Raw genomic sequence first — 57,671 nt, 5'->3', positions numbered from 1 at the left:
GAGATACTTACCTGGTGCAAGCTCAATGCTGCCGACCGTCGTCTCTTTCCTTGCACGGCCCGCTTCACCGCCCTTACCCATTCCGATGATGCCCACCTTGGCTACATCACCTTCGAGTAAGGCGTTCGTGGCCTGGGTAGTACCATGGGCAATGAATACGACATCGTTGGGAGAGATATCGTTCTTCTCCAGCACAGTATCGATAGCCTGCACGATGCCGGCAGCTACGCCCTGCTGTGAATGGTGCGTTGTGGGCACCTTTTCCTTGGCGATGACCTCGTATGTATCGTTGTCGACGACAACGGCATCGGTGAACGTACCACCTACATCGATACCGATTCTCACGGTGCGTCGCGCGGCCTTAGCTGTCATTCGTTCCTCCTGGGCACTCGTATGAATAAGGGGCGCAGCGCTCTTCGGATCGCTGCGCCCCGCAATTGACTAGCAAGTAATTAGAACAGGGCAGCTGCCGTGTAGATCAGGATGCCCAGAGCCATGATCATGGTGTACGGGAGCGTGGACTTGAGAATGTCGTTTACATCCACGTTGGCGTAATCGGCCACAATGACGTTTTGGGTGTTGGTAGGGTCGGACACGCACTGGACGACGCTCGTGGAGCGAAGGGCCATGCCAACCGCTGCAGGAGAAAGAATGCCTGCGGTTGCGAAGATATTCGCCAGGCCAGAACCCATGCCGTACATGTTGAGCGGGCCACGGTACAGAGCCAACGGAGACAGGATCGTGAACAGCACCACATAGACAATCGGGTTGGAAGGCAGAATCATCTTGATGATGGGCTGCATGAGAGCAGAGGTCTGCTGAGCTGCAAAGCCGTTAAGCAGGATGCCGATACCCATCATGAGGCCGATGACGCCGGCGACATCCTTGATGCCCTCAACCACGGAGCTGGACAGGACCTGCACGGCTTGCTTGGGCTTGGAAATAAGAGCGGTAATGATGATGGTGACGATGAGCGCCGTCTCGGCGTTCCACTTAAGGAAGAACACAAGGACAATAGGTACGATGGGCATGCACAGAGCAAGGCCGCTGACATCCTTGCTGGCGTTGGTGGCAGCAGAAGCAGCCCAGGCCGCACCGGATAGTTTGCGCGTGTTGACAATGATGTAGACAAGCGTCACGACGGCACAGATAACGCCCATGACGAGAGAGGTGGACTTGATGACGTCCATGCTCATGCCGATGGTATCGACGTAGAGCTGATACTGAGACACGTTGAACAGAAGACCGATGTTAAGGCCGAACAGGATGAGGCTTGCAGCAACAACAGGAGCCACGCCGGCAGAGAGCAGCAAAGGGATGGCAATCTGCGACACCATGATCACGGGGCCAGCGCCAGACATTGCGGTGAAAATAAGGGCGATTGCAGCCGTAAGAGCCACGGAAATGACTACCGGCTTATCACCTGCAAGCTCAGCGGCCTTACGGATGATTGTGTCGGAAATGCCCTTCTTCTGGATCACCTTTGCAAAGATGGCACCAAAAATGGTGACCGTGATGGTCGAGGCGAGCTTGCCCGCACCAGTAGAGATTACAAAGCCGGTGATTGACTGAACCTCAGGATCGGTCGACATAAACGGCACGCCAGCGATGGCGGCAATCGCAACACCCATGACGGGCAAAGCGAGAATTGCCGGCATCTTCTTTGACATCATGAGCGCTACGCCCGCGACAAAGACCGCGAGAATCAGAGCAACTTGCAAAGTAGCCATGGTTCCCTCCCCTTCTGAACATGCCCCTCAGGGCTCGCGCGGACCCCCTTTGGATCCTCCTGCGCGTCGGCGGACAATGTAGCACCCGCCTTGAAGGGTTACTTTCAATGCTCCGTGAACGGTTCCTGTGTTACGCCCTCAAAAACTAACGTTACGTCACTCGCGCCCGCGCCTCATCTCGGTGAAAACAGCTAACATGAGGTTTGCACTGACTCTGTAGAGATAGTTCTTTTGGACAAGGATTACCTCCACCTTCGACCTAAAACCGGGATACGAAAGGCACTTCTGCACTTCTGCCAGCGGTTACTCGTGTAACCGTTGACACACATTTTCTACACATTCGATTGGACCTACGATGCAACAGCACCCGTACAGCGAAGAGCTCCTAGAACAAGCCGTGAATACATTGGGGAAAGCCTTCGACTTTGCCGACAAGCGCCTCCCCGGCGGCATGGAACGTTTCTACGATATCTTCTGCGCGTCCGAGCTCTCCCATAGCTTTGGGGGGCCTGGCGCCCGCCCAAATATCGAAATCTCTGGCATCGAGTTTGTCATGGCGGCCTGCAAGGGCATAGTTGATGGAGACCTGGATACACTGCTGTATTCCGAACGTCGCATCCCCCGCGATCTCCAGGACCGTGGCCGATGGTGCGGACGCGCCCTTGCATATCATCAATGGGAAACGGGGCGCAGTTTTCGCGCGATATCGCTATACCTCGGCGGCGAAGACCTGTCCAGCATCTACTCCACCTACCGTACGGCCACCCCAAGGGCCGGTGCCGCCATCATCGAAAGAGATTACGCCCAGGCACAGGAGATCGCCCCAACTCACCTTCGGGAACTACGCGTGGTTGCAGGGCTCACACAGGTTCAGCTCGCCGACGCGTCCGGCGTCGGTTTACGCTCTATCCAGCAATATGAGCAAAGGAAAAAGGACATCAACCGTGCGCAGGCACGCAGCGTTGCACGTCTAGCATCCGCATTATCTTGCCGCATGGAGGACCTGCTTGAGGATTAAGGCGGAATGGGCAGATCTCCACGAGGGGGCGTCGGAATGAGCAAGTTGAGTAATCTTCTTTCTCCGTACCCCCCCATATTCGCGGTACGGAAACGCGCAAATACACAGCAAGGTCGACGACCCTCGTCTCTCCGCCCGGCACCACCCGAGCGGCAGTGGCCTTGAACTGTTTGCCGTAGCGCTTCCTTCTTTGGGTCATTCCGAACACCTCTCGCCCTTAACTTGGTGTCCAGAGAGCTATACCCTCTCCAATAACCGGCCCGTGATTAGGTCCAACTATTTGTCCGCGCCCCCACCCCTGTTGTGCCGACGAATGGCAAGGCGCCGCGAAGAGCCTCTCGCGCAACGCCTCAACGGCCCGTTTTAAACAAGAGAGGCTCCCCAGGCACAGGCTTGGCCGCTGGGGAGCCTCTCTGCTCAGCGAAAGCGGCGTTAGTCGCGCTTGAAAAGGTCGCGCGTGTAAACCTTGTCCGCCACGTCCGCAAGCTCGTCGCTCCAGCGGTTGGACACGATGATGGAGCACTCGCGCTTGAAGGTCTCAAGGTCGTGCGTGACCACACTGCCGAAGAAGTCGGGAGCGTCCAAGGCGGGCTCGTAGACGAGGACGGGGACGCCCTTCGCCTTGATACGCTTCATGATTCCCTGAATGCTGGAAGCGCGGAAGTTGTCGCTGCCGGTCTTCATGGTGAGGCGGTAGACGCCCACGACGGGTGCACTAACCTCGGAATACACCAGCTCGTTCACGCGCTTCAGGATATCGTCGGCGATGAAGTCCTTTCTCGTGCGGTTGCTTTCGACGATGGCTTCGATGAGGTTCTGCGGCACATCGCGGTAATTGGCGAGAAGCTGCTTCGTGTCCTTCGGCAGACAATACCCGCCGTAGCCAAAGGATGGATTGTTGTAGAAAGAGCCGACGCGCGGCTCGAGGCACACACCACGGATGACATCTCCCGTGTTGAGCCCCCTGCTCTCGCAATAGGTGTCCAGCTCGTTGAAGTACGCCACGCGAAGAGCGAGATAGGTGTTGGCGAAGAGCTTCACCGCCTCGGCCTCCGTCGTGCCCAGAACGAGCTCGGGTATGCCGGAGGTGCCGTCCTCGTTCACGCGCTCACGCTCGGCAGGGTCGGCGCCCTCGGCCAGAAGCGAGGCGAAGTTCTCCGCCGCACCCACGGCCTCGGTGTCATCCTTCGGCGCACCCACCACGATGCGGCTCGGGTGTAGGTTGTCGTAGAGGGCATGCCCCTCGCGCAGAAACTCGGGCGAAAAGAAGATTCGCGAGTCGCCGCGCTCCTCGCGAAGCGATGCCGTGTAGCCCACTGGGATGGTTGACTTGATCACGACCCAAGCGGTGGGGTTCACCGAGCGCACCGCGTCGATGGCGGCCTCAACCGAGCTCGTATCAAAGAAGTTCTTTTCCGAGTCGTAGTTGGTCGGCGTAGCCACCACGACGTAGTCAGCACTGGCGTAGGCCTCAGCCGCGTCCACCGTGGCCGTCAAGCTCAGCTTCCGCTCCCCGGCCTTCGCCTCGGCCAGGAACCGCTCAATCTCCGCGTCGCGAATGGGCGACTTGTAATTACGCAGTTTCTCGACCTTCTCGGGAATGATGTCCAACGCGCGCACATCGTTGTGCTGGGCCAAGAGCACGGCCAGCGAGAGGCCCACGTACCCGGTGCCTGCGACTGCAATCTTCATGTTCAGCATTCCTTTCTATCGGACGTCGGCGGAATCGGTGCGCCCGCCGTCGGTTTTACGGCCCATGGCCTCAACGATGCGCCAGAAGCGCCTAATGAGGTCATCGTAGGTGATCACGTCGACCGTTCCGGCGTACTGCCGGCGAACGAAGTCGAAGTCGCGCAGGCGCTCGCCTTCCGGGTCCCTGCCCATGATCACGAGCCCCTTCGGGGAAGTGAACCTCAGGGGAAGATCGGACGGGATGAGCCCGTCGCGGGCGAGTCTCTCGGTCAGCCTTGCCTCCAGAGCGGGGATGTAGTTGTCGCGGTACGTGGAGCTGGCGAGCATGACCTCGTTGTCGAAGGGTCTTTTGATCTCGAGCACGTCCACGTTGCCCCGCGCGTCGACCATGAGGTAGTCTGACCTTCGCCCGGAACCGCCGAAGTCGGGTATGCACGCCCGCTGAACGAAGGCGACGTACTGCGAGAAGAGGAGCTCCAAACGAGATGCACGAGGGCCACCACGAGGCGAACCTGCCCTCCGTCGGCCTGGCCCCGCGCAGCGGCGCCATAAGCGAGAGGAAGTACTCCGCCCCGAGGAGGGCAAGAGTGGTTGCCCAAACGTCGTCATCCGACCCCTCGCGTATCATCCGCTCGAACGCGCAGAACCAGGACTCATGGTGTTCGAGCGTGGGGACCCTCTCTTGGGAGAAGGCGGCGCCCAAGAGCACGTTGACGTGCGCGCTCACCAGGACGTTGCGGAGCAACTTAAGCTGGTCATCGCCCTGAATTCCCGTAAAACCCCGTCCTCATCTATGCTTAATACAAGCACCACATACGATCACCGTTGCTGAATGTGGACAAACAATCTGTCGTAATCTGATTGCATTCAAAGACGCTCACAGGTCTCATTAAGCACGTCGGCAATACGCGACGAAGCAAGGCCGTCTCCATAGGGGTTGGAGGCGCGGGACATGGAAGCATATTCCTTTTCATCAGAGAGGAGTTTGCTGAACTCATTATAGATTGCGTCTTCATCAGTTCCAACAAGTTTCAAAGTACCGGCCGCAACGCCTTCGGGGCGCTCCGTCGTATCGCGCATGACAAGAACTGGCTTACCAAGAGCGGGGGCTTCCTCCTGTATGCCACCAGAGTCAGTAAGGATAAGATAGCTTCTCGACATGAAATTATGGAAGTCAAGGACTTCGAGAGGTTCAATGATATGAAGGCGGTCGAAGCCATCAAGTTCCTCATGAGCGGCTTTTCGGACGATCGGGTTCATGTGAATGGGGTAAATCGCTTTAGTATCAGGATGCTCGCTCATAACTCTTCTGATGGAACGAAACATCCTGTGCATAGGTTCGCCAAGGTTTTCTCGACGATGCGCAGTAATTAGAATAAGCCGTGAGCCGTCCGCCCAATCCAGCTCGGGATGCGAGTACCTCGCATGAACCGTTGTGCGAAGGGCGTCAATTCCGGTGTTTCCAGTAACCCAAATGCGGTTGGTAGGTTTGCCCTCATTCAGCAAGTTCTGCCTGGATGCTTCGGTGGGAGCAAAGTACCATCTAGACACGATGTCGACGGCCTGGCGGTTGAACTCCTCGGGCCAAGGGCTGTAAAGGTCGTAGGTTCGTAGACCCGCTTCAACATGCCCCACTGGAATTTGCAGGTAAAAACATGCCAAAGCGGCGGCAAAGGTTGTAGTGGTGTCCCCGTGCACAAGCACGGCATCCGGTCTCTCGGATTCCAGAACGCCCCTCAACTTAAGAAGCACATCGCAGGTGACGTCAAAGAGAGTTTGGTCAGGCTTCATGATGGCGAGATCATAGTCGGGTTCAACGCCGAAAACTTTAAGGACCTGATCGAGCATTTCGCGATGCTGCCCTGTCACAGCAACGACAGTGGTGAATTCATCAGGCCGGGATTTCAGCTCGTTAACAAGGGGGCACATCTTTATAGCCTCGGGACGTGTCCCGAAAACAAGCATCACTTTTTTTAAGCCGAAGTCAGTTCCCGTCATGAATCAATCACTCACATTCTTATCGGTGGTCAATAAATATAACGCGTCCCTAACCATCCTACAGACGGCCAGCAGGGAACGGCGGTTGTAGAAGTAATAAATTAATACTCCGATGATGGTCAAAGGGAGCGATTCGAAGAAAAAGGCTGAGACAACGAACCAAGCGGCCAAAAGCACATCGCCGACGATTGGGCGAAAAGCCTTTATGCAAAAAAGCCTATTTAAATAAACCTCGGAGACGACACTTCTGAATCCGATGGAGGCGACCATAGCGACTGCGGTCAGAAGTATGTCAGATACAACAAAGGCGCTAATGAAGCAGGCAAGCAAAGATAAAACCAGTGTGGCTGCGTTGAGCCAAAAAAGTGCGTTCTCTTTCCTATATGTTTTAAGATAGGTATTAACAAGGAGCTGCATCTTGCAATCAAAAAAACAAACCGGCAGGATGATTGCTAGATAGAGAAGACTCTGTTCGTATTGGGGCAGCCACAATTTCAGCAAATAGCAACCTGGAAAGTAGAGAACGTACATCAAAGGGAGAATGCCAACAAGGCCATTTCGAAGCTTACGATAAACATCAGACTGTGAGTCCTTACCCATTCTCCTGATAACGGGAAATATGACCATCGACACCTGTGCCATAAAGGTCAAGAGAAAGTTAACCAGTGACACAGAGAAAGAGAAGATTCCGAAAGCTTCGAGTCCCCATTTTCCGTCAATCAGCATACGGGTAGAACCGACAACAAGGGAGCCAGCATAGTAGGCCATCGTGACCTTCAGGCCCGCAACACAATCAGTTTTCAGATTGGGGATGACAAGCCGTGGGGAGCTGGGACGGCAGGCAAATACCTTGCGGAAGTGGAGGTAGCAAAAACAGGAAGAAATAGCTTGGGAAACAATGTAAACAACAATGTAGGGCTGAAAGTTTTCAGGGCCCACGACAATCAGCGCAACAAGAGCAGCGGCCCAAATCGATCCGGACAACACGTTGGCAGTTGAAAAAATGTTTGGCAGGTTGGCCGCTCTGAGCACATAGAATAGAAAAGCGGCTGGGTTAACGACAACGCCAAATATAAGCACGGCGAGAAATACAAAAGCGCGCTCATCTGCGAGCCCACCCGCAAAAATCGCCAAGGTCGCCGCAACAGCAAGCAATAATTGACCAATTAGAACAAGAAAGAACTCACCCTTAACGCGTGGCCAATCGATATCGTCAACCTTGATTCCGCCAATTCGCAGAAATATCCCATCGTGAATCCCAAAAAGCGCAAGCCCAACATAACTGGAATAAAGAATGAAAAGTTGCCAGTAAGCGTAGTCCTCAACGCCTAAAGCTTTTGGTACCAAGAGAGACATCGCGATGCTGGACAGCAGGGAGACGCCCTGCGCCAATACCGCGTAGCCCAAATTGCCCCCGAGGCTTCCATGCTCCGCCAAGTCGGATTTCCTTGCCATAAGAAGGTCCAAATCTGTTGAAGAGGGATTCGTCGCGAACCTGAGTGGTCGGTATGATGGGACTCAGATTAGCGTTTGATCGCGTAGCCGAAGGGTCGAGCTGGCTGAGAGGAGTCGAGTAAAGCAAGGTAGAGAAAGCCACAAGGAAATAGTTGGCATCGAATCTGACGCTCCAAGTCTCAGAAAAGCCCAGAACGACCATGATGGCCAATCCGCAAAGGGCCGCGTTAAAACACCCTTCCTTCTTAGCCTTCAGGAATACGAGGACAACGGCAACGCAGAGTAAAAACGCAGTCAGTAACCCGAACTGAACAAGCGTGAAGCTGTAGGTGTTGTCAACGATAAGGTGGATGGCTGCCTGGTTCTCACGAAGATGAAGAGGAGCATCAGCAAAATCGTAACCGAACAGCGTCAGCGGCCAGCCAGTAAAAAAGTAATTTGCATAGTAAAGCCTATTGGAAAGGGCCTCGTTGAGTGTCGCGTGCAAGGTGTTGCCCGGATTGTAGGCAGCCATGAAATAGTAGCTAGCAACAATTATCGCAACGGAGATGCCCAGGGAAATCGAAGGACCCATCCTCTTCGCAAAGGAGTGCTGGAGAATGAACATTAGGAAGGCGGCAACTAAGAGAGCAAAGGCGGAAGTCCTTGTGTCCACGAGAAAGATCATAGCCCCAATAGAAAGCAAGGGAACGATAAGGTCATACATGTTGATTTTGCCAAATCGCAATGTCAAATAAGCAAGATTCGCCTCAAGGAGGCATTTGCCAAAGCTATTGGGATGATTGAACCCAAGGGAGGAGCGGGCTCCAACGGAAGACCCCCGAAGATAGGTGATGTCTTCGACAATGCCAGAGAAACAGCAAATTACCGCCAAAAAGACCGTTAGTGAGTAGACGACGAAAGCGATAGCGGCAAGTGGTCGTATCTCAACGTCCTTACCGAAGACAATAAATAAAACAGTCCAGACAACAAGGGTGTTCCCAGAGGCCCGCCAACAAACAACAGACAGTGCGACAAGAAAAAGAGCAAGTATCCCCCGACTGAAAGTACTTCTTTGAAAAAGGATTTTCAGAGCAAAGCAAGCGATGACCAGATAGTTGCACAGACTAGTAAATGTGGGTATGTCCAAGCCCAGCACATTGTCAAAGGCCGTGCGACAAACCGCCTCGTTCAGACAAAAGAAAAAAAAGGCGAGGTAGTATACTGCCTGCCCGGCACGCATACCAGTCGTTTCAGCGACGGAGTCAACTAGAGAGCTCATCTTTGTGGTTACGAGATGGTCATCAATGCGCTTCAACGAGGATCTTCCCAACGAAAGTGGCAATCGAATCTGCTTGTGCTTCATAGTCGAATTGACTCAGAAAATAAGCCTTATACGAGGATAAAAGTTGATTAGGGTCCAGCTTCTTCATTTCAAACTCAGAAAAGTCATCAGCAAACGTCTCTTCACGGTACTCGAGTCTCTCAATATTCTTCGAGCTCTCGGAAAAAGCCTGAAGTGTGGGGCTGTAAACAGGAATGACCCCGTTGGAAATATAGCTAGATATCTTCGAAGGGGTGGCTACCCTATTGACGATGCTGTCGTCTCTAATCACAAAACCATACTTCGCTTTGGCAAGAATCCCATCGAGTTCGTCGGGTTCTGCATGCCCTATTACGACATTGTCCACACGGGCTTCGTCGATAAGGGTGCGCGCCTCATCTTGCTGCGAGGTATAGAAAAGAAGCTGGGCAAGGGGGCAAACAGACTGGACTTGTTTGAAGGCGTTTAGCATCTCGCCTATGCATTGATATTTGGCCAAGCTGCCAGCATAGACAAAAACAGGCGCATCATATTTCCCCGGATACAAGAAGGAATTCTCGTGAAATACCTCATTGGAACAGGGCATTATGAAAGTCTTATCTGAGAGACAAACACTATATTTGCCCTCATAGTAGTTAAGTTGAGCATGGGAGACGAGGAAGAGAAGCCTTGCTTTTTTCAGTGCCATATTCTCGACGAAGTTACAAACAGTGAAACGCAGGCGAGACCCGTGCTTCTGAAGCGACTCCTCCGGCCAAACACCTTGACTCCAAAAGACCACATTAGGTCTACCGTAAATTAATAGCTTAAATGCGGTTAATGCCAGAGAGACGACATAAATGTCCTGTTCTCCACCCCCGCAGTTTGCAATGTCGTATTCATAACACACGTTGCAACCCAAGCGCTGGAATGCCTTGCCGATTGCCCTCATGTAGTCGTCGGTGACCACACCGTTGTAGTTCGAAAGCTCAACCCAGACCTTGCTAGTCACTCAAGCTCCAATCAGAATAACAAAACGCCCTATCTGCGATAGGCTTCATTGCACGATCACCGCATCCGACTTCTCGGTGAGCTTCTGGCCCACCTTCCTGACGATAGCACGGGCACGGTTGAGACCGCTGTTCTGGTATCGCGAGAGTCTCTCGGAGAAAGCGGAGAACTCCTTCATGCCAGTGATGGCCGCGAGCTCCTCCATCTGCGCGATGTGAAGCTTGTGGTAGGCCGGACTCGCCATGCGGCGCTCCAGGTCGTAATAGCTCCAGAAGCCCGCGTCGTAGTCACCCAAGTGCGCAGCGAGCGAGCGCGTCGAGCACTCGAAGTCCTCGACGTATGAACAATCGGCGAGTGACATGTCGTAGAGCCCGAAAAGCGAGAACACCCACCCGTTCATGACAGAACGGCGAGGGACCTGTGGGTACTCCTCGAGGAAAAGCTGCCCGTCCATGTGCACGGAGCAGCCCCCCTCGGCGATCGGTATCAGCATGAAGTCAACCGCTGCCTTTGCCCGCTCCTCGTAGGAGGGCTCGTCCAGAAGGTGCGCGGCACGGAGCAGCATTGAGGCCCCCTCAGCCTGCGCCATTGAAGATACGGTGTACTTAGCGCTGCCTATGGGGCCGAACGCGTCCCACGAGCCGTCGGGGTGCTGGGCCGCCACCGCCCACGAGGCGCATGCGCCCAGGGCGTCCAGATGCTCTCGACCCCCATCGATCAGGTACAGGTCATTGCAGCCGAGCGCATACTGGAAGATTGCTATCGGGAAATGCACGCGCTCACCACCGGCGATGACCGAGAGCGGCACGCCGCCCCCGTCAAGCAGGGTGTCAGGCGACACCTTGCCGGTGAGGTCGTTCCAGTAGCCGCGAAGCTCGCCGGGCACGCAAACGCGGCCCCGGCCCTGCTCCACGGCCACCGCCGTCCCGCCGCCGAGCATCTTCGCCCAGCGACGCAGCATAGTTGTCTTCTGAGAAAGCTGTCCCACTGGTCAGTTCACCTTGCCTCGAAGGGCATCCAGCAAGATGCCCACGTTTTCTTTTGTTTGGAAGCTCTCGACCCAGGAACGCCGGGCCGCCCGGCGATAGCCGGCAAGGACTTCCGAATCCATGTCGTAAAAGTATCGGATCGCAACCGCAAGCCCAGCGGCGTCAACGCCCTCGGGAACGAGAGCGCCGCTCGCGCCGTCGCGGACGATCTCTGAGGTGCCGCCAACATCGGTCGCCACTACGGGCACGCCGTGCCCGCTCGCCTCCATGATCGAGATGGGAAGCCCCTCGGAGACCGAAGCGTTGACGAAGAGGTCGATGTGCCGGGAGGCGTAGATACCAAGCAGCTCCGCATTGGGCACGTTGCCGGGGAACTCCGCCCTGACGGACGAGAACCCGGCAACCCCGTCCCTGACGGCGGCCAGATCGGGCCCGTCGCCGTAGTGCGTCCATAGAATGCGCGCGCCCTCCGCATCAAGCAATGCCATGGCGTCGCGCAGCAGAGGCAACCGCTTCACGGGCACCGCCCGCGAGCAGCTGACAACGCGGAACGGGTCGCCCTTGGGCTCGCCGCTCAGGTCGGGCAGATCCCGGGTCCCCAGGTACGCGCGCGTCACCTTACCGGCGAAGGAAGGGTACTCGCGCCTGAGCGTCTCAGCACCGTCCTCGCTGCAGGGCAGCACAGCATCAAGCTTATCGAGCAGCAACTCCCGGCAAGGGAGGTAGCCCACACCGCTACGATCTCGGTAGAGATCGTAGCGGTGTGCCCGCGCGACAGCGCGGGCACACGGGTACGCTTGTTTCGCCCACACAGCCATGAGGGCAGTATCGTAGAGCCAGAAGCTGTAGACCCACGTGGGGATGAAGCCAGCACCCTCGAGGACGGGCACAAGCTTGCGCCACTTGCGAAGGGCCTTGCCCGCGAAGTAGCACTGGAAGGCCCTCTCCCTCGCGGAGAGGATGGGCTCGGCGGCGACGGCCTCGCGGGCACGGGCGTCGGCTGACGTGAGGCCCACGACCAGGCACGCAGCCTTCTCCCCCTTGGTCTGCACACAGCCGAGCGAGGCCGATCGAACGTTTTCGGGCAAGCGCTGCACGGGCAAGCGGTCCGCAGGCGCCTCGGTGGCGATGACCATCACCTCGTCGAACGCCTCGGCCAGGTAGCCAATCTCTGTCTCGAGATAGGACTCGGCGGCCGTCTCGCCCATGTTGTAGGGAAAGTGCTTCGTGAACACGAGGAGCTTCTTCGTCACGCCCTCTTCCCCTTCCCGAAGTAATCGAGACCCTTGCGCACGCAGTCCGCGGGCGAGGCGGCTATGGTCTTCAATGCATACTTGGCGGCGTCCGCCATGCGCCCGCTGCGCTTGCACGCGAACGCGAGCGCAGCGTTGTGGCGAAACTCGATGTAGCGGATGTCGCGCTTCGAGAGGCGCGGGTAGTACTCGCGTACCTTCTTGTGGCGGGCCACCTCGCCGTCGATCTTGTTCTGGCCCAGCGAGAGACGCTCCCCGGAATGCTGATACTGCCTCACGTGCACCTCGGGCATGTAACCCATTCGGGCGCCAGCCTCTATGCAGCGCAGCATCAGCCACCAGTCTTGGCCGGTCGCCACCTCGCCGAAGCCCTCAGTGCGGTCGAACAGGTCGCGTCTGAGCATATAGATGGCCGTTGGGCTTATCGGCGTTAGGAGGTGCGCGCGCAGCAGGCCCTCGGTGGAGAAGTCCTCACAGTGATCGAGCCTGCGGTGCTCCACGAGCCGGCCACGCTCGTCATACCACGAGACATCCTGCCAACTCATGTCGAGGGAGTTTTCCTGCATGAAGGCGACCTGGGTCGACACCTTGTCGGGCAGGAACTCGTCGTCGTCGTCGAGGAACGCGAGGTACTCGCCCGTCGCCTGGCGGCAGGCGTAGTTGCGCGCCGCCCCCCCGCCGGTCTGGCCGGCAGTGTGCAGCAGCCTGAAGTGCGGCAGGCTCACGGCATAGGGGGCAACCGCCGCGTCAGTCTCGGCGCTTTCCGGCCACTCCGGCCGGTTGTCGCTCACCACGATCAGATCGATGTTCTCCGCGCCGTAGTCTTGCGCGGCAATCGAGTCCAGGGCCACACGGATCCTGTCGGCGCGCTTGTAGGTCGGCACCACAATCGAAACGAGGGGCTTGTCAGCACTCATGCGCTACCTCCCCGTCTTCCTCTTGCCGAACATGACGCTGAAGGTCTTGAAGAAGACCCGCCAGTCGACCTTGAGGTTCGCGCCGCGCGCGTAGGCGAGCTCGAACTTCTGACGCAGGCCATTGTCGAATGTGGCGAGGTTGCGTGGGCCCGACTGCCACGCGCCGGTGATGCCCTGGGGAACGGCGAGCACCTGCACCTGCTGCTCGTGCGTGAAGTGCCCGAGCTCCTCGTAGGTGATGGCCCGGGGCCCGATCACGGAGAGCTGGCCCGCGAGCACGTTGATAAACTGAGGCATCTCGTCGAGACTCGTCTTGCGAAGCAACGCACCCAGCTTGGTGATGCGCGGGTCGTCAGTGACCTTGCGCTCGCGGTGCCACTCCTCAATCTGTGCCGGCGTGAGGTACTTCTCCACGTTGTCGGCGTCGGCGACCATGGAGCGGAACTTGAGCACGTGGATGAGACGGCCGAAGCGCCCCACACGCTCGTGCGCGTAGATAGGCGCGCCCTTGGTGTCGGCCGCGATGAAGGCGCAGAGAATCGCACCGGGAATCAGCCCAACGGCACAGACGCAGAAACTGAAGCCTATGTCGAAGGTGCGCTTCACGAAGCGATAGCCAAGCGATCTCGTGTCGAGCGCACGGGACTCTGCGGCGAACTCGCGCGAGCCTGGGAGGCTCACCGCGCTCGTGCTTGCCGCAACGCCGGCCCCAACACCCATTTGACTGTTTTGCACGTTCTCTCCCAACACCACTCCCCCGACCCGAAGGCCCTCTCTGTCTTGCTTGGTGCACGCTTGCAGCTAAGCGATCGCTGTTCTGAGATTGTGTGTGACGCGCGGGTCGTTCTTCATCTTGAACATGGCGCCGGCAACCTCGTTTTGGTCCAGAAGGTCCTTCAGGCGCTCGCCGGCATTTGCACCCGTTCCCGATTGCGCTTCATGAGCTCCAGGCCTAGCTCAACCTCCACGCGCCTGCCGCAGATGGAGAGCTCCACCAGGGCCGCGCGCCTGCGGCGGTTGACCTTCTTGATGGTTGACTCCTGCCCCACGAGCGGGCCGGCCACCACCACTACCCTGCCGCCCTCCACGAAGCCCTCGCTCACGTCAATCGAGCGTCCGCCGCGCTGGGTGAGCGCGCAGATCAGGTCAGTCTCCTCGGGAAGGAGCGGCAGAAATACCCCGTCGTATGTGAGGACCTTCGCGAACTTGGGCGTCTCGTGGACCACCCTGGCCACCTGCGCGATGCCGCGCCGGGTGGCGTCAAGGAGGAGATAGCCCGGGAAGAGCGGCCTCTCCACGCGCCGTGCGTGGGCGAGCTGGCCTCGAACACCACACGTGTGGGGACGAAGGCCTCCCTCACCACGCCCTCGAGGCCGGCAAGCTCGACGGCCTTGCAGATTTGCTCGAGCGTGACGCGCTCCTTGCCGGTCTCGACCTGTACGGCGTACCACATGGCTGCCTCCTTGGGTGCGGTGGGCGGGACGCACCTATTGGCGCGTTTGCGCACGGCTACGCCCACGGAAGCCCGTGGGCCTCCTTACATGGAACGGGGTATTCATCGCCCTGCGCTTGTACGACATTCCCAGCGGGGCACGCTTTACGCGCGGGGCTCGGTTGGATGGGGTTTCCAGACCCCTCCCATTATAGACAGGGCCCCTATAGCAATCTGTTGCATGCTCTTTAGCAAGCTTATGGAATCAGAGCCTTAACAGTCGTTTTACCTGCTCATAGCACCAGCTGCTGGCAGTATGCTTTTTTGGTCGCTAGCTGAAACTAGCGACCATAAGACAATCGCGCCGCCCGCACCCAGCGTAGCCACTGCGGACTCGCCGATATCGAGATCACAGCATGGGCGGGCTGGCGCCCCAGGCACGGCGCCAGCCCCAGAGCGCATCTCCCCTAATGGTCCGACAGGGAGAAGCCGTTGCGCATATGCATGCTGGAGGTGTAGAGCACCTGGTCCAGCAGCTTGTCGTTCTCCTCGCGCAGCTCATCTGCCACGCGGTCGTTCGCAGCCTCGAGCAGCGCGCTCAGCTCGCCCTCGGCCACATCTGCAACTTGGGCGTCCGTCTCGCGCAGCACGCGGTGGCCAAAGGCCATCGTCTTCTGCTGGAAGGCGTCAATCGTGTTGACGTTGTCGTTGTAGTGGGCATCCGCCAGGCACGCGATGATGCGGTTCTCCCAGTAGAGCGAGTCCGTGGTCACACGCCTGGTGGTGCCGCTCAGGTACGCCGGCGTGCGGTTGATGTTGGTGTACATCGGCACCATCGTGTTGAAGGCGTTGGAGCCAAAGGCCAGCCACTGCACGCCACGGGCACCCGCCGGCGCGTAGGGGCGAATCTGCAGCGCGGCGAGGTGGCTCTGGCGGTTGATGCCAATCGGGCGGAAGCGCTTGCGCGTGGCGTCGGTGCCACGGTCGCCGTAGCAGTCGTACTCGGTGCCCTCGTAATGGCTGGAGAGCACGAGCTTCACGTCCTCAATCGTCACCTTGCGCTCGGGCACGCGGCACCAGGGCAGGTCGTTGTCCTCGGGGCGCCACGCGGCGTCCGGGCCGTCCCAGTCGTCGCTCGGGTTGAGCGTGCGCTGCATGTACCAGGCGCGGCAGGTGTTGTAGACGTGGTCGCGCTCGGAGTGGCTGCCAAAGGCCTCGCGCGGGTTAAAGCGCGCATGCACGCCGTCGGCGCCCAGGCCCTCGGAGTCCATCGTGAGGTCCAGGTGGTTGGCAGCCATCCAGTTGCGCAGGTCAGCGCTGCAGAGGTAGTTCTCGCCCTCTCCCAGTGCGTCGTCCAGGTCGAACTCGTCAATGCCCAGCTGGTTGGGCATGGTCACGTAGACGTCATCCGGCACGCGGCGGGCAATCCAGTGGTGGCCGCCCACGGTTTCGAGCCACCAAATCTCGTCGGCATCGGAGAAGCCCACGCCGTTCATCTCGTAGGTACCCAGCTCCTCGAGGAGCTTGCCCAGGCGCAGCACGCCCTCGCGCGCGCTCTTGATGTACGGGAGCACCAGGGTGACGAAATCCTCCTCGCCGATGCCGCCGGGAACCTCGGGCTCGTAGCCCTCCTCGCCCTCCGTGCCCTTGGCCGGCACGAGCTCCACCAGCGGGTCGGCGCCGAGCACGCGCTCGTTGCTCGTGATGGTCTCGGTGGCGGTCATGGCCACGTCGGCGGCGTTGATGCCGGCCTCGGCCCAAATGCCCTCGCCGTCGGTTGCCGTGGGCACGCTCGTGTAGCGCATGGGATTGTCTGGCAGGTCGCACTCGACGTGGGAAAGGACGCTCTTGTAGTGGCGCGGCTGCTCGGCCGGCTGCACCACCACGAAGTTCTCGGGCGTGAAGCTGCCGTTACCCGAGTCGCAGTTGCGCGCGATGATGGTCGAGCCGTCGTAGCTCGCCCGCTTGCCAACGAGGATGGTCGTGCAGGCCATGGTGCCTCCGATCTGTTGTGGCCGCCGTGCGGACGAGGCGCGTTGCCTGCACGCGCCGATTCGGGGGGCAGCCGGTAGTCGAAACGTTTCCGAACGAGATTCTACGCGCATGGGGCACCCGCGCAGGGGCGGATTCCGCAGGCATGCGGTTCGGGGGCGTGTGACGGCGCGCCGCAGGCAACGCCCACGGCGGATTCCGTGGGCATGCGGTTCGGGGGACGGATTCCGTGGGCATGCGGTTTCCGAGCGGAACGGGAGGCGGGCCGTGCGGGAAGCGGGCCGTGCGGGAAGCGTGTGGCGCTAGGCAAACTGGGAGCGATAGAGCTCGGCGTAGGCGCCGCCGGCGGCCACGAGCTCGTCATGGGTTCCCTGCTCGATGATGGTGCCCGCCTCCATCACGAGGATGAGGTCGGCGTCCACGATGGTGGAGAGCCGGTGCGCGATCACGAAGCTCGTGCGCCCCGCCATGAGGCGCTCCATGGCCTCCACGATGGCCCGCTCGGTGCGGGTGTCCACGCTGGAGGTGGCCTCGTCCAGGATGAGGATGGCCGGGTCGCTGAGCATCGCGCGGGCTATGGTGAGCAGCTGGCGCTGGCCCTGGCTCACGCCCTCGGCGTCATTGGAGAGCACGGTGTCGTAGCCGCCGGGCAGCGTGCGCACGAAGAAGTCCACGCGCGCGGCACGGGCCGCGGCCTCCACCTGCTCGCGCGTGGCACCGGGGTGTCCGTAGGCGATGTTTTGGGCGATGGTGCCCTCGAACAGCCACGCGTCCTGCAGCACCATGCCAAAGTGGCGGCGCAGGTCCCGGGCGCGCATCGAGCGCGTGTCCACGCCGTCGAGCGTGATGCGGCCGCCGTCGACCTCGTAGAAGCGCATGAGCAGGTTGATGAGGGTGGTCTTGCCCGCCCCGGTTGCGCCCACGATGGCCACCTTCTGGCCGGGCTCGGCCACGAGCGACACGTCGCGCATGAGGGGCTTGTTCGGCTGGTAGCCAAAACGCACGTGCTCGAAGGCCACGCGCCCGCGCACCGGCTCGGGGCAGGTGGCGGGCTCGGCGGGGTCTGCCTCCACCTCGGCCTCGTCCAGCAGGGCAAAGACGCGCTCGGCGGCAGCGAGGGCGCCCTGGAGCATGCCCACCGTCATCGAGAGCTGGCAGAGGGGCTCGCTCGCCGAGTTGACGTACTGGAAGAAGGCCTGGAACACGCCCACGGTGAGCCGCCCGGCAAGCAGCATGCCGCCCGCCAGCACGCCGATGGCCACCAACGAGCAGCGCACGATGAAGCGCACTGCCGGACCCACGGCGTTGGTGAGAAAGTCTGCCCGGGCGCTCGCGCGGGCCACGGCGTCGGCCGCCTCTGCGAGCTCGCGGGAGCTCGCCTGCTCGCGACCGAAGGCGCAGATGACGGCGCGCCCGCTGTAAGCCTCCTCGACACGGCCCGTGAGCTCGCCCACGGCGGCCTGGCGCTCTGCCGCCGCCTTGAGCGTGCGTTCCGAGACCACACCCGTGACGAGCACGCTCAGGCCCGCGGCCACCACGAACACGCCGGCAAGCGGGGCGCTGAGCGAGGTCATCATGACGACGGCGCCCACGAGCATGCAGGCAGAGATGAGCAGCTGGAGCAGGCCGCGCTGCAGCACCTCGGAGAGCTTGTCGAGGTCATTGGTGGCACGGCTCAGGGTGTCACCGGGGCGGTGCGCGTCGTAGTAGGCGAGCGGCAGGCGCTCGAGCTTGGCGGCAATCTGCCTGCGAAGCCGCAGGTTGAGGCGCTCGGCAAAGCTCGCCATGACCTGCACCTGCACGTTATAGAACGCCCAGGCCACGGTCCAGATGCCCAGGAAGGTGAGGATCTCGCGTCCGCCGTTGTCCAGCGTCACGACGAAGCCCTCCCCCGCCTCGCGCGCCCGTGCGATGTTGGTCCAGAGCAGGTCGACGACGTGGGCGCTGTAGGCAGGCGCCGCGAGGCTCGCCACCACGTAGAGCACGGCGGACGCCGCGGCCACCACGAGCCGCCAGCGCATGCCGGCAGCGGAGCCCCAGAGCCGGCGGAGCGTGGCGAGGGCGTCTTCGGGCACCGCGAACTCGTCGGCCGTGTCGAGGCTGCGATGCCCGTCGACGCCGCGATTCGAATCGGCACCGCGGTCTGGGTTGCCGCCACTGCCGGAGTCGGCGCCTCGGGCCAGGTCGGCGCCGCGGTCCAGGTCGAGGCTGCGATGCCCGTCGACGCCGTGGTTCGAATCGGCACCGCGGTCCAGGTCGCCGCCACTGCCGGAGTCGGCGCCTCGGGCCAGGTCGGCGCCGCGGTCCAGGTCGAGTTCTCCGCTCATGTCACATCCCCTTCCTCTCCTGGGACTCGGCGATGGCACGGTAGGTTGGGCAGCTCTCGAGCAGCTCCTCGTGCCGCCCGATGCCCTCGACGGCGCCGTCTGAGAGCACCACGATCTGGTCCGCGTCGCGGATGGTGCTCACGCGCTGGGCAATCACGAGCTGTGCCGCACCCGCGAGCTCGCCTGCCAGGGCGTGGCGGAGGGCCGCGTCGGTCTTGTAGTCCAGCGCGGAGAAGGAGTCGTCGAACACGTAGAGGTCTGCCCTGCGCACCAGCGCGCGGGCAATGGCGAGGCGCTGGCGCTGGCCGCCCGAGAAGTTCGAGCCGCCCTGGGCCACGCGGGTGCCGAGGCCGTCTGGCAGCTCGCGCACGAAGCCCGCCTGGGCCACGTCGAGCGCGTGCCAGAGGCGCTCGTCGGAGGCGTCGGGGTCGCCGTGCCGCAGGTTCTCGGCGATGGTGCCGCTAAAGAGCCACGCCCGCTGCGGCACGTAGGCGATGCGGCCCCTGAGGCTCGCCTGGGTTACGGCGCGGACGTCCTCACCCACGAGCTCCACCGAGCCGGAGGTGACGTCGTGGAAGCGCAGCAGGAGCTTCGCCACCGTTGACTTGCCCGAGCCGGTGTTGCCGATGATGGCCGTACGCGTACCTCTGCGCATAACAAAGTCGAGGTCGTGCAAGGTGTCCTCGTCCGCGTCGTGGAAGCGGAGGCTTGCGTGGTGGAAGGCGGCAACGACGTCCGGCGCGAGGCGGGCGGCAGGGCACGGGGCCGTCTTCGGGAGCTGGTGTGGCTCCTCCGGGTTCGCCACCTCGGGCACGACGGCGAGCACCTCGCTCGCGCGGCGCAGGCAGGCGATGGCCCTCGGCACCTGCAGAATCGCGAACTGCGCCATCATCATGAAGAACATGATGAGCATCGCGTACTCGATGAGCGCGGTGATAGATCCGACCTGCATGGCGCCCGCGCCCACCCGGTTGGCGCCGAGCCACAGCACGAGAGACTCCACGCCGTTCGCCAGGAAGAAGGTCATCGAGTCCGCGGTGGCGAACATCGCGTTCACGCGGATGGCGTTCTCGGCGTACTCCTCGAAGGTGGCGTCCAGCCGCTCGCGCGCCTGGTCCTCGCGGCCAAAGGCGCGGATGACCCTGATGCCCGTGACCGTCTCGCGCAGGCGCGTGGTCATGCGGTCGACGAAGCCCTGGAGCCGAGTGAATATGGGAGCCGAGCGGCTCACCGCCACCGCCGAGACGGCGAGCATCGCCAGGGCCACGCCCGCAAGCACCCAGCCCATCCACGGGTCGATGGAGAAGGCGAGGCCCACCGCGATGATGCACATCACCGGGACAGGCAAAATCATGACGATGCCCATGAGCAGCGCCTGCTGCACCACGTTGGCGTCCGAGAGGGTGCGCGCGACCATCGAGCCCGTGCCGAAGCGCTCGAAGTCCGAGCCCGAGAAGGCAAGCGAGGCGTCGTAGACGGCCATGCGCAGGTCGCGCCCAACGTTTGCCGCGAGGCGCGCCGCGAGCAGGTTAGCCACCACAGCGCCGCCCGAGCCGCAGAGCGCCGCCGCAAGCATGGCCGCGCCGTGACGCGCGAGGTCATTGCCACTCGTGGCCACGACGGAGTTGATCATGGCCGCAAGCTCGGTGGGAACGAAGAGCATGCCGGCCATGTCCAGCACGAGCGCGCAGAGCGTAGCGGCGGCGAGCGCCTTGTAAGGGGCCATGAGGCGCAAGAGCAGTCGAAGGGCGCCGCGCCTGCTTGTCGGCGCGACCCGGATTTGGGCGACGGTCGACGGGCTAGTCATGCTTGCCCACCTCCTCCTCGGTCATCTCCTCGAGCACGGCCCGGGCATACTTCGTGGCCAGCCGAATGAACTCTGCGCGCTCGCCCGGCTCCAGACGCGCGAAGGCCCTGGCCTCCACTTCCATGGCGGGCACGATGCGCTCCTCAGCGAAGGCATGGCCCTCTCTCGTGAGCGAAATCACCTTGCTGCGCCGGTTGTTCGGCGCAAAGTCCAGCGACACAAGGCCGCGGGCCTCGAGTGTACGGACCGCCGAGTTGATGGTCTGCTTGGGACAGGAGAGGCGGTCGGCGATGTCGCGCTGGGTCACGTCCTCTCCGCCGGCCACTTGGATGGCATAGAGGATCCAGTACGCGCTCTCGGAGAGGCCGCAGCCGCGGGCAAGGCGGTCGTACAGCTCGTCGGTCTCCTTGTAGAGCATGTCCAGGTCCGTGACGCTGGGCTCGTCGCGAGCGGCCAGTCCCTCGTTTCCCTTGCGGGGCGAACCCGGGCACGTGACGCCGGGCCTGGAGCTGGCGGCCAGCCCCTCTGCCCCCTCGCAGGGCATGCCCGTGTCCGCCCTGCCGGGCTCAACACGGGCGACCGGCTCCCCCGTCCCCTCGCAGGGCATGTCCGTGTCCGTGACGCCGGGCCTGGAGCTGGCGGCCAGCCCGGAGCTCAAGGGCGCGGACGGGCGGGCGCCTTCAAGTTGTTCGCTCGGGCGGGCCGGCTCAGGGCTCAGGGGCATGGGATTCAGCGAATCAGCTGCCATATGGACTCCATTTAATACGATTCCGTACTATCTGTAGTCCGAAATCGTACCCATGAGCCCAGAAAAAGACAAGCGGAAGAGCCCCATGTTTGAAAATGAACAGTTTGCTCGCATCTCATCAAGGTACTATGGGTTTCTTGAAATATGCCAATCAATCTACCTGCGGTTTCATAAAACGCGATTTCGGATACGCCGTCCGATAGCGGCAAAACGATTCATTTTCAAACACGAGCGAATCTGAAACGCCTCGAGGGCAATCCGAAGCGCCTCGGGGGCAAGGGAAAGCCACGCGGGCGGGCACAGACGCCCCGAGCCGAAACGTCGGCAGAGCGAAAGGTGCAGAGGAGGGCATCAGAGGTATCAGGCGCGCACGGCTCACAGCCCTCAGCCACAGCCCGCAGCCCGCAGCCCGCAGCCCGCCGCCCACTGCCCACTGCCCACTGTCCACTGCCCACTGTCCACTGTCCGCAGAGAAGAATGCCAGCCGAACCGGGCGTTCGCAGAGGAGGGCGCAAGGCGTTCCAGGCACTCACTGTAAAGGGCGCGAGGCACTGCGGGAACTCATAGGCCACAACGAACGGCACCCCGGGCAAGAACAAGGGGTGGCTCAATTGGAGGCCGCCCTGAAGACGCCCGCAGAACAGCATTAGGCGAGCGCGCACAGCGCACGCCGCAAATTAAACGCAAGCGCACAGCGCCCGACCCACGTCGCTAGATAAGTGCAAGCGTACGCAGCACCCAGAGCCAACCCGTGAGCGTGAAGGCAGAGAGCAGCGTGGATAGCATGACAACGCTCGAGGTCAGCGTGCCCTCGTGCCCCATGTTGCGCGCCATGACAAACGAAGAGAGCGTCGTGGCAGAGCCCATCATCACGAGAACCGCCACGAGCTCCTGGCCACGGAATCCCACGAGCACGGCGATCGGCAGGGTGAGCGCCGCAAGCAGGACGAGCTTAAGCGAGGTGGCGAGGACCGCGGGGCCGCGTACGGCGAGGGCCTTTCGGGCGTCGAACAGCACGCCCATAGCCACGAAGCCCATCGGGGTCACGGTATTAGAAATGCTGTCGAGCGTCTTGTCCAGCACGGGCGGCATGGGCAGACCCACGAGCGCCCAGAGAACACCCGCAAGCACGCCGATGATGATGGGGTTGGTCACGACGTCGCGAAGGGTGGCGACGAGCGTGGCGCGGGTCAGCCTCCCCGAGTTCGACATGGAGGAACCAGCCTTGCCAGAGGCGCCGCTCCCCTCCCCGTCAGAAACCGGCTGCAGCAGCACCAAGATCACCACGGCCATCACGTTGTAGAGGGGCACGGCGCCAATGACCATGAGCGTGGCCGCGCCCGGCTCGCCGTAGATGTTCTGCATGACGCTGATGGCCAGCATCGAGGCGCTGGAGCGATATGCCGCCTGCACAAACTCGCCCTGGTAGCGCGTCTTGCGAAATGCCAGGGACACAAGGTAGGACACCACGATGCCCGTAAGCGTGGCCGCAAAGCAGAAGAGGATGAAGGCGGAGTCCCACTTCTGAGAGAGGTCCGTGGTGGCGAGGTCGTGGAACAGCAGGACGGGGATGCCCACCGTGAAGACGAACCGGTTCATGCCATTTGCCGTGGCGGCGTTCACCACGCCGGCAGCGCGCAGGACCATGCCCACCACCATGAGCAGGAACAGCGGCATCATCGCGTTGAGGCTAAATATCAGGTTGTCCATGCAGGTTTCCCTCCCGTTTTCCCCGGTCATGGTTGCATGGGACGAGCCGGCTGTCGAGCGCGTCGCGGAATCGCCACGGTAGCGAGAGGGATGGCGGGTGCCGCCCTGAAGGGCAAGAGGCGCGCCGAGCGACAGACCGGGAGCCTGCCCGGCATGCAAGCCGCGAACCATTCGGAGGCCGGCCCGACATGCAAGCAGAACGAGACCGGCAGACTGATCCGGCCCACAAGCGGCGCGAGAGGCGACCGGAAGCGCCGCCCCTCAAGCGGCACGAGGCGTTGCTTCCAGGGGCGACGAGCAGACGCTGCCCAGCGAATCGCACGCACAATGGCTGAGGAAACCGCGAGAAAGGGAGCGCATCGTGCCAAACTTCGACCTCATCGCCTTTGACCTGGACGGAACCGTCTTCCCCACCCCCCTCAAGCAGGAAGTGAACGGCCCCGTGGCACGCGCCTTTCAGAGCGCCCACGACGCCGGCGTGCGTATCGTCGTGGCGTCGGGCAGGCCGCGCTGGATGCTGGGCGAGCAGAGCGCCTGCGCCCCCTGGCTGGACTGGCGCATCCTGCTCAACGGCTCTCGCGTGGAGCCCGCTCGCCAGGGCAAGACCGGGCGAGGGGAAGCACGAGCAATCGTCACGGCAGGGCAGAGCGAGATGCGAGCGGCCGAAACGTCAGGGCAGAGCGAGACGCGAGTGGCCGAAACGTCCGGGCAGGACGAGCAGTGCGCATCCACCCAGTTCTGACAGGGCGAGGGCCGCGCGGCAAGAGGGGTATCGGCGCTCCCAGGCAGCGCACGAGCGGCGCGCCCGGACAGGGCGAGCCAGGTGCAACCGACGCGCCCCGGCACCCCGGCACGGCGGAGGCGAACTCCGTTCCCGCAGACGATGGCCTTTCCCACGTGATTCCGCGTCCCGAGGCGCTCGAGCTCGTGGACCTGCTCAAGGCCAACGGCGGCGCGCTCAACCCGCACACGCAGACGGCAAGCTACATCGAGCGCAGCAAGGCCGCCTACTTCGCCGAGCAGCAGAACCAGCTCACCGAGAATGAGCGGCTTGCCGGCGGCTCGGGAGACGAGGTGGCCGAGCCCCGCAGGCTCAACCCAATCGACGTGGCATCGCGCCTGTCCATGAGCATGATCGACTCCGGCAACGACCTCTCAGTGACGGGGCGCGCCACCGCGTTCGTAGCCATATGCAACGCGACGCCCGAGGTCAAGGCTGCCGCGGATGCCATCTGCAACACCTGCGAGCACGACAGCATCGCCTCCTGGCTGGCAAAGCACCTCTAAACCGTCCCGGGCAACCTTCGCGCGGAACCGCCCGTAGGGGCCCGCGACCGGCATCGTTCCGCCGGGGGCCAGGTCCAGAGCTGAGCCCCACCCGCTTGGCCCGCCCGGGCCCCGCGACCGGCATCGTTGCGCCGGGGACCAGTTCCGGCGCGAGTCCGCCCCACGCTCCTCGCACGGCCCCGCTTCCTCGCACGGCCCCACGCTCCTCACACGGCACCGCCTCCTCGCACGGTCCCACCTCCTCGCACGGTCCCACCGCTTCACAAAACTATACATGTGTCTTGTCACCTGTCATGTCAGGTGCCATACTGCTGGCGAACGGCACCCCTCAGGGGTGCGTCGACACGTCGGAAGAGGCCCCATGGCCACAGCATCCGCCCAGCAGCAGGCACCAGAGACTGACAGAAAAGCAGAGCGGGCGGGCGTCTCCCCCGCATCTCAAGCGACCGTTCCCGCCACGCCGGACGCCACCAGCGCGGCAGCGGCCCAGGCAGGGGTTGCCGATCCGAACGTAGCCACCCGCGCGGCAGCGGCCCAGGCAGGGGTTGCCGATCCGAACGTGGCCACCCGCGCGGCGGCGGCGCAAGCAGAGGTCGCCGGGCCGAACGCCACCCGCATGGCAGTGGCGGAGACTTCCTCCCCCGCAGCGGCACAGGGCGCCGTCCCCAGCGAGCTCAGGCGTGAGCTCGATCGCCTCAAGCAGGAGCACGACGCCGTGATCCTTGCCCACTACTACGTGCCGCCCGAGGTCCAGGCCGTGGCCGACCACGTGGGCGACTCCTTTGCCCTCGCCCGCCTCGCCGTGGACCTGCCCCAACAGACCATCGTGCTGTGCGGCGTGGAGTTCATGGGCGAGTCTGCCAAGCTGCTCAACCCGGCCAAGACCGTGCTGCTCCCGGAGCCGGCGGCCGATTGCCCCATGGCCCACATGGTGCGCCGCGCGGACGTGGACGCCGCGCGCGCCGAGTACGGCGAGGACCTCGCCGTCGTGTGCTACGTAAACTCCACCGCAGAGATCAAGACCTGGAGCGATGTCTGCGTGACCTCCTCCAACGCCCTCAAGATCTGTCGCGAGCTGCCCCAGCACCACCTGCTGTTCATCCCGGATCAGAACCTCGGCCGCTACGTGGCCGAGCAGCTGCCCGAGAAGCACGTCATCCTCAACAAGGGCTTCTGCCCGCGCCACATGATGATTGACCGTAACCAGGTTGAGGCGCTCGAGCTCGCGCACCCCGAGGCACCCGTCCTCGCCCACCCCGAGTGCACCGAGGAGGTGCTCGGCGAGGCCGACTTCATTGGCTCCACCAAGGGCATCATCAACTTCGCCGCGAGCCACCCGGACATCTCCGAGTTCATCGTGCTCACCGTGGTGGGCGTGGCCGCCGAGCTGCGGCGCCTCCGCCCGGATGCCACGTTCTACTTCCCCGCCACCACGCCTACCTGCATAAACATGGCGATGGTAACCCTGCCCAAGCTCCTCGACTGCCTGCGCGACTCCTCGGGCCACGAGGTCGAGGTGCCCGAGGAGCTCGCCCCGGCGGCCTGCCTGCCGCTGGAGCGCATGCTCGAGTATTCGGCGAAGTAACCCCCCAACCCGACTTTCCGGCGGCATCGCCCTCGGACGGGGCCGCTCCCCGATTGGAGCCAAGATGATCAATCCCATCAGCAGCCTCACCTGCGACGTCGTCATCGCCGGATGCGGCGTAGGCGGCCTCTACGCCGCCCTCAACCTGCCGCGCGAGCTCTCCGTGACCATGATCTCCAAGGGCAGCCTCGAGGAGTGTGACTCGATGCTCGCCCAGGGCGGCATCTGCGTGCTGCACGATTCTCATGACTATCGCCCCTACTTCCGCGACACCATGCGCGCGGGCCATTGGGAGAACCGCCGCAGCTCTGTGGACGTGATGATTCGCTCGAGCCGCTCGGTCATCGACGACCTCGTGAGCCTGGGCGTCCGCTTCGAGCGCGAGAGTGACGGCAGCCTCGCCTACACGCGCGAGGGCGCCCACTCGCGGCCGCGCATCTGCTTTCACGCCGACATCACGGGCCGCGAGATCACCACGACCCTGCTCGCTCGCGTGCGGGAACTCCCCAACGTGCGCATCCTCGAGAACGTGCAGATGACGGACCTCATCGAGGAGCCGGACGAGCGCGGGCCGCGCTGCGCCGGCCTCGTCTGCCAACGCACCCGCCGCGTAGACGCCTCGGCCGAGGAGGGTCCCGTCGAGGGCGTGGGCGATACGTTCGAGATCCGCGCGCCGCACACCATCTGGGCCACGGGCGGCATCGGCGGCACGTACGAGCGCTCCACCAACTACCAGGTGCTCACGGGCGACGCCTGCAGCATCGCGCGGGCGCATGGCATCGAACTCGAGCACATGGACTACGTGCAGATTCACCCCACGGGCCTGTGGTCTAAACGGCCCGGGCGCACCTTCCTCATCTCCGAGAGCTGCCGCGGCGAGGGCGCCATCCTGCTCAACAAGGCCGGCGAGCGCTTCGTGGACGAGCTGCTGCCCCGCGACGTGGTGGCGGGCGCCATCACCGAACAGATGCGCAGGGACGGCACGGACCACGAGTGGCTGAGCTTCGAGCGCATCGACCCCGAGGTTGTGAGGACGCACTTTGCCCACATCTACGAGCGCTGCCTCGAGGAGGGATACGACATCCTGCGCGAGCCGGCGCCCATCGTGCCTACCCAGCACTACTTCATGGGCGGCGTGCACGTGGACACCGAGTGCTCGCAGACGTCGCTTCCGGGCCTCTACGCCGTGGGCGAGACAAGCTGCAACGGCGTGCACGGCAAGAACCGCCTGGCATCGAACTCGCTGCTGGAGGGGCTCGTGTTCGCGCAGCGCGCGGCACGAGACATCGCCCGGTGCGCAGGCGTGGCCGCCCCCGGCGTCGACGCCGCCATGACCACCTGTGTGCCGGCCGAGACCGTGCACGCCGAGCTTGTGGGCGCAGGTGAGCCAACTGCCGGCACCAGCGCCACGGACCCGGCAAGCACCGCCGCCTGCGAGCAGGCCGAAGCCGCCGCCGAGCGAGAGACGGCGGCCGAGGAAGCGTTGCGCGAGCCCGTTGCCAGGTAGACAGTCGGACGAAACCAGGCAGAGCCAGCCGAAACCAAGTAGGTGGCCGAACTAAGCGCTGCTGGGAAGCACGTCACTAAGGAGCACGCATGGACCCCATCACCCTCACGCTCGTTGCCGAGCCGCTCATCCGCCAGGCCCTCCAGGAGGACATCACAAGCGAGGATGTCTCCACGACCGCCGTCATGCCCAAGCCTCACGCCGCAACCGTGCAGCTCATCGCCAAGCAGGACGGCGTCATCTGTGGGCTGGACGTCTTCGAGCGCACCTTCCAGCTGCTCGATTCCACGGCCCATGTCGAGCGACACGTAGCTGAAGGCGCGGAGGTCAGGGCTGGCGACCACCTCGCCGACGTCTACGGCGACGTGCGGGCGCTGCTCTCCGGTGAGCGCGTGGCCCTCAACTACCTGCAGCGCATGAGCGGCATCGCCACGGCAACGCATCGAATGGCGGCGCTGCTCGACGGCTCCGGCACCACGCTCGTGGACACACGCAAGACCACGCCCAACATGCGCGTCTTCGAGAAGGAGGCCGTGCGCGTGGGCGGCGGCACCAACCACCGCTACAACCTGTCGGACGGCGTGATGCTCAAGGACAACCACATCGACGCGGCGGGTTCGATCACAGCCGCCGTGGGGGCGGCGCGGGTCCATATGCCCTTCGTGCGCAAGGTCGAGGTCGAGTGCGAGACGCTCGACGAGGTGCGCGAGGCCTTGGCGGCGGGCGCGGACATCATCATGCTCGACAACATGGACCATGGCGCAATGGCCGAGGCCGTGGCCCTCATCGCCGGCCGCGCGCAGACAGAGGTCTCGGGCAATGTGGACGAGGCGAAAGCCGCCGTCATCCGCGACCTGGGCGTGGACTTCGTCTCGAGCGGCGCGCTCACCCACTCGGCCGGCATCCTCGACCTATCAATGAAGCACCTGAGGTTGCTCGATTAGCATAGCCACACAAACGATGACGGAGACGGAGGTGTACATGGCGGCACACGATCGCAGACAGATGCTGCTTGCCAAGCTTGGCAACGCGAGCTCTCCGCTCTCTGGCGGTCGCCTCGCAAAGGAGCTGGGCGTGAGCCGGCAGATCATCGTGGGCGACGTGGCGGTTCTGCGCGCCTCCGGACACGATATCGTGTCCACCGCGCGCGGGTACGTGCTCGCCAAGGCGAGCGACGCTGCCGGCGCGGCCACGCCCGCCAGCGGCACAACGCGAGCCTCGGAGAACGAGGCGGGCGCCGCACGCTCGGTCGCCCATGACGGGCGACCCACGCGCGTCGTCAAGGTGCATCACTCCGTCGAGCAAACCTCCGACGAGCTGTTCACCATCCTCGAGAACGGTGGCACGGTGGTCGATGTCTTTGTGTGGCACCGCGTCTACGGCCGGCTGGAGGCGAGGCTCGGCATTCGTACCCGCAAAGACGCCCTGCGCTTCATCAACGACATCGAGAGCGGCAAGAGCTCACCCCTGCTCACCGTCACAAGCGGCTATCACTACCACACTATCGCCGCCGACTCCGAGGCAACGCTCGACCGCATCGAGCGCGCGCTGGACTCCAAGGGCTATCTGGCCCCATTGCTCCCCGATGAGCGGGCGTAAGATTCCCGGATCACTCCCATGGCGCTTGCGCCCGCCACGGGCTGCGAGCTAAACGCATTTGCCTATCAGTTGCTATCGATTTCGCCTCAGTTCAACCACAACCAATCAAGCACCTACATCAGCGTCAGAACGCTCACGAGCGGAATCGTGAACACACTCGCCACGATGGTGATGAAGGTCGCCTGCAGCATGGGCTTCTCGTCCACCCCGTAGCTAAGGCAGTAGAGGATGCCGTTGCTTGCCACGGGCATGGCCTGGCCAATGATGATCACGTTGCGGAGCATCCCCGTGGGCATGAGCGGACCCAACACGGCAAGCACCACCAGCGGCACGCCCACGAGGCGCAGAGCCGACGCCACATACGCACGCCAGTTGGAGAGCATCTCGGCCGGCGCGTACTTTGCCAGCGTGGAACCCGACACCAGCAGCGCCGCCGGCGTGGTGAGCTCTCCCACAATCGCGCAGCCCTGGCCAATAAACCCGAGGTTATTGATGCCAAACAGCACGAGTGCAAGCATGACGAGGCTCGCGAAGAAGGTGGGGTTCACGAGCGAGAGAAGCATGTCGCGTGGGTTGCCCGCCTTGCCGGAGACCATGATGATGCCGACGCTGAAGATGAGAATCGCGTTGGGGATGTTGGCGATGGCCGCGTACACCACGGCCTCGGGGCCCAGAATCGCAGAGAGCACCGGGTAACCGATGAAGCCGACGTTGCCAAACATGATCATGAACCCGTACGCGCCGCGCAGGTTGCCCTTAGCGCCGATAATGCGCGGAGCAAGCATCGCGAGCACCCAGGCAAGCACGTAGGCAACCGTGGAATAGCCAAGCAGCCCTATGGTGTCGCTCACGCTCGGCAGCTCGCCGCCCGTACCCACGGCGCCGATAAGCAGGCATGGCAGGGCGATGTGGAGCACCAGCTCGGAGAGCGACGTGTCGACCTTCTGGCCCATGAGTCCCAGCTTGTGTGCAACGAAGCCCATCACGACGGGCACGGCAATCGCAAGCATCTCCATGGCAACGACGGCAAACCCCATGTGGTGGCTCCTTCTGGGATCGGGCCTCGGAAGTCGGTCACCGAGGTCTCACATCAACCATACACCGATGATTCTACGCCTTTCGCCGATTTCAGCCGTGGGTGGCCAGTCGCAGCAGGCGGGCGCGTCATGCTACCGCGCCATGCCGACGCGTCATGCCGACGCGGCGGGCCGACTCGTCATGCCACCGCGTCATGCCGACGCGGCGGGCGCTTCAGCAGGCAGCCGCGTCAGGGCGCCGTGGCGGGCGCTACAGCAGATTGAACGTAACCGTCAACAGGATGGCCGAGCCAAACATGATGCCGAGGCACACGCCCGTCTCCTGAAGCACCGTATGCTTGCCGAGCCAGGAAAAGCGGCGGCGAATGCGGCGTCGGTCCAGGAATAGATAGAGATACGCGCCCGTAAGGACCGGCATCCAGACGCCGTATTGAACGACGAGATACCACGTGGGCAGGTTGGCGTCGAGCGCGTTGGGGCGCGCGATATTGGCGACGCATCCGATGACGAGCAGCAAGTACAGGGCAACCAGCAAGACGTTCCACACGATGCCAACCGGCTCAGGCACACGCGAGGCAAACGCGAGGACGCGGCGACGCAGCTCCTGGAAGGACGTGGGGCCAGCGCCGACGGGAGCCGCCGGGGGCTGCGGCCCAGAAACGGCAGGAGCGCCCGAGGGACGCATCCCGGCACCGGGAATGCGACTGGCCGATGGCAGGACCTGCGGGACGCCGGACGAAGCTAGCGGCTGGACACCAGGGCGAGCAGGCAGATGAACCCGCGAGCCGGCTGCAGCGGAGTGCGCCGGCATCACGACGAGCTCGGGCTCGCGGTTCGGTTCGCCCGGAGCTGCCGTCACGGCATGGGAGGCACCTTCCACCTGGGGCGTCGTGTCCCGACCCTCGCGCTCGGCCTGGGCGGCCACGCCCTCCCCGCCCAGCGCGGCGTGCTCGAATGCAATCTTGAGCTCGTGCGCGTTCGCAAACCGAGAGCCCGGGTCGTAGGCGGCGGCCCGCGCGATGGTCACACGCCAGGACTTCGGCACGCCCGGCGCCGCAAAGAACGAGTCCCGGTCACGCGGCGAGGGGTCTCGGCCCGTCAGGCAGAAGAAGGCCACGAGGCCCAACGAGAACACGTCGCTGCGGACGTCGGTCTGGCCAAAGCCATACTGCTCGGGCGGCGCGTAGGCCTTCGTGCCAAAGTGCGTCGTGTCGGACGAGGCGCCCTCGTGCCAGGAGCGCGCGATGCCCAGGTCGATGAGCACGGGAGAGGTGGGGTCGCCCTCGGGGCAGATGATGTTGCCGGGCGTGAGGTCGCGATGGATGAGCGGCGTGTCGAACGCCTCGTGCAGCTCGATGGCGGCGTCGCAGAGGGCTGGCATGAGGCAGGCGGCGAGACGCTCGCGCCGCTCCGGGCGCGCGCCCTCGATCACCTCGCGCAAGGTGAAGCCCGGCACGTACTCCATCACCACAACGAGGCAGCGCCTGAAGGCACCGTGAGGGCTGCCGTCTCCGCCGCATTGCTCGCGGCACTCGACGATTCTGGGCAGGTGAGGAAAGCGTCGGCCAGTGCGCTGGGCGGCAGCGAGCTCGCGGTATGCACCCCCGAGGCCCGAGGCCGCCGCGAAGAGCTTGCGAACGAAGGGCCCGAGCTCCGAGCCGTCCGCCCCGCGATACCACACGAGCTGCGTGACCTCGCTCGGGGATTCCTTGAGCACGCGCTCGACGCGATAAGGGTCGGGCGCGACGCCGGAGCCAGGCGCAACGCCGGGGCCAGGCGCGACTTGCTCACGAGCGTAGGCGCCGGGGCTGGATGCGACTTGCTCGCGAGCAGGGGCATCTGAGTCGGAGCTCCCATGCGGATCCCCAGGCCGACGCGTGTCCCGCCCGCGAGCAGGAGCATCGCCCATGCTCATCTCGTACAGGTGGGCGGCAAGCGCCTCGTGCAGATCGTCTGTGCCCGGCTCGTCCATACGCCCCACTCGCCCCGTGTCCGTGACCCCCAATTATGGCATGTCAGCTCTCGCCCCAGCCCGCTGCCGGAGCAAAGCCAGGCCATGGGCGCCCAAACGCAGGCGCCCGTGGTCACCAGGCGGAGGTCCCTAACAGACCGTCTCCTCGCCGAAGCGGTACAGCTCCTCGTTCACCTTCTGGAGCGAGCAGCCGCGGTCGAGGCAGAAGATTATGATGGCGTCGCGGCGATCCTTGCTGTAGAGCGAGCTCACGCCGGCGGCCTCGAGGGCGCGGTTCGTCTCGCGCAGCGTGAGCGCCATGGCAAAGGCGATCTGCAGCACCTTGTTTCGGCTGGGGCGTCGCGTTCCCTTGAAGATCTGGTAGCCAAACGTCTCGTTGAGGTTGGCCATGCGCACCACGGCCGCACGCTCGAGGTGCTTCTCCTCGAGCAGGGCGTTGAGATACTCGGAGAGCGAGCGGGCACCAAGGTCGTGCGCCTCGATGAAGCCATCGAGGCTCGGCGCCTCAAGAAGCTCGCCAAGCAGCTCCTCCGTCAGCGGCTCTGCCATGCGCCTGCCCTCCCCCGTCCAAACGTCTCCGCTAGTACCTTAGCGTCTGAGCTCTTAGTCGTTGAGGTGGGCGATGGCGTAATCGGCCTCCTCCTGGGTGAACTTCTCGCCATAGTCGCTCGTGAGCTGGTCGCGGATGGCCTCGGGCGACATGGACATCTGATCCTGGTAGGTCTTTGCCTTGGCAAGGGCGTTGGCGTTGTAGTCGGCATCAAGGTTGTCGACGGCGTACTGGGCAGCCTCGGCGGAGAACTACTCGCCGTTTTGAGAAACGAGCTGGTCATAGATGCCCTGCTTGGACATGTGCATCGTATCGCTGTAGGTATGGGCCTTCTTCAGCGCGGAGGTGTACTCTGCCGGCACATCGGGCGTGGCGGCCTCCGTGGACGCAGCAGCCTCGGAGCTCGCGGCGGCCGTGCCGCTCGTGGCCGTGCCACCCGTCGACGAGTTGCCGCAGGCCATGAGACCTAGGCAGGCGGCAAAGGCGAACGCGGCGATGCCTCCCGCGACGCCAACCTTGGCAAACCCGCGCGTGTTGTTCTTGCTCATGCGTATTCCTTCCTTCGGCGGACGATGGTGCCCACTCTAGGCAGGACTCAGGTTGTTTTCATTAGCCGCGAGCTAATGCAGACAACCTGAAGCCTGCCTAGGATGGCCGCTGTAACCGGCGATTAGCATGGCGTGGGTTACAGGAGGCTCATTCAGCATGCGGATGTGCCCCGCGCAAAGACCTCGTGGGAAGGAAGCATCGTGGAATCAACCAATGACACCCAGGCCGGAAAGCCCAAGAAGAACGTTCTGCTCTTGGTCTCACTCGTATTGGGTGCGCTCTACGTGATCTATTCGCTTTGGTATTGGTTTGGTGGCGGCGCAGCCTCGCAAGCGGGGGCAGATTCCGCGTCTCAAGCGGGAGCCGGGCTTGCCGCGGTCATCGTCATGCCGCACCTCGCGCTCACCGTCCTCGCCGTGGTGTTCAATGCGCTTGGCCTCTTCATGAACAAGGCGGGCTTCGCGCTTACGGCAGGCATCCTTTACGCCGTGGCCATGGTCCTGTTCCCGGTGTACTTCTTCTTCGTTATCGTCGAGATGACTCTCTGCTTCGTCGCGTACGCCAAGCTCCACAAGCAGCAGAAGGACACGGCTCAGTAAGGGTCGGTGCACGCAGGCAGGCGCAGGCAAGACGGCGGCGGCATGGGTGAGGTGCACGAGCGGCGCCCCCTCGGTGCACGCGGGCAGGCATAGGCAAGACGGACAAGGCAGGAGTTTGCGTCTCAATCCGGAAGGGCATGAACCTCACTCCGGCGGCACGCGCACCTCAACTTAATTGAGGCACCGCCCCCAAACGGCAGCAGGGCGGCATGCTCACCTCAACTCAATAGAGGCACCACCCCCAAACGGCAGCAGGGTGGCATGCTCGCCGAACAATCGGCAAGCATGCCGCCCTGTTGCTTAGCAAAACCCGGGACCAGCGTCCAATGGCTCGGCCATGCCGACGCCCAGCTCCTCGGGCATCACGCCCCACCAGTCGCGCGGCCGCCCCTCCACATCCCGGTCGCTCGGCCGCGCTAGCAGTCCCACGGCCGCGTCTCCGCGTCCCGGTCGCCCCCTCATCCCGGTCGCCCCGTGCCGCTCGCCCGCTCTGACCGCCGGCCAGTCGACATCCGGCCAGACGCACGGCCGCCCCCCACCAGCCCACTCGCACCGTGCTACTCGACCGCGCCAGCAGTCCCACGGCCGCGTCTCCGCGTCCCGGTCGCCCCCTCATCCCGGTCGCCCCGTGCCGCTCGCCCGCTCTGACCGCCGGCCAGTCGACATCCGGCCAGACGCACGGCTGCCCCCCACCAGCCACTCGGTCGCCCCTCTCGCAATTCAGTCGTCACCTCTCCGGTGTGGGTTTGACCGGCCCAGCCAACATATCGCCCGCAACCTCGTCCATACCGCCCAACTCGGACGCCTGATAACTTGGCGGCCCATCTCTGTCCACGAATTGGGCCCATTGCGTGGAAGGGGCGGGCTGGAGAGTAGTTTGTCCACGAATCGCGTCGATTGCATAGCTGCGGCATATCATTGGGGGCGAATTCACCCGAAGCCCAAGCAAAGTGATGGACGCTGAGAATGCGGCAACCCGTCTACCTGCGCTTCCTCAGTAGATTGAATATGGGGATAGCGCGGAAGCGGACAAGAAGGCCCGAAACGGTAGCCTCCGCCACGCAACCGGCGCGATTCCTGGACAAATCGGCTCGCCACCAGACCTCGACTCCGCAATCGGCTCGATTCGTGAGCACGCCAGCCTTGCTCATTCAGATTGTCGCCCCGGCCCCAAATCTCGGCGACGCAATCGACGGCATTCGTGGACAGAGAGGGATTGCGAGCAGGATTGGTCGAGTTCGGCCGCCAGCATCCGTAGCAGCTGGCTTCACGCGCGCCCCGCACGCAGACCCAACCCGCAGGACAACCAGGGCCTCCGGCTCGATTGGATAGACACGAGCCGATTTGACTGCACAGACCGGCGCGGGTCAATTCAACCGCGCCTCCCAACTCGGGCCAATCTGGCCGCACGGTCCGGCGCAACCCGAACCGTGCTCTCGGCCAGCGCGAGCCGATTCGAACGCTCGGCCAAGCGCGGGCAGATTCGGGTGCCAGACCGGCGCAACCCGAACCGTGCCCCCGGGCCAGCGCGAGCCGATCCGGGCGCTCGGCCCAGCGCGAGCTAAGCCGCTCGCGCGGTTCCGTGGTAATGTCGCACATCGTTGGGAATAAGGGACCAACGGCGGCCACTTGCGGTTTGTCGAAAGCAACCCCGCGAGACGTGCGCTACCCCAGGCGACCACTCAGGGCTCGCACTCGCAAGCAAACGCGCGCCACCGCAAGCGACGGCACGAGACCTGAGTCACCTCAAGCGACCGAGCCTATCGCATGGCGCCAATCACCATCGCACGAGATGCGCCCCACCACCTGCGGCCGCGCAAGACCCGCGTCGCCACAGGCAGCGACGGAATTGAACGCCAGCGCAATCGACCACGCGAGACGCGCGCCGCCGCGAGCAGCAGCTGAATCACGCGCCATTGCAAGCAGCAGCGCAGCCGCACGCCCTCACGGCAGCCGCGCGAACTACACGGAGGAGGAGCTCGCATGAGCACCCAGACAACCATAGACAACGTCACCCTGAGCGTGCCCGAGGCCTACGACCTCGTGCCGCCCGCGCCATATGACACCCCGGGCACGGCGACCTTCCTGCGCACGACGCCAGGTGCCATCTGTCACCTCGAGCTCGCGCCCGTCTCCCCCGCAGACGCCCTGCCCTTCGATGACGTCACCGCCATCGTCTCCGAGATTCACGGCCACATCGATGACGACCAGGGCCTCATCAACGCCGACACCGGCACCACCGCGGCCGGTCTGCCCTTTGCCTACAGCATCGTGCGCACCAACCTCGACCACGGTTGCATGCGCTACGGCCTCAAGCTGCACCTCAAGACCGACCGTGGCGTCGTGGGCGTACGCGGCGGCTTCGACACCGAGGGCGTGTCCTCCTACCGTGACTCCCTCGTGCTCAGCAAGCTCCAGAAGCGCCCCGACGTCTGGTTCAGCGACCCGTTCGATGCGTCGTTCCCGCTCGGCAGCGTCATGAACCACTCCGAGCTCCCACAGTACGACGCGGACTTCCCGGACCATCCGCTCACGTTACTGCGCGCCTTCGTGCGAGACTTCGTGGCGGAGAACTAGCGCCTGGCGAAGGACGCCGCTCCAGGCCCGAGGCCGCTCCAGGCCCGAGGCCGCTCCAGACCCGAGGCCGCTCATCGAGAGTAGTCATTACGCATATTTGGAACCGTTTCAAGCCGCGAAAACGTGCGTAATGACTACTCTCGGCGGAGGTGAGAGGGCGAAGCGGCCCGAGCCCCGAGGCCCGAGGTCCCGGGCCTTAGGGCTCGGCCTTGGGGGGCCGGGGCCCGGGGCTAGGGGCTAGGGGCCCGGGGCTAGGGGCCCGGGGCTAGGGGCTTGGGGCTTGGGGCTAGCGAATCGTCACCGCGTCGGCCCCGTCAATCGCAAGGTTCGCGTTGTAGAACGCCGTGAGCGCGCGAATCGCGAGCTCCACGTCGGCCACGGCGCCCGTCTCGTAGCTGGAGTGCATCGCCAGCTGCGGCAGGCCCACGTCAACGGCATGCATGCTCGCCTGGATGTTGGAGAGGTTGCCCAGGGTGGAGCCGCCCGCCATGTCGGAGCGGTTCGCGAAGGTCTGCGTGGGCACGCCGGCGTCCGCGCACACGGCCAGCAGCGCCGCGCGGCTGAAGGCGTCCGTGCAGTACTTCTGGTTCGCGGCCTCCTTCACCACCAGGCCGCCACCCAGCACGGGCGCGTTGGCGCTATCGTGCAGGTCTGGGCGGTTGGGATGCGTGCCGTGCGCGTTGTCGCAGCTCACGAGCATCGAGCACGCGAGCGCGCGGTGGTAGTCCTCCTCCGAGCCGCCAAGGCCGGCCACCACGCGGGCGAGCGTGTCACGCAGGAAGGTGGACATGGCGCCCTGCTTGGTGTTGCTGCCCACTTCCTCGTTGTCGAAGCACGCGTAGACGGAGACGTCCGCCGCGTTCTCGGAGCCGAGGAACGCCTCGAGCGAGGTGAACGCGCACGCGAGGTCGTCCAACTTGGGCACAGAGACGAACTCCTGGGCCGCACCCCACACGCGTCCCGGCTGGCGGTTCACGAGGAACAGGTCGCGCGCGAGGATCTGCTCGGGCTCAACGCCCAGCTCGGCAGCCAGCAGCTCGTCGAGCGAGCCCTTGCCGAGCGCACCGATGGAGACGAGCGGGCAGAGGTCACGCGCGCGGTTGGGGGCAAAGCCGTCGTTGACGTCGCGCTGCATGTGGATGGGCACGCTCGGGATGATCGCGAGGTCGCGGTCAGGCGCCACGAGGCGGCTCTCGACGCGGGTGCCCTCGCGCACCAGCACGCGGCCGGCGATGCCAAGCGGACGGTCGAACCAGGTGTAGTCGATCATGCCGCCGTAGGCCTCGGTGTCCAGACGCAGGTAGCTGCCCGGCCCCTCGAGCTCGGGCACGCTCTTGAGCTTGAACGTGGGAGAGTCTGAGTGCGAGGCGCAGAGCTGGAAGTGGGTGGCAAGGCCGCCCTCGCCCGCCTCGGGCACGTCCGCGCCCACCTGCCACGCGATGACACTCGAGTTGTTGCGCACCGTGTAGTACCTGCCGCCGCGGGCGAGCTCCCATGCGGCACCCTCGGACAGGTAGGTGAAGCCGGCCGCGTCCAGGCGCCCGGAGATGGTCGCCGCCGTGTGGAACATGCTCGGACACGATTCGATGAACTCGATGAGCTCCTCGGCGCGAGCCTCACCCTTGGCGCGGGTTCCGCACTCGGTGCAGGCCTCACTCTCGGGCCGGGCCTCGCCCTTGCCGCGAGCCTCGCGCTCGCCTCGGACCTCGCTTTGAGCGCAGGCCACGCCCTTCTCGCCAACTGCCATGTCTCTCCTTTCATAGCTCGAGCCGCCGGGCGTTGCCGACGGCTCGAGGAAGTTTGTTTGCGGGCATTCTACTCGAACGCCCAACGCTGGGTTACGGGCCGGGGCATCCGCCGGTCATCGCTCGCGCTGAGCGGGTTCCAGGACGCCCGCCGCTTGTTCGGACTGGGTCTTGAGCTCCCGCGGGGACGTCAGCCATGACCCCGCGCCGCGGAACCACGCCTCGGCTCGAACGTCCGCCACGAGGGCAACGCGTCGGGGCGCGGTGGCCGCCCGAGCAGAGGCGCGGGCTCCCCTCAAACGGGGTAAAGAGCATCGCCCCTATGGTTTGGGAGCCTCGCTCTCCCGTAATTGCGACGAGGCTCCCAGTTTGTCGCAGCCGGCCGAGAAGCTGGCGCCGGCGTGGGCCCGGGGCAGACAGAGGACCGCAGGTCGCCCGTACGCCTGCACGAGGGCCATGCCAACAGCCGCCCGTTGCCCCCTACTCCGCGACGGGCAGCTCGGCTCTGTCCTGGCGCTTGCGGATGGTGGGCAAGATCACGCCCAGGGCCGTCAGCACCACAGGGGTCACCACGTTCAGCACCATGGTGAACGGGTCGGGCGAGTACATGCCAGTGATGCAGCAGAAGAGCGTGAGCGCAAAGCAGAGAACGCCAAAGAACTTGGCCGCGCCCTGGCTCTTCACGAAGCGGTATTCGCGCGGGAAGCGCTCGTTGTGGCGGCGCAGCATCAGGTAGGCGAAGAACACCCACACGTAGCGCAGCGGCATGCACACGGAGTTGAGCTTGTTGAGCTGCGCCAGGACGCTGGCGGCGCCAGGCACGAAGGTCTGCGCCAGGATGATGGAGCCAGAGAGCACCGCGACCATGATGATGCCGTTCCTGTATGCACCAAACCTGTTCTTCACCAGCAGCTGCCTGGGCACGAACTGGCGGGAGCTCTCGTCGTCCAGCAGCATGCGCAGCGGGGCGTCGATGCTGATGACGAGGGTAGAGAACTGGCCGATCATGTTGCAGAGCGCGTAGACGATCATGAGGGCGTTGCCCACGCCGTAGTACTGCCCCAGGCGTTCGAAGGCCCAGTAGGCGCCGTTGGCGATGTAGGAGGTCTGGCTCTCGGCGCTGGCGAAGACCTGCGCCGGGTCGAACATCATGCCCATGGCGATGGTGCCAAAGATGGCGCACACCACGACCATGACAGCCGCGAAGACGACGCTCTTGGGAAACTCGCGCGCCGGGTTGCCCCTCATCTTGTTGATGTAGGGGCTGATCTTCTCGATACCACCGACGGCGAACACGAGAATGGAGAGGTTCGTGAAGTAGCTCACGTCAAAGGTGGGAATCATCTTGTCCAGCGACAGGTCAAGGTTCACGTAGCCGCCGTTGGGGTTCACGGCGGGGGCAGCGAACATCATGAGGATGAACAGGATGCTCATGACGAACATGCTGGAGCCAGCGAGGGTGGCGAGCTTCTTGAGCGGGTTCATGCCGCGGCTGGCCACCCAGCAGAAGAACAGGAAGATGCCGAGCGTGGCAAGCTGCACCCACATCGTGGGGAAGGTGTCGTACGTCTCGGCGTTCTGGAAGATCATCCAGGAGAGGGCCTTGAGGCCGCCGGAGCCCTTGGAGGCGATGTAGGTGACGTGGCAGGCCCAGTAGGTCCAGCCGGCGTAGTAGGCCACCTTGGCGCCCGTGGTGCTGCGCACCCAAGAGGTCACGCCGCCGCCGCTGTTCTTGAAGGCGCTTCCCAGCTCGCCCACCATGAGGGCATACGGGATGAAGTACAGAGCGAACATCCAGAGCCACGAGAATATGACCTGGGTGCCGTTAAAATACATGTAGCCGTTGGCAACGTTGCCGAATCCCCAAAGCGTGGAGAAGCACATAAAGGCGAGGCTAGTCCAGGGAATCTGCTTCTTGGCGCTCTCGCTTCTCGAGTTTGCCATCATCTTCCTTCCGTTGTAAAGGTCGGGCGTAGTTTGCATATCGATTGCAAACACGTTTCGACTACTATACAAGTATGCGAAAGGCAACGCAAATTATGCGTTTGAGGTTGCGAGGGGCGAGCCGCGCCGGGACGGCGGGTGGATGCCGCACGCAGGCGAGCTACGCCAGGACGGCTGGTGGACACCGCACGCGGGCGAGCCCCGCCGGGACGGCGAGCGGACACCACACACGCCCGAGCCACACCCTCGCGCGCTAGCTGTTCTTCATCACGATGCTGTCCACGAGGTCGCCCACGCGCTCGCAGGCGTCCACGCAGTACTCGAGGTACTGATAGGTCTCGCGCGTACTGATGAGTCGCAGGGCATCGTGCTCGGTGGTGTGGAGCTCGCGCATGACGCGCACGAACACCTCGTCGGCCATCTCCTCCACCGTGTTGATCTTGATGACGTGCTCGCGCAGCTCCTTGGACTTCTTGAAGTTGGGCAGCTCGTCCACGAGCAGCCGCACCTCGTCAGCGCAGCGCACGAGCATCGACACGAGCTCGAGCGCACCGGGCGTCAGCTCGCGCACGTTGTTGTAGTACAGGCGATGCAGCACGCCCTCGATGCAGTCCACCACGTCATCGAGGCTCGCGGAGAGCATCGCCAGGTCCTCGCGCTCGATCGGCGTGATGAAGGCCGTGACAAGGGCGTCCATCATCTCATGGCGCAGCTCGTCGCCCATCTGCTCGATCTCGTGCATTTCGTCGATGCGCGCAGGCAGCGCGTCGGCGTCGTAGTCGTTCATGACGTCGGAGAGCAGCCGCGCGGCGCGGCACGCCCCATCGGCGCAGGCGGAGAAGTTCTCGAAGTAGAAGTCGTCGTTCTTGCGTGCCATGGGAAGCCTTTCGCTCGGGGTGGCGGGGTGACGGGCGGCCGTCTTGGCAACAGCCGTGATGACGGGGTGACGGGTGGCCGTCTTGGCAACAGCCGTGATAGCGGCAGACGACGAAGACGCGCGCCCGCCGGCTGGCGTCAGAACAGGAACATGAAGAGCTTGGCCATGAAGAAGCTGATGAGGCCACAGCCCGGGAAGGTGAAGACCCACGTGAGCATCATGTCCTTCACCACGCCAAAGTTGATGGCGGAGAGCCTGCGCACGGCGCCCACGCCCATGATGGAGCTCGTCTTGGTGTGCGTGGTGGAGACCGGGATGCCCAGGGCCGTCATGAGCAGCAGGCACAGCGAGCTCGCGAGGTCCGCGGAGAAGCCCTGGTACTTCTCGAGCTTCACCATGTCCATGCCCACGCTCTTGATGATGGGCTCGCCGCCCACGCTCGTGCCGATGCCCATGGTGGCGCTGCACAGAAGCATCAGCCACACCGGGATCACCACGCCGGCCACGCTGGACTGGCCGTTGCAGAAGGCCATGCCCAGGAACAGGACACCGATGAACTTCTGGCCGTCCTGCGCGCCGTGCATGAAGCTCATGGCGCCGGCGCCAAAAATCTGCGCATAGCGGAAGAAGCCGTCCGCGCGCCTGCGGTCGAGCCCGGCGCAGACGATGGTCACGGCCTTGCATACGATCCAGCCCATGCCAAAGCCAAAGAGCAGGCTCATGACCAGGCCGTAGATGACCTTGATCCACTCGTCGCCGTTGACGCCGGCAAGGCCTCCCTGGATGGCGATGGCCGCGCCCGTGAGGCCGGCGATAAGGCTGTGGCTCTCCGAGGTGGGGATGCCAAAGACCGAGGCGGCCACGCTGTAGACCACGATCGAGAAGAGCGCGGCGCACAGGGCGACCATGGCGGCGTCCGTGTTGCCGCCGAAGTCGACCATGTTCGATATCGTGGAGGCCACGCTCGCATTGAGGTGCGTCATGATGAGCACGCCCATGAAGTTGAGGCACGCGCTCATGATGATGGCGGGCCGCACGCGCATGCAGCGCGTGGTGACGCAGGTGGCGATTGCGTTGGGGGCGTCCGTCCAGCCGTTCACGAAGATGACGCCGAGCGTGAGCAGCGTCGTGAGCGCCAGGGGCGGGGTCGACAGCACTTGGCTGACGAAGGTGCCAAAGGAGACGTCCAAGGGTTCGGCCTTTTCTCGCATGCGCAGGGTGCCCGCGGGGCAGGGCTGCGCGCCGGCGCATCGCGTGAGCCCGGCATCCTGCAAACCGAAACCTTATTTTTACACGGAACTTACCGTCTCATTACCTTGGGATTACAAAAAGGGATGAATCAGGACACGACCGCCCGGGAAAGGCGATGGTGGCAAGCGCCGAATGCCGGGGCGCCCGTGCGGGACCGGGATGCCCGTGCGGGACCGGAGCGCTCCGGGGCGCCCGCGCGGGACCGGGTGTCCCGGCGATGGGCAGCCATCAGCGCCGAATGCCCGAGGTGTTCGCGTGGGGCGGGCGCGCCAGAGCATTCGCGCAGGGCAGGCGCCGCACTTGCCACAAGCGGGACCAGGGCACCCGGGCCGGGCGGGCGCTACACTTGCCACAACAGCGGCAAGGAGGAGCCATGACAGAGCAGCGGGCAGTCACCGACATCGTGTTCGACATGGGAAACGTGCTTATGACCTTCGACGGTCACGCCTTCGCGGAGGCCTACGCCGACACGCCCGAGGACGCGGAGCTCATCTACGGGGCGCTCTTTGGGCGCACGGAGTGGGCGCTTCTCGACTCCGGCACCATCGACCACGAGACCATTGCCCGCGTGGCGGAGGCCCACGTCCCCGAGCGCCTGCTGCCTAACCTCCGTGCCTGCATCGCCGGGTGGCCCGAGCTCTCCGAGCCCATCGCCGCCACCAACGCGCTGGCGTGCCGTCTCAAGAAGCAGGGCTATGGCATCTACGTGCTCTCCAATGCCTCGACGCGCATCGGCGAGCAGCTGGGGCACATGCCGGCCATGAGCGTGGTGGACGGTTGGGTGGCGTCGGCGTTCGAGCGCATCATGAAGCCCGACCCCGCCATCTTCCGCGCGCTGTGCGAGCGCTACGACCTCGTGCCGTCGCAGTGCCTGTTCGTGGACGACAGCCTCGACAACTGCGTGGGCGCCGAGGTGGCCGGGATGAGGTCGTTCCACTTCACGGGCAACGTCGACGAGCTCGAGGCCGCCATCGCCGAGGCGCACTAGACGGCGCGACAGCTTGCTAGACGGCGCGGTCGGCACGCTCGCCCGTACGAATGCGAACGCACTCCTCCACCGGATATACGAAGATTTTGCCGTCGCCCACCTCGCCCGTTCGCGCCACGCCGCAGATCACATTGATGATGTTCTCGACCTGGGAGTCGCGCACCACGAGCTCCACCTTCACCTTTGGGATCATGTTGAGCATCACCTGGGTGCCGCGGTAGTACTCCTTCCAGCCGTGCTGGCTGCCGCAGCCGAGCACCTCGTAGACGGTCATGCCGGCAAGGCCCTCGGCGTTGAGGGCGTCCTTGAGCTCCTCGAGCTTCTCGGGCCTGATGACTGCGGTTACCTTCTTCATATGGGTTCCTCTCGGAGATGACGGGCTGGCGCGCATGGGCATCGGCCTCCAGCGCAAACCGGATGCGAAGCTCAGCGCCTCGACAGGCTTTCAAGATACTTGCAAAAGGGCCTGTCCCCAATGGCAAGTGGCGGGGGCTAGGCGTCGAGGCCGGTGTAGGCGGGGTAGGCGCTCTCGCCGTGGACGGAGACGTCGAGGCCAAGCGCCTCGTCGCGGTCGCTCACGCGCAGGCTGCCGCCAAAGGCGAGGCGCACCACGGCCACGATGACGAGGTCGAGCGCAACCACAATGACAAGCGTCACGAGGATGCCGAGGACCTGGCTACCCAGCAGCGAGAAGTCGCCGGTGTAGATGAGGCCGCCCTCGCCCGTCCACGAGAGCTCGGGCACGCAGAAGATGCCCGTGAGCACGCCGCCGAGCAGGCCTCCCACGCCGTGGCAGCCAAAGGCGTCCAGGGCGTCATCGTAGCCAAGCTTAGCTTTGAGGTGCGAGATGGCCACGTAGCAGACGGGCGACACGATGAGGCCGCACACAACGGCGGCCCAGGGCTCGAAGAAGCCGGCGCCCGGCGTCACCACGACGAGCCCCGCCACGAGGCCCGTGCAGGCGCCCACGAGCGAGGGCTTGCCGTTGGCGATGCGCTCCACCGCAAGCCAGGACACGAGACCGGCGGCACTCGCCACCACGGTGTTGAGGATCGCGAGGGCGGCCACGCCGTCGGCGGCAAACTCGGAGCCGCCGTTGAAGCCAAACCAGCCGAGCCAGAGCAGGCCTGCGCCCAGCGCAACGAACGGCACGTTGTGCGGACGGTAGCTCTTGAGGCCAAAGCCGCGGCGGCCGCCGAGGAACAGGCACAGGATGAGGCCCGTGACGCCGGAGCTGATGTGCACCACGTCGCCACCGGCGAAGTCGAGCGCACCGATAAGGTCGCCAATGAGCGAGCCCTCGCCACCCCACACCATATGGGCGAGCGGCGCATAGACCACGAGCACCCAGATGGCGAGGAAGGTCACGATGGCATCGAAGCGCATGCGGCCGGCCACGGAGCCGGTGATGATTGCCGCAGTAATCATGGCGAAGGCCATCTGAAAGCCCACGTTGATGATGGTGGGATAGGCGGTGCCGTCGGGCACGCTGACCGCCTCGCCCAGCATGCGCGAGACGAGCCCGGAGAGGCCAAGCTGGTCGAACCCACCAAACCACGAGAGACTGCCGTCGCCACCGTAGGCAAACGACCAGCCGGCCACGACCCAGACGATGCCCACGACGCCAATGGCCACGAAGCACATGAGCATCGTGTTGATCACGTTCTTGCGCCTGGACAGGCCGCCGTAGAAGAAGGCAAGGCCAGGTGTCATGAACAGTACGAGCATGGTACAGACGAGCATGAAGGCTGTGGAGCCGGAGTCGTACATGGAAACCTCCCTGGTCAAGTTGATGACCCGATGGTGCCATGCCGGCACGCACTGGTAGTAACCGCCAGGGAGTTGTTTACGTTCTTGATGCTGCTTCGCAACATGGGAAACCGCCAGGCAGCACGAGGGAAACGGCCGGGAAACGCGGGCGCAACGTCGGCTCTCGCCCTCCATACCCAGAATGGCCGCGCGCCGCCCCGCCAGGGCGGCCCGACGGCCGTCCGGCGGGGCATCGCCCCCGAGTCCAACCGAAACCTCACGAACTAAATCGAGTGAATATGTGCCCGAAGCCTCGCTCAGGTGGACAAAAGCACGGGCTAGAACTCGGAGAAGGTAGGGGCGCCTATACAGCAGAGGTCCTCGCCGTTCGCGAGCTCACGCAGGGCAGCCGCGAAAGGCTCCTCCTCGCCAGCGCGAAAGACCAGGTAGAGGGTGACGTCGGCCGCATAGTCCGTGCCGCACACATGGGCGCCAGAACGGTCGGCAAGGTCACGCACGCGGTCGTGCAGGGCATAGGGCAGCCGCACATCAACCGGTGTCACGAGGGTCATCTCGGCGACGAGGCCCTGCTCGCGCGCCTCCTCGACCGCGCGCTGCGTGGCGGTGGAGTAGGCACGCACGAGCCCACCGGGGCCAAGGAGGGTGCCGCCAAAGTAGCGCGTCACCACGCAGCACACGTCCGCGAGGCCCGCTCCGCGCAGCACGTCGAGCGTGGGCATGCCGCTCGTGCGCTGGGGCTCGCCATCGTCGCTCGCGCGCTCCCGGCCATCCGAGAGTATCCAGGCGGGCACGTTGTGACGCGCGTCGTAGTGACGTGCCCGTACCCGGGCGATGAACTCGGCCGCCTCCTCCTCGCTCTCCACGTGAACGAGCTGGGCGATGAACCGGCTCTTTCGGTCGACGAACTCCGCCGTCGCCTCCTTGCCCGCGCACAGGGTGAGGTAGGAGCTAGCCTGCGCGGCGGCAGAGACCACGCTCGCTGTGCCCTCCCCCGTCGCAGGGACCGTGGAGTTCACCCGCTGATGGCGGGGCACTACATCCCCCGCAGCATGTGCTCGACGAACTCGGCCGCGTCGGCCTCGTCGGGCCCAGCGATGCAGACCCGCAGCTCGGCGCCAGGGCCGGCCTCCAGGCCCATCAGGCCCATGACGTCGTCCGCCCGCGCAGTCCGCGCACCGTGGATGACCGTCATGTCGCTCTCCCACCGCGAGGCCTCGGCGGCCATACGCGTGACAAGGCGGACGTGAAAGCCCAGCGGGTCCTTGACGACGTGCCTGAGTTCGACCATGGATGCTCCTCGTCCTTCCCTGCCCCGATAGGGCGTCTCCGCCGGCGGGAAGCCTGCCCGGCTGCCGCCGGCCACGACGTCCCCGTGATGGCGCGAGCCCGCCCGACCGGCGCGCTCCCGCCACTGACTGACCCAAACAAACGAGCGGCCCGCCGCCAGGCGATGGCGACGGGCTCAAGACGTGCTAGATGCGTTCGGCGATGTCGAGCACGAGCTTCTCGGTGTTCTCCCAGCCGATGCAGGCGTCCGTGATGGACTTGCCGTACACGCCGCCGTCGACGGGCTGGTTGCCGTCCTCGAGGTACGACTCGACCATGAAGCCGCGCACCAGGCGGTCGATGGCCTCGTTCTGCATGCAGGAGTACGTGACCTCGTGGCAGATGCGCAGCTGCTCGAGGGGGCGCTTGCCGGAGTTGTCGTGGTTGCAGTCGATGACCGCCGCCGGGTTGGCGTACTTCTCCGCATCGTACTTGGCGGCGAGGCGCTCGAGATACTCATAGTGGTAGTTGGGGTAGTTGATGCCATCGAGTCCCTGGTAGCCGCGAAGCACGGCATGGGCGAGCGGGTTGCCCGTGGTCTCGACCTCCCAGTTGCGGAAGATGAAGGTCTGCTTGGCCTGGGCGGCGTAGATGGAGTTGAGCATAACGTCCGCGGAACCGCCGGTGGGGTTCTTCATGCCCACGGGGCAGGAAACGCCGGAGGCCACGAGGCGGTGCTCCTGGTTCTCCACGGAGCGCGCTCCCACCGCGATGTAGGAAAGCAGGTCAACGAGGTACTGGTAGTTGGACGGGTAGAGCATCTCGTCGGCCGTGAACAGGCCTGACTCCTCCACCACGCGCAGGTGCATGTGGCGAATGGCCTTCACGCCCTCCAGCAGGTCGGGCGCGCCCTCGGGATCGGGGTTGTGCAGCAGGCCCTTGTAGCCGGTACCGCGCGTGCGGGGCTTGTTGGTGTAGACGCGCGGAACGACCACGAGCTTGTCCTCGACGCGCTCGGCCAGCTTGGCGAGACGCGTGACGTACTCCAGCACGGAGTCCTCGCGGTCTGCGGAGCAGGGGCCAATGATGAGGAGGCGACGGGAGGGGTCCGCGCCAGTGAGGACGTCGGCCACGCGCTGGTCGAACGCGGGCTTCTTGGCGGCCATCTCGGCGGAGAGGGGCATCTCCTCGCGAATCTCCTTGGGGATGGGCAGCCGGCGCTTGAAGTTCATGGACATGCGGCGTTCCTTTAGCTCGTTCGGGCCCCGATGCGACGATGGGCCCGCAGTTCATTCAGTCGATTGTTCGACATTATGGCACGTACCGTGGCGTTTTGCGGCATTACGTTTGGCACTTGGGGCGAGCGGGGCCACATGGCGCAACCGGGCATGGATGGGAGGCATCTCAACGCACTCCGTCTTGCGCGCCGGCCGCTCGGCTCCGCCCGTGGGCTCCGCCCTCGCGCCTCACACACGGTTTGCGGCACTCCCCGCCCGCGCCCCCCGCTTCTCCCATACGGTTTGCGGCACGCCTCGCCCGCTCCCCCCTCGCTTCTCCGCCCAACATGCCCGTCCCGCGCGTTCCGCAAGAGACCTGGCACGGGCGTGCTACAATCTCCCCCGCGAGGTGGGCCAGACGACCGCGGGGCTCGCGCGGCAACGCAGCGAGCCATGAGGAAAGTCCGGGCTCCACAGGGCAGGATGCCGGCCAACGGCCGGGCGGGGTAACCCGACGGAAAGCGCCGCAGAAAAGAAGACTCCAACTGGCGTCTGGGCCTTTGGGCCCACGCAAAGGGAAAAGCTGAAACGGTGGTGTAAGAGACCACCAGCGCCGTGGCAACACGACGGCTTGGCAAGCCCCATCCGGAGCAAACGCAAATAGGAGCGCCATGGTGTGGCCCGCACCGCGCTCGGGTTGCGCGCTAGAGGCGGGCGGTGACGTCCGCAGTAGATAAATGGTCGTCCGCGACAGAACCCGGCTTATAGGCCCACCTCGCACCTTTCCCCACGAGAGTCTCCAACGCCCCCATGCAAGGTAAGCGCTCGGCGGCGACAGCGCGGGCCAGGCCTCTCATGCATCCCTTCGCTTGGCCAACTCGCACCCATCTCGTCGGCAACCCGACACCCCACGTCAGCTAAGCGCGCGGCGGCAGCGCGGGCCGACCCGCCCATGCATCCCTTCGCTTGGCCAGCTCGCGCCAGCTAGGCTCTCGCAGCGGCTCGGCCCGTCCGAAAGCACAGCCAAACGGCCTCACAACCTCCCAACAAACCCAGTGGCGGCATCGCGCCCCAAAGTGCCCAATCGCGCCCCAAAATGTCCAATAATCCGGCCGATTGCCCGGCAGTGACGGCCTGATCGCCCCCTGAGGCAAATACTCACCCCAATCTGTCCAGTAATCCTGCTGATTGCCCAGCCGCGGCAACAATCAGGAGCCCTCTCTTCATTGAGCGCAACAGCCTCCGCATTGGCCCACGTCGTCTACCTGCGATTTCTTTGCGTCTTCAGAAAGAGCTCTTCCAACATGAGGCCCATTTCGGCAGCCGAGCTCCCCCAAACCATGCAACCGGCGGACTTTGTGGACAAACAGGCATCGGACCGTGCCCCACCCACGCAATCGCCGCGATTCGTGGACAGGCGGCGGGACCGGCGAGCCATACCCCGGCCATGCAGCGCAACCGCCGCCAGGGGCAACCCCGCGCGACCGCCCCGTGCGGCGCCCCACGCAACCCCGCACGACCACCTCACGCAGCCCCACGCGGCCCCGCGTAGCCGCCCCACGCAGCCCCGCGCAGCCCCGCGCAACCGCCGCCAGGGGCAACCCCACGCGACCGCCCCGTGCAGAGCCATACCCCCGGCCATGCAGCGCAACCGCCGCCAGGGGCAATCCCGCGCGACCGCCCTGTGCGGCGCCCCGCGCAACCCCGCGCGGTCCCGCGCAGCCCCGCGCGACCGCCCCGCGCAACACCCCACTGACATCCTCGCGCCAGGAGCGGCGAGCTGAACGGCTTGGCCCGGCATCCAGCCGAGTCCCTAGAGCCTCACGATCTTCGTGCCGTGCGCCTCGAAAACGCCGATGGAGCCGGCCACATGGTCGGCGTTCTCCCAGGTAATGCCAGCCCCTGGCAGAATCGTGATGCGGCCGTCGGCAATCTCCACGAGTTCGCGCAGGCGCGGCAGGTTGTCCCCGATGGCGGTGCCGGCAACGCCGCCGTGGGTGAGGATGCGGTCCACTCCCCAATCCGCCAGCTGCCGAATGACTGCGGGCTGCTCCTCAGGCTCGATGGCGTCGAACGCCATGTGGAAGGTGATCGAGACGTGCTCCCCTCGACGCTCCCCCGCCTTGCGCGCAGCGGCAACCAACACCTCCGTGGCATCCACGTCGAGGCGACCGTCGCGCGCGCAGCCAAAGACCACGCCGGTGGTATCGAGCTCGCAGGCGCAGTCGATGTCGTCACGCATGATGTCGAGCTCCTCGGCCGTATAGGCAAAGTCTCCCCCACGCGGGCGAATCATCGTCATCACGGCCACGCCGCGCGGCCGCGCGTACTGCACGGCGGCGCGAATGACCCCGCGCGACGGAGTCGTGCCGCCCACGGCGAGGTTGTCGCACAGCTCGATGCGACAGGCGCCCGCCTTGATGGCAGCTGGAACCAGCGTCATGTTCTCCGCGCAAAACTCCTTGAGAAGGGCCATGGGAACTCCTTAGACTCCGCCATGAAGCGGTATCGTAACCACTCGAACAAAGGGAACTCTACCGAGGCGCACTGACAGGGGCAAGGGCGTCTCGGTGACGGGAGGAGTCGGGACCATGGGCGCACGCGCAGGATTTGGCGCAGACGGCAAGGCCAAGGGCGAGATGCGTCGTAGAACCTGGGTCGTTGCCGCGAGGGGCGAGACGCAAGACGAATCGCGCCATGCCATCCTGGAGGTTGGCACGGGCGGGGACACGAGCCGCAAGGTCCACCGGGAGGGCACGGATGCGCGTGGATGCGTGGAAGTGAGCACCGCGGCCACAGGCGAAGCGGGCCGCGGGGACCTGACGAGCACCGCGGCCACAGGCGAAGCGGGCCGCGGGGACGTCGAGAACGCCCCGCTCGTCTTCATCAACAAGGTCGCGCGGCACAAGCCCGAGAACATCCGCCACAAAGAGGGCTATTGCCCCTTCTGCGACCGAGAGAGCCTCACGAACATCCTGCGCACCAGCGGTGACTGCATCTGGCTCGTGAACAAGTACCGCACACTCGAGGACACAATGCAGACGGTGCTCGTGGAATCCGCCAACCACACGGGCGACCCCTCGAACTACTCGACCGAGGAGAACCGCCACGTATTTCGCTTTGCCCTCTCGTGCTGGGCGGACATGCTGCGCTCTGGCACGTACCGAAGCGCGCTCATGTACAAGAACTATGGTCCCAACTCGGGCGGAACGCTGCTCCACCCGCATTTCCAGATCGTTGGGCTTAACCACAAGGACGGCTACGAGCGGGTCCCGCGCAACGCCTTCGACGGCGTGAGCGTGGTGCGCGAGGGCGGTCGCTCCGTGACGCTCTCGACGCACCCGATAATGGGATTCGTGGAGGTCAACGTGTCCGTTCCAGTGGCCGGGGGCGATGAGACGGCGCAGCGCGGGAACACCCGCGAGGACGGGGTCACTGATTGCGGTGGGGCAACTGGTAGCATTCCCGAGACCGCGGCCGTCGAGGGCACGGTGCCGGAACATGCCGAGAAAGCAGGAATGACGCAGGTCGGATCAGCTCGGACCGCTCGACCGATAGACGTTGAGACCTGCTCGACTCACGCCGCTCGGCCGATGGTCGGAGAGACCCGCTCGACTCACGCCACTCGGCCTTCAGTCGAAGATGCCTATTCGAGTTGCACGGCCCACCCTGCAGACGATGGCGCCGGGTCATGGCCCTTCGTGGACGCGACCCTCGCCCAAAATGAGGATGCCGACTGGCTGGCAGACTCCACGCAGAAGATCATCCGCTACCTGCTGACCAACTACCACGGCCACGGGTGCACCTCGTACAACTTGTTCTTCTATCTGGAGGATGGTCGGGCCGAGGGTGGCTCCGTGTGTTCGCTGCCGCAGAAGGGCGCCAGATTCGAGGATTCGGGGAACGAGCGCGCGAGGGCCCACACGGAAGAGCCGCGCGGACGCATCATCTGCAAGATCGTGCCCAGATGGGTAACCTCCCCCTACTTTGTGGGCTATCGCATCTCCCAGGTTGACTGCGATGAAACCCTCGAGGCCGTTGCCAATGAGCTGCGTCCAATACTCGAAGGGTGACGCTCCCCGCTTAGTACATCATCGCAGCGTGAGCGGCGAACAAGGTTAAGGTCGGCATCAAGTATCCCCCAATTGACGCGACGCCGCATTCTCCAGCTCGATTGCGATACCAGCATTACTTCCCGTCGCCCTCAGGTGCGAAGCCCGGAACAGCCTCTGCATGATCTCGGGAGCGAAGCCCGGCACAGTCTCTCCCTGTTCTCAGGTGCGAAGCTCGGCGCAGTCTCTACATGATCTCGGGTGCGAAGCTCGGCGCAGTCTCTCCCTGTTCACAGAAGAGAACCTGTGGAGCGATCCACTCGCCTCAAGCACGGCTCATTGGAACGGCTTGGCCTGTCCACAAACTCGGTCCATTGCACGGCAGCGGCAAACGGTGGGGCGGTTTTGTCCAGAGAACGCGTCGATTGCGTGCCTTCGGCCCACACGACGCACCTTCGAAAGGTCTTAGGCACCGCCCATTGAGTTACGGTGATTTGCATCGAACCTTCTACCAGCGGTTTTATAAGGCGCACCCACGGCACTCACACAATCGGTCACACGCCGTTCGGCACGTATCCGCCGCAGCTACGCAACCGACCGGATTCGTGGACAGAATGGGGTGCCGTGCTGCCCCACGCCACATCTATCCCGCAATCGCACAGATTCGTGGACAGAAAGGCGCCGGATACGTGGACAGAATGGGGTGCCGTGCTGCCCCACGCCGGCCCCATCCTGCAACCGACCGGATTCGTGGACGAAATGGGGCGCCGCACCGCCCCACGCCGGCCCCATCCCGCAATCGCCCGGATTCGCGGGCAGAAAGGCGCCGGATTCACGGACAGAAAGGCGCGGGATAACAAGACAACGCAGGGCAGAGAGAACCACACCAGGGCTCTGAAGAAAAAGGCGTCGCCGAGAATCGCTCGGATACGTGGACAGAAAGACGCGGGATACCAAGGAACGCAGGGCAGGGAGCCGCAGCAGGGCTCTGAAGACAGAAAAAGGCGTCGCCGAGCCAAGCTCAACGACGCCTTCACATCATGAAACACATCAAGAATAACGAGTTGCCGAAAACCTAGTCGCCAACTGCGTCCGGCCCTCTCGCACCCGTGCCGAAAACCTAGTCACCAATTGCAATCCGACCCTCTCGCGACTACGCCGACAACCATCTCCAGAATGGCGGGCAGCGCAACGGTACTCGGCCAACGACGAAGCCGTGCTCGTTAGTCCAGGTCGTCGACGTCAACGCCGGAGATCGGAGCCTGCTGCTGCGGGGCCAGCACCGTTGCATCGGCGTCGGCGTGGGGGGCGACGGGAGCCGGGGCCGGCGTCACAGGGGCCGGGGCAGCCACGTGGGCAGACGGCATGGCCGGCATCGCGCGCGAGGCGGAGACGGCAGCGGAGCCCGTGGGCGTACTGGTGAGCATCTGCTGGGAGAAAGCGTTGTCGGCGTCGTCCATGAAGTGCTGGAGCAGCGCCTTGTACTGGTCGCGGAACTCCTCGCGAGACTGCTTCAGGCGATCCATCTCGTCGAGCTCGTTCTGCTTCTCGGCGAGAGCCTGACGGATGACCTCGCGGGCCTTCTGATCGGCCTCGTTGCGGATCTTCTCCGCGGTGTCGCGGGCGTCGGCAACCATCTTGTCGGCGCTCTGCTGGGCAACGATGAGGACCTTCGAGATCTGGCTCTCGGAGGGCGTGGCCACGACGGGCGCCTCGGCGATCGGGGCGGGCGCGGGCAGCGTCTGCTGGGCGGAGCTGGAGACCTGCTGGAGCTGCTGCTGGAGCTGGGACACCTGGGCCTGGGAAGCAGCGAGCTGCTGCTCGGAGGAGGTCAGGCGACCCTTGAGGTCTGCGATCTTCTGGAGCATCGCGTCAACCTCGCCGGAAAGGCGCTCGAGGAAGGCGTCGACCTCGTCGGTGTCATAGCCGTGCTTGGAGGGAGAGAAGGTGAGCTGGTCGATCTCTGCGGGTGTGATTGCCATTCTGATTCCCTTTCGATTCCTGTGGCCGGGCACCCCCGGGTCACGCAATACGCTAAGTCGGTAGTATACCCACCCTCGCGAAAAGAGGATGAGTCTTTCACGGGAAGCGGGCCCTGATGCCTTGAATGCCACTTACGCAGCGTCCCGGGCCGGTACAAACCGGCACAAAGAGGAACGCAACGACAAGTCAAAGCGCCCACTGGGGCCTACGTGGTGAGGTGCCGGGCAATGCAAAGCTCACCTTGTCAGCCAAATGAGTCAAATTGGACGGCAAGCCGGCTCGGTTGGCAAGCCGGCTCGGTTGGCAAGCCGGCTCGCCGGGAGGCACGCCAAATCATCAGGCCAGAGAAAGGAGCAACCTGGGCAGGGCACTTTGGATGACCTGAAGGACCAGGACGCCGAGGATGGGCGAGAAGTCGATGCCCATAACCGGCGGGATGAAGCGTCGGAGCAGCCCCATGTACGGCGCCACGATGTTGTTGACGACAACGGCGACGTCGGCAATGAAGCTCCCCTCCCTCAGCGGGAACCACGAGAGCAGACACCAGGCGATAACCAACCACTCGTAGAAGTCGATGAGCCCATTGAGGACCTGGGCCACCTGATAGAGCACCATCCGCTAACCCCTCGCCAGCTCTGCCGTGCGCTCGAGCGCGGCATCGACGGCGGCATAGGCCCCTTCGACCATGAGCGGCTCGAGCTCGTAGAGGGCCGCGGCCGTGGTGCCGCCGGGCGAGGTGACGCGCTCCATATAGGTGCGCGGGTGCTCGCCGGACTCCTTGAGCATCTCGGCCACGCCGAGCATGGTGGCGTTCACCATCTCGCGAGAGGCCTTGGCGGGAAGGCCGGCGCGGATGCCGGCGCGCGTGAGGGCGTCCACCATGAGGGCGAAGTAGGCCGGGCCGCAACCCACCACGGCACCCTCGGCGTCCAGCTGGTCCTCGCGCATGACCTCGGCCGAGCCGAGCGCGGCGAAGAGGGTACGCACGAGCTCGACGTCGTCAGTGGTGGCGGCGGTGCCGCCGGCGACGGCAGAGGCGCCGGAGCGCACAGATACCGGCAGGTTGGGCATCACGCGAACCACGCGAGCACCCGGCAGGCGGCTCTCGAGCGTCTCGAGGGTGACGCCAGCCGCGATGGAGACGACGAGCTTGCCGGCAAGGCGTGCGGAGACCTCGTCGAGCAGGGCGCCAAGCACCTGCGGCTTCACGGCGAGCACCACCACTGAGGGGTCCTCGGCAAGAAGCGCGTCCGCATCGGGGCGGGTTGTAACACCAGCCTCGGCGAGGGCCGCGAGCTTGGCGGCACCGTGGTCACAAACGATGACGTTGGCACCCTCGAGCGTGTCGGAGGCCACGAGCCCGCGGGCAATCGCTCCGCCCATGGAGCCGCCGCCGATGACGCCAACCCTCACGTCGAGCGCCTGGGGCGCGGTTTCAGTTGCCATTCAAACATCCTTTCTAACGAGCGCGGCGGCCGTGCGAGGCCGCCGCGAGCAAACGATCTTGAGAGATGGGACGCCCTATCGAAACACGCCCTCCTGGCGAAGCTTCGCCATGTCGGAATCTGTGAGGGTGATGCCCCGCGGCAGCACGACGAACGCGCGGTCGCCAAGCTCCTCGACCGAGCCGTCCACGCCACAGGCGAGGCCAAAGCAGAAGTCCAGCACGCGCTTGGCCGTCTCGATCTTGAGGTTCTTGAAGCAGAGCACCACCGGCTGGTTGGTGCGGACGCGGCGGATGACCATCTGCACATCGTCGTAGCTCGTGGGCCTCAGGACATAGGGCGGAAGCTTGCCGGAGGTCACGCGCGGCACGGCCGTGAGCCCCACGTCGCCGGGCGTGTTGCCCGTGGAGCCAAAGACGCCGGGCTGGGACATCGCCGGCACGTAGGATGCGCTGGGATCGGCGTGGGTGACGGGCTCGGTGTCCACCACGCGGTCTGCACTGGCGCGCCAGGAGTCGTCTGCCGTGCGGTAAGCGCCGTCGTCGCGATAACCGGAGTCGTCTCGATAGCGGTCCGCATTGGGCGAGAGATCCTCGCTCGACAGATGTCTGCCAGAGCGCGTGTAGACCGAGACGCTGTCCGCCTCGGGACGCGACGGATTGCCCAGCAGGCCGGAGCGCTGCTCGGTGTGGGCGGGCGCCGGCTGGGAGCTGCCATAGCCGTCGTCGTAGCCATCCGAGCCGTACTCGTCGTAGCCGTCGTCGTAGTAGCCGTCGTCGTAGTAGTCGTCCCGGCCACCCTGCGGGTGGATGCGGTCCTGGACGGCGTCCTTGATGCTGTCGAAAAATCCCATGTGGTTCCCCATGTCTGCTCGAGCGCCCGTACGCCGCGTTCGTGTCCCGGGCGGTCCGGCGCCCTAGAGGGCGTAATCGGAAGAGAACGCTATCCTTCCAAGCCTAACGAGGGTAGCGCCCTCCTCCACCGCAATTGTGAAATCATCACTCATTCCGCAGGAAAGCGTGGGCAGGCCGAGCCCCGTGCGCCGCCGAAGGTCATTCGCGAGCTCGCGCAGGCCGCTGAACGTACGGCGTGCGGCGTCCGCGTCGTGGGCGGGCGCCATGGTCATGATGCCCTCGAGCGTAATGCCGGGAAGCGCCGCCAGCCCCTCGGCGGCCGCGCGCGCCTCGTCCGGCGAAAAGCCGCTCTTGGACGCCTCGCCCGAGACGTTGCACTCCAAGAGCACCGGCACGCGCAGGCCCCCGCGCTCGGCGCGCTTCGAGACGGCCTCGGCGAGGTGCGACGAGGAAATCGAATGGATGAGGTGCGCCCGTCCAAGCACCTGGTTGATCTTGTTGGTCTGGAGGTTGCCGATCATGTCGAAGCGCGGAGCCTCGATGCCAGCCGCGGAAAGGGCGTCGAGCTTGCGCACGAGCTCCTGGGGACGGTTCTCGCCAAAGGCCTCATAGCCGGCGCGCATGGCGGCAACCACGGCCTCGGGCCCCACCGTCTTGGAGACGGCCTCCACAAGCACCTCAGACGTCGTGCGACCGGAGCGCGCGCATGCCTCCTCGAGCCTCGAGAGAATCGCCTCCCTGCGCTCGCGGACGAGGTCCTCGTACCCGGCATCCGGCTCAAGCCCGGCCCCCATGGCCGCAGCGGTGCCAGACTCCCCCTCGCTCGTGTCCATGCTCAGCATCCTTTCCGAACGCGCGCCTACTTGTCACCCTCGATGGTAACCTCGGGAATCTGGCGCGCAAGCTTCTCGTCGACGCGCTTGCCGTGCCTGAGGCCCACGCCACGCGTGACGTAGAGGCGCGCGAGCTCCTCATCGCCCAGCTCCGCAAGGTCGTCCAGGCTCACGTGCTCACCGGTGAGCAGCACCACGAGGCGCTCGCCCACCTCCACCGCGTTGTCCGAGATGCGCTCGAGCATGCGGGAGGCCATGATGACACGACTTGCGGCGTCCATGTCGTCCTCCGGGCCAAATGTGGCGAGCGTGCGAAAGAACTGCTTGTAGAGATCGTCGACCGGCTCGTCGAGCGTGGGCAGCGAGGTGGCAAGGCGCAGGTCCTCCTCCACGATGGCCATCACGCAGCTGGAGAGCACGCGGTAGACGAGGTGCCCCTCGCTCGCCAGCAGGTCCAGCAGCTGCCCGGGAACCTGGCGGCCCGCGCAGCGAAGCGCGGTCTTGGCGATGTTGCGCACGTGGTTGGACATGCGCTCCAGGTTGAAGTTGGCGTAGATGGCGAACTGGATGAGGCGCAGGTCGCTTGCCACCGGCTGCTGGGTCACGATCATGGAGAACGCCTTGTCCTCGAGCGCGGCGCAGCGGCGGTCGAGCTCGCGGGTGAGCTCGCGCACCTCCTGGGCCTTCTCGCGGTTGCCTGCGGCGAGGGCGTCCACGGCGTCATGAAGCGCCAGGTCGATGTTGGCGTAGATGGAGACGAGCTCCTGGCGCATCTCGGTGAGCTCGCGATTGAAGGTGTCGCGCATGGTGCCTCCCTGGGTGG

The 57,671-nt window shown here is 64.3% G+C and carries 49 protein-coding genes, 1 other RNA gene and 1 pseudogene (1 of these 51 only partly in view); 12 read left to right on the top strand and 39 right to left on the bottom strand.

What is annotated here, in order from left to right:
• Together EFAMC2_RS08940 and EFAMC2_RS08935 are read right to left on the bottom strand one after the other, a co-directional pair.
• Positions 1-372, bottom strand: partial view of a hydantoinase/oxoprolinase family protein gene (locus tag EFAMC2_RS08940; protein ID WP_154028719.1) — the 5' end (the start) only. It extends 1,791 nt beyond the left edge of the window; only the first 372 of its 2,163 coding nucleotides appear in the window; its start codon is at positions 370-372; its stop codon lies off the left edge, out of view.
• 80 nt (positions 373-452) lie between these two features.
• Positions 453-1,730: a transporter gene (locus EFAMC2_RS08935; RefSeq protein WP_154028718.1), complete on the bottom strand. Its 1,278-nt coding sequence runs from the start codon at positions 1,728-1,730 to the stop codon at positions 453-455.
• Positions 1,731-2,181: 451 nt separating this feature from the next.
• On the opposite strand from EFAMC2_RS08935, the gene EFAMC2_RS08930 reads away from it, so the two are divergent.
• Positions 2,182-2,748, top strand: a complete 567-nt coding sequence (locus tag EFAMC2_RS08930) for a helix-turn-helix transcriptional regulator (protein ID WP_261980229.1) — start codon at positions 2,182-2,184, stop codon at positions 2,746-2,748.
• Between the two features lie 432 nt (positions 2,749-3,180).
• On the opposite strand, the gene EFAMC2_RS08925 is transcribed toward EFAMC2_RS08930, so the two are convergent.
• The 16 genes from EFAMC2_RS08925 to EFAMC2_RS08845 all read right to left on the bottom strand — a co-directional run bounded on the left by EFAMC2_RS08925 (position 3,181) and on the right by EFAMC2_RS08845 (position 23,361).
• Positions 3,181-4,440, bottom strand: coding sequence for a nucleotide sugar dehydrogenase (locus EFAMC2_RS08925; RefSeq protein WP_154028713.1), 1,260 nt, complete (start codon positions 4,438-4,440; stop codon positions 3,181-3,183).
• 15 nt (positions 4,441-4,455) lie between these two features.
• Positions 4,456-4,920 carry a Shedu anti-phage system protein SduA domain-containing protein gene (locus EFAMC2_RS08920; RefSeq protein WP_187325260.1) on the bottom strand — a complete coding sequence of 155 codons (465 nt, stop codon included), beginning with the start codon at positions 4,918-4,920 and terminating at the stop codon, positions 4,456-4,458.
• 387 nt (positions 4,921-5,307) lie between these two features.
• Positions 5,308-6,438: a non-hydrolyzing UDP-N-acetylglucosamine 2-epimerase gene (wecB, locus tag EFAMC2_RS08915; protein ID WP_154028709.1), complete on the bottom strand. Its 1,131-nt coding sequence runs from the start codon at positions 6,436-6,438 to the stop codon at positions 5,308-5,310.
• Positions 6,439-6,441: 3 nt separating this feature from the next.
• Positions 6,442-7,875 (bottom strand): lipopolysaccharide biosynthesis protein, encoded by a 1,434-nt coding sequence (locus tag EFAMC2_RS08910; protein WP_154028707.1) that lies wholly within the window; start codon positions 7,873-7,875, stop codon positions 6,442-6,444.
• Positions 7,760-9,190, bottom strand: a complete 1,431-nt coding sequence (locus tag EFAMC2_RS08905) for a hypothetical protein (RefSeq protein WP_154028705.1) — start codon at positions 9,188-9,190, stop codon at positions 7,760-7,762. Before EFAMC2_RS08905 ends, EFAMC2_RS08910 begins: the two co-directional genes overlap by 116 nt.
• Complete coding sequence (locus EFAMC2_RS08900; RefSeq protein WP_154028703.1) at positions 9,177-10,187, bottom strand: glycosyltransferase family 4 protein; 1,011 nt, start codon at positions 10,185-10,187, stop codon at positions 9,177-9,179. The genes EFAMC2_RS08905 and EFAMC2_RS08900 overlap by 14 nt, the downstream gene beginning before the upstream one ends.
• A 45-nt stretch (positions 10,188-10,232) precedes the next feature.
• Positions 10,233-11,174, bottom strand: a complete 942-nt coding sequence (locus tag EFAMC2_RS08895; protein WP_261980227.1) for a D-glucuronyl C5-epimerase family protein — start codon at positions 11,172-11,174, stop codon at positions 10,233-10,235.
• A gap of 3 nt (positions 11,175-11,177) precedes the next feature.
• Entirely contained in the window at positions 11,178-12,428 is a 1,251-nt protein-coding gene (locus EFAMC2_RS08890; RefSeq protein ID WP_154028699.1) for a glycosyltransferase, read from the bottom strand.
• Positions 12,425-13,345, bottom strand: a complete 921-nt coding sequence (locus EFAMC2_RS08885) for a glycosyltransferase family 2 protein (protein ID WP_154028697.1) — start codon at positions 13,343-13,345, stop codon at positions 12,425-12,427. The genes EFAMC2_RS08890 and EFAMC2_RS08885 overlap by 4 nt, the downstream gene beginning before the upstream one ends.
• Positions 13,346-13,348: 3 nt before the next feature.
• Complete coding sequence (locus tag EFAMC2_RS08880; protein ID WP_222838581.1) at positions 13,349-14,080, bottom strand: sugar transferase; 732 nt, start codon at positions 14,078-14,080, stop codon at positions 13,349-13,351.
• Between the two features lie 161 nt (positions 14,081-14,241).
• Positions 14,242-14,643, bottom strand: coding sequence for a hypothetical protein (locus EFAMC2_RS08875; RefSeq protein ID WP_154028695.1), 402 nt, complete (start codon positions 14,641-14,643; stop codon positions 14,242-14,244).
• 601 nt (positions 14,644-15,244) lie between these two features.
• Positions 15,245-16,771, bottom strand: a complete 1,527-nt coding sequence (locus EFAMC2_RS08865; protein ID WP_154028693.1) for a C69 family dipeptidase — start codon at positions 16,769-16,771, stop codon at positions 15,245-15,247.
• 300 nt (positions 16,772-17,071) lie between these two features.
• Entirely contained in the window at positions 17,072-19,096 is a 2,025-nt protein-coding gene (locus EFAMC2_RS08860) for an ABC transporter ATP-binding protein (protein ID WP_154028691.1), read from the bottom strand.
• Position 19,097: 1 nt separating this feature from the next.
• The gene (locus EFAMC2_RS08855; protein ID WP_261980224.1) at positions 19,098-20,822 is read right to left on the bottom strand and encodes an ABC transporter ATP-binding protein; all 1,725 of its coding nucleotides are present in this window, start codon (positions 20,820-20,822) and stop codon (positions 19,098-19,100) included.
• A 73-nt stretch (positions 20,823-20,895) separates the two neighbouring features.
• Positions 20,896-21,561, bottom strand: coding sequence for a MarR family winged helix-turn-helix transcriptional regulator (locus tag EFAMC2_RS08850; RefSeq protein ID WP_187325259.1), 666 nt, complete (start codon positions 21,559-21,561; stop codon positions 20,896-20,898).
• A gap of 801 nt (positions 21,562-22,362) precedes the next feature.
• Positions 22,363-23,361 (bottom strand): AEC family transporter, encoded by a 999-nt coding sequence (locus EFAMC2_RS08845; RefSeq protein WP_154028685.1) that lies wholly within the window; start codon positions 23,359-23,361, stop codon positions 22,363-22,365.
• Between the two features lie 361 nt (positions 23,362-23,722).
• Here EFAMC2_RS08845 and EFAMC2_RS08840 point away from each other — a divergent pair, with 361 nt between their 5' ends.
• From EFAMC2_RS08840 to EFAMC2_RS08815, 6 genes are all read left to right on the top strand, one after another.
• Positions 23,723-24,103, top strand: a complete 381-nt coding sequence (locus EFAMC2_RS08840; protein ID WP_187325258.1) for an HAD family hydrolase — start codon at positions 23,723-23,725, stop codon at positions 24,101-24,103.
• A 155-nt stretch (positions 24,104-24,258) separates the two neighbouring features.
• Positions 24,259-24,648 (top strand): HAD hydrolase family protein, encoded by a 390-nt coding sequence (locus EFAMC2_RS08835; RefSeq protein ID WP_187325257.1) that lies wholly within the window; start codon positions 24,259-24,261, stop codon positions 24,646-24,648.
• Positions 24,649-25,009: 361 nt separating this feature from the next.
• Positions 25,010-26,233 (top strand): quinolinate synthase NadA, encoded by a 1,224-nt coding sequence (nadA, locus tag EFAMC2_RS08830; protein ID WP_261980222.1) that lies wholly within the window; start codon positions 25,010-25,012, stop codon positions 26,231-26,233.
• A gap of 64 nt (positions 26,234-26,297) precedes the next feature.
• A complete protein-coding gene (locus tag EFAMC2_RS08825) occupies positions 26,298-27,740 on the top strand; it encodes an L-aspartate oxidase (RefSeq protein ID WP_187325256.1) in 1,443 nt (480 codons plus the stop codon).
• A gap of 89 nt (positions 27,741-27,829) precedes the next feature.
• On the top strand, positions 27,830-28,684 hold the full coding sequence (nadC, locus tag EFAMC2_RS08820; RefSeq protein WP_154028679.1) for a carboxylating nicotinate-nucleotide diphosphorylase: 855 nt from the start codon (positions 27,830-27,832) through the stop codon (positions 28,682-28,684).
• Between the two features lie 37 nt (positions 28,685-28,721).
• Complete coding sequence (locus EFAMC2_RS08815) at positions 28,722-29,339, top strand: transcription repressor NadR (RefSeq protein WP_154028677.1); 618 nt, start codon at positions 28,722-28,724, stop codon at positions 29,337-29,339.
• A 113-nt stretch (positions 29,340-29,452) separates the two neighbouring features.
• Here EFAMC2_RS08815 and EFAMC2_RS08810 read toward each other — a convergent pair whose 3' ends face one another.
• The 5 genes and pseudogenes from EFAMC2_RS08810 to EFAMC2_RS08790 all read right to left on the bottom strand — a co-directional run bounded on the left by EFAMC2_RS08810 (position 29,453) and on the right by EFAMC2_RS08790 (position 33,446).
• Positions 29,453-30,376 carry an AEC family transporter gene (locus EFAMC2_RS08810; protein WP_154028675.1) on the bottom strand — a complete coding sequence of 308 codons (924 nt, stop codon included), beginning with the start codon at positions 30,374-30,376 and terminating at the stop codon, positions 29,453-29,455.
• Positions 30,377-30,626: 250 nt separating this feature from the next.
• The gene (locus tag EFAMC2_RS08805; RefSeq protein WP_154028673.1) at positions 30,627-32,348 is read right to left on the bottom strand and encodes a serine/threonine protein kinase; all 1,722 of its coding nucleotides are present in this window, start codon (positions 32,346-32,348) and stop codon (positions 30,627-30,629) included.
• A gap of 129 nt (positions 32,349-32,477) precedes the next feature.
• Complete coding sequence (locus EFAMC2_RS08800; protein ID WP_154028671.1) at positions 32,478-32,897, bottom strand: XRE family transcriptional regulator; 420 nt, start codon at positions 32,895-32,897, stop codon at positions 32,478-32,480.
• Between the two features lie 54 nt (positions 32,898-32,951).
• Positions 32,952-33,092: pseudogene (locus EFAMC2_RS08795) on the bottom strand (Ltp family lipoprotein); the annotation flags it as partial.
• A gap of 57 nt (positions 33,093-33,149) precedes the next feature.
• Complete coding sequence (locus tag EFAMC2_RS08790; protein WP_222838578.1) at positions 33,150-33,446, bottom strand: Ltp family lipoprotein; 297 nt, start codon at positions 33,444-33,446, stop codon at positions 33,150-33,152.
• 201 nt (positions 33,447-33,647) lie between these two features.
• Here EFAMC2_RS08790 and EFAMC2_RS08785 point away from each other — a divergent pair, with 201 nt between their 5' ends.
• Both EFAMC2_RS08785 and EFAMC2_RS08780 read left to right on the top strand, forming a co-directional pair.
• Positions 33,648-34,046, top strand: coding sequence for a hypothetical protein (locus EFAMC2_RS08785; RefSeq protein WP_154028669.1), 399 nt, complete (start codon positions 33,648-33,650; stop codon positions 34,044-34,046).
• Between the two features lie 1,983 nt (positions 34,047-36,029).
• A complete protein-coding gene (locus EFAMC2_RS08780) occupies positions 36,030-36,623 on the top strand; it encodes a hypothetical protein (RefSeq protein ID WP_154028667.1) in 594 nt (197 codons plus the stop codon).
• A gap of 286 nt (positions 36,624-36,909) precedes the next feature.
• Here the strand turns inward: EFAMC2_RS08780 and EFAMC2_RS08775 are convergent, their stop codons facing one another.
• From EFAMC2_RS08775 to EFAMC2_RS08760, 4 genes are all read right to left on the bottom strand, one after another.
• Entirely contained in the window at positions 36,910-38,370 is a 1,461-nt protein-coding gene (locus tag EFAMC2_RS08775; protein WP_154028665.1) for a M18 family aminopeptidase, read from the bottom strand.
• A 478-nt stretch (positions 38,371-38,848) separates the two neighbouring features.
• Positions 38,849-40,312: an APC family permease gene (locus EFAMC2_RS08770; RefSeq protein WP_154028663.1), complete on the bottom strand. Its 1,464-nt coding sequence runs from the start codon at positions 40,310-40,312 to the stop codon at positions 38,849-38,851.
• Between the two features lie 253 nt (positions 40,313-40,565).
• Entirely contained in the window at positions 40,566-41,189 is a 624-nt protein-coding gene (locus tag EFAMC2_RS08765) for a DUF47 domain-containing protein (RefSeq protein ID WP_154028661.1), read from the bottom strand.
• 137 nt (positions 41,190-41,326) lie between these two features.
• Positions 41,327-42,379, bottom strand: a complete 1,053-nt coding sequence (locus EFAMC2_RS08760) for an inorganic phosphate transporter (protein ID WP_154028659.1) — start codon at positions 42,377-42,379, stop codon at positions 41,327-41,329.
• 434 nt (positions 42,380-42,813) lie between these two features.
• Here EFAMC2_RS08760 and EFAMC2_RS08755 point away from each other — a divergent pair, with 434 nt between their 5' ends.
• A complete protein-coding gene (locus tag EFAMC2_RS08755; RefSeq protein WP_187325255.1) occupies positions 42,814-43,428 on the top strand; it encodes an HAD-IA family hydrolase in 615 nt (204 codons plus the stop codon).
• A gap of 16 nt (positions 43,429-43,444) precedes the next feature.
• On the opposite strand, the gene EFAMC2_RS08750 is transcribed toward EFAMC2_RS08755, so the two are convergent.
• From EFAMC2_RS08750 to EFAMC2_RS08730, 5 genes are all read right to left on the bottom strand, one after another.
• Positions 43,445-43,783, bottom strand: coding sequence for a P-II family nitrogen regulator (locus EFAMC2_RS08750; protein ID WP_154028655.1), 339 nt, complete (start codon positions 43,781-43,783; stop codon positions 43,445-43,447).
• Between the two features lie 137 nt (positions 43,784-43,920).
• Positions 43,921-45,198: an ammonium transporter gene (locus tag EFAMC2_RS08745; protein ID WP_154028653.1), complete on the bottom strand. Its 1,278-nt coding sequence runs from the start codon at positions 45,196-45,198 to the stop codon at positions 43,921-43,923.
• A 317-nt stretch (positions 45,199-45,515) separates the two neighbouring features.
• Positions 45,516-46,172 (bottom strand): IMPACT family protein, encoded by a 657-nt coding sequence (locus tag EFAMC2_RS08740; protein ID WP_154028741.1) that lies wholly within the window; start codon positions 46,170-46,172, stop codon positions 45,516-45,518.
• Positions 46,173-46,231: 59 nt separating this feature from the next.
• Positions 46,232-46,486 carry an HPr family phosphocarrier protein gene (locus tag EFAMC2_RS08735; protein ID WP_154028651.1) on the bottom strand — a complete coding sequence of 85 codons (255 nt, stop codon included), beginning with the start codon at positions 46,484-46,486 and terminating at the stop codon, positions 46,232-46,234.
• Positions 46,487-46,670: 184 nt separating this feature from the next.
• Entirely contained in the window at positions 46,671-47,702 is a 1,032-nt protein-coding gene (locus EFAMC2_RS08730; RefSeq protein WP_154028649.1) for a 3-deoxy-7-phosphoheptulonate synthase, read from the bottom strand.
• A gap of 385 nt (positions 47,703-48,087) precedes the next feature.
• On the opposite strand from EFAMC2_RS08730, the gene rnpB reads away from it, so the two are divergent.
• An RNA gene (gene rnpB / locus EFAMC2_RS08725) (RNase P RNA component class A) lies at positions 48,088-48,462 on the top strand.
• Between the two features lie 1,032 nt (positions 48,463-49,494).
• Here the strand turns inward: rnpB and EFAMC2_RS08720 are convergent.
• A complete protein-coding gene (locus EFAMC2_RS08720) occupies positions 49,495-50,157 on the bottom strand; it encodes a copper homeostasis protein CutC (protein WP_154028647.1) in 663 nt (220 codons plus the stop codon).
• Positions 50,158-50,272: 115 nt separating this feature from the next.
• On the opposite strand from EFAMC2_RS08720, the gene EFAMC2_RS08715 reads away from it, so the two are divergent.
• Positions 50,273-51,754, top strand: coding sequence for a DUF4931 domain-containing protein (locus tag EFAMC2_RS08715; RefSeq protein ID WP_222838577.1), 1,482 nt, complete (start codon positions 50,273-50,275; stop codon positions 51,752-51,754).
• Between the two features lie 1,202 nt (positions 51,755-52,956).
• Here the strand turns inward: EFAMC2_RS08715 and EFAMC2_RS08710 are convergent.
• The 6 genes from EFAMC2_RS08710 to EFAMC2_RS08685 all read right to left on the bottom strand — a co-directional run bounded on the left by EFAMC2_RS08710 (position 52,957) and on the right by EFAMC2_RS08685 (position 57,654).
• Positions 52,957-53,715 (bottom strand): DivIVA domain-containing protein, encoded by a 759-nt coding sequence (locus EFAMC2_RS08710; protein WP_154028645.1) that lies wholly within the window; start codon positions 53,713-53,715, stop codon positions 52,957-52,959.
• A gap of 337 nt (positions 53,716-54,052) precedes the next feature.
• The gene (locus tag EFAMC2_RS08705) at positions 54,053-54,331 is read right to left on the bottom strand and encodes a YggT family protein (RefSeq protein WP_154028643.1); all 279 of its coding nucleotides are present in this window, start codon (positions 54,329-54,331) and stop codon (positions 54,053-54,055) included.
• A gap of 3 nt (positions 54,332-54,334) precedes the next feature.
• A complete protein-coding gene (gene proC / locus EFAMC2_RS08700; RefSeq protein ID WP_154028641.1) occupies positions 54,335-55,162 on the bottom strand; it encodes a pyrroline-5-carboxylate reductase in 828 nt (275 codons plus the stop codon).
• Between the two features lie 75 nt (positions 55,163-55,237).
• Positions 55,238-56,014, bottom strand: coding sequence for a cell division protein SepF (locus EFAMC2_RS08695; RefSeq protein WP_154028639.1), 777 nt, complete (start codon positions 56,012-56,014; stop codon positions 55,238-55,240).
• A gap of 63 nt (positions 56,015-56,077) precedes the next feature.
• The gene (locus EFAMC2_RS08690) at positions 56,078-56,848 is read right to left on the bottom strand and encodes a YggS family pyridoxal phosphate-dependent enzyme (RefSeq protein WP_410054805.1); all 771 of its coding nucleotides are present in this window, start codon (positions 56,846-56,848) and stop codon (positions 56,078-56,080) included.
• Positions 56,849-56,874: 26 nt separating this feature from the next.
• Positions 56,875-57,654, bottom strand: a complete 780-nt coding sequence (locus tag EFAMC2_RS08685) for a phosphate signaling complex PhoU family protein (protein WP_154028637.1) — start codon at positions 57,652-57,654, stop codon at positions 56,875-56,877.
• Positions 57,655-57,671: the final 17 nt, after the last annotated feature.

The organism is Olsenella uli, from assembly GCF_901212655.1.
GTDB classification, from domain to species: domain Bacteria; phylum Actinomycetota; class Coriobacteriia; order Coriobacteriales; family Atopobiaceae; genus Parolsenella; species Parolsenella uli_A.
Note: the sequence above shows the minus strand (reverse complement) of the source record. Positions and strands in the feature narration are given on the sequence as shown.

Coding starts and splice junctions, on each gene's coding strand:
- EFAMC2_RS08935 (WP_154028718.1), bottom strand. CDS start 1,730: ATGGCTACTTTGCAAGTTGCTCTGATTCTCGCGGTCTTTGTCGCGGGC.
- EFAMC2_RS08930 (WP_261980229.1), top strand. CDS start 2,182: ATGGAACGTTTCTACGATATCTTCTGCGCGTCCGAGCTCTCCCATAGC.
- EFAMC2_RS08925 (WP_154028713.1), bottom strand. CDS start 4,440: ATGAAGATTGCAGTCGCAGGCACCGGGTACGTGGGCCTCTCGCTGGCC.
- wecB (WP_154028709.1), bottom strand. CDS start 6,438: ATGACGGGAACTGACTTCGGCTTAAAAAAAGTGATGCTTGTTTTCGGG.
- EFAMC2_RS08885 (WP_154028697.1), bottom strand. CDS start 13,345: ATGAGTGCTGACAAGCCCCTCGTTTCGATTGTGGTGCCGACCTACAAG.
- EFAMC2_RS08865 (WP_154028693.1), bottom strand. CDS start 16,771: ATGGCCTGCACGACCATCCTCGTTGGCAAGCGGGCGAGCTACGACGGC.
- EFAMC2_RS08860 (WP_154028691.1), bottom strand. CDS start 19,096: ATGAGCGGAGAACTCGACCTGGACCGCGGCGCCGACCTGGCCCGAGGC.
- EFAMC2_RS08855 (WP_261980224.1), bottom strand. CDS start 20,822: ATGGCCCCTTACAAGGCGCTCGCCGCCGCTACGCTCTGCGCGCTCGTG.
- EFAMC2_RS08845 (WP_154028685.1), bottom strand. CDS start 23,361: ATGGACAACCTGATATTTAGCCTCAACGCGATGATGCCGCTGTTCCTG.
- nadA (WP_261980222.1), top strand. CDS start 25,010: ATGGCCACAGCATCCGCCCAGCAGCAGGCACCAGAGACTGACAGAAAA.
- EFAMC2_RS08825 (WP_187325256.1), top strand. CDS start 26,298: ATGATCAATCCCATCAGCAGCCTCACCTGCGACGTCGTCATCGCCGGA.
- nadC (WP_154028679.1), top strand. CDS start 27,830: ATGGACCCCATCACCCTCACGCTCGTTGCCGAGCCGCTCATCCGCCAG.
- EFAMC2_RS08815 (WP_154028677.1), top strand. CDS start 28,722: ATGGCGGCACACGATCGCAGACAGATGCTGCTTGCCAAGCTTGGCAAC.
- EFAMC2_RS08810 (WP_154028675.1), bottom strand. CDS start 30,376: ATGGGGTTTGCCGTCGTTGCCATGGAGATGCTTGCGATTGCCGTGCCC.
- EFAMC2_RS08805 (WP_154028673.1), bottom strand. CDS start 32,348: ATGGACGAGCCGGGCACAGACGATCTGCACGAGGCGCTTGCCGCCCAC.
- EFAMC2_RS08800 (WP_154028671.1), bottom strand. CDS start 32,897: ATGGCAGAGCCGCTGACGGAGGAGCTGCTTGGCGAGCTTCTTGAGGCG.
- EFAMC2_RS08790 (WP_222838578.1), bottom strand. CDS start 33,446: ATGAGCAAGAACAACACGCGCGGGTTTGCCAAGGTTGGCGTCGCGGGA.
- EFAMC2_RS08780 (WP_154028667.1), top strand. CDS start 36,030: ATGAGCACCCAGACAACCATAGACAACGTCACCCTGAGCGTGCCCGAG.
- EFAMC2_RS08775 (WP_154028665.1), bottom strand. CDS start 38,370: ATGGCAGTTGGCGAGAAGGGCGTGGCCTGCGCTCAAAGCGAGGTCCGA.
- EFAMC2_RS08770 (WP_154028663.1), bottom strand. CDS start 40,312: ATGGCAAACTCGAGAAGCGAGAGCGCCAAGAAGCAGATTCCCTGGACT.
- EFAMC2_RS08765 (WP_154028661.1), bottom strand. CDS start 41,189: ATGGCACGCAAGAACGACGACTTCTACTTCGAGAACTTCTCCGCCTGC.
- EFAMC2_RS08755 (WP_187325255.1), top strand. CDS start 42,814: ATGACAGAGCAGCGGGCAGTCACCGACATCGTGTTCGACATGGGAAAC.
- EFAMC2_RS08750 (WP_154028655.1), bottom strand. CDS start 43,783: ATGAAGAAGGTAACCGCAGTCATCAGGCCCGAGAAGCTCGAGGAGCTC.
- EFAMC2_RS08745 (WP_154028653.1), bottom strand. CDS start 45,198: ATGTACGACTCCGGCTCCACAGCCTTCATGCTCGTCTGTACCATGCTC.
- EFAMC2_RS08735 (WP_154028651.1), bottom strand. CDS start 46,486: ATGGTCGAACTCAGGCACGTCGTCAAGGACCCGCTGGGCTTTCACGTC.
- EFAMC2_RS08730 (WP_154028649.1), bottom strand. CDS start 47,702: ATGTCCATGAACTTCAAGCGCCGGCTGCCCATCCCCAAGGAGATTCGC.
- EFAMC2_RS08720 (WP_154028647.1), bottom strand. CDS start 50,157: ATGGCCCTTCTCAAGGAGTTTTGCGCGGAGAACATGACGCTGGTTCCA.
- EFAMC2_RS08715 (WP_222838577.1), top strand. CDS start 50,273: ATGGGCGCACGCGCAGGATTTGGCGCAGACGGCAAGGCCAAGGGCGAG.
- EFAMC2_RS08710 (WP_154028645.1), bottom strand. CDS start 53,715: ATGGCAATCACACCCGCAGAGATCGACCAGCTCACCTTCTCTCCCTCC.
- EFAMC2_RS08705 (WP_154028643.1), bottom strand. CDS start 54,331: ATGGTGCTCTATCAGGTGGCCCAGGTCCTCAATGGGCTCATCGACTTC.
- proC (WP_154028641.1), bottom strand. CDS start 55,162: ATGGCAACTGAAACCGCGCCCCAGGCGCTCGACGTGAGGGTTGGCGTC.
- EFAMC2_RS08695 (WP_154028639.1), bottom strand. CDS start 56,014: ATGGGATTTTTCGACAGCATCAAGGACGCCGTCCAGGACCGCATCCAC.
- EFAMC2_RS08690 (WP_410054805.1), bottom strand. CDS start 56,848: ATGGACACGAGCGAGGGGGAGTCTGGCACCGCTGCGGCCATGGGGGCC.
- EFAMC2_RS08685 (WP_154028637.1), bottom strand. CDS start 57,654: ATGCGCGACACCTTCAATCGCGAGCTCACCGAGATGCGCCAGGAGCTC.